The sequence below is a fragment of the Kitasatospora sp. NPDC048722 genome, from assembly GCF_040650235.1.
GTDB lineage: Bacteria > Actinomycetota > Actinomycetes > Streptomycetales > Streptomycetaceae > Kitasatospora.
The window spans coordinates 215,678-272,981 of sequence record NZ_JBEZGX010000003.1; the positions used below are offsets into that span (position 1 = coordinate 215,678).

Sequence of the window (57,304 nt, forward strand, 5' to 3'; positions counted from 1 at the left end):
GGTGTCCTTGGGGTTGTTCGGCCCCTTGCCCGGGACGTGGTCGGGGGACGGCGGCTGGATCCACAGGTTGCGCGGGTCGTTCGGGTCGCCGCCGAGCTGCAGACTGATCAGGTGGTCGTACTCGGCGTCGCCCATCGGGCCGGTGTAGCCGTAGGACTTGGCGTTCTCGGCCTTCTCCTTGCCGGTGATGTTCGCCGGCGGGCGGATCCCCGAGGTGTAGCCGCCTGGCTTGCAGACGGTGTCGTTGAGGTTGGCCTGGGTGACCGCCGGGCTGGTCGCGCCCGGGGTGCAGTTCGGGTCCGGCAGGGGCTGCTTGTCCGCGGTGTAGTGGTACTTGCAGGTGCCGGCGGCGGGCTGGGCCTGCACGTCGTACGAGGGCTTGGGGCCGACGCCGACGGGGATCGCGTGCGTGCCGGCCGCGTCGCCGGCCGCCGGGGCCGAGCCCTTGGCCGCCGCGCTGGTGGGGGCGGGCTTGGCGGTGTGTCCGGTGTTGGACGAGCAGCCTGCGGCCGCGGCGAGCAGGACGGCCGCGGCTATGGCCAGGGCACCGCGAGCGGGAGCCGGCACGAGTTCCTCCAGATGGGTGTGCGTGAGCTGCGGGCCGGCGGGCTGCCGGGTACCGCGCCAGCGGACACTACCGTGTCAAAGGGGCCGAAGGGGTGACGCCACGTCGGGCACGGGAGGCCGTGGCCCGGCGCGCGGAATCGTTCCGCCGCGTCGGCCGTCCCGAGTGCCGTCCCGCAGGCCGTTCCGGGTGACCGCCAGGGGTCTGACGTCGGGCGGAGTAACCGAGCAGGGCGGGGCCCGCCGAGCATGCGTAGCTTCGTCACCGAGCGACTGTTCATCGGCGTTCGCCCGAGTTGGCCCCCGCTCACCGCTCTCCGGCCCTCTCCGGCCTCCCCTGGCCCCCTCTGAACCCCTCTGACCCCCGACCGGAGTCACCCCCTATGCGGATCCCCGCCCTCCTCGCCGCAGCCGCCCTGCTGCCGCTCTCCCTGACCGCCGCGCAGGCTGCCCAGGCCGCCGCCGGCCCGACTCACCGCTCGACGTACGCCAAGGACCTGAGCGTCCAGGTCAGCCCGCCGTCCTTCCCGACCGCACCCGGCGCCGTCGGGACGATCCTGGTGACGGTCTGCAACAACGGGTCCGACGCGCCGGCCGACGGGGCGACCCTGGTGGTCAACGGCCCCGCCGATCCGTCGATGCGCCTGTCCACCGACCACGCGGGCCCGGTGGACAGCGGCTGGAACTGGATCCGGTTCACCGTCGCCAAGGGGCTGGCACCGGCCACCTGCGAGACGGAGAAGCTCTACGGCCAGACCCTCGGCACCACCCCCGGCCCGAGGACCTATCCCGGCGGCACCGCCGTGGTCACCTGGGACGCAGACCAGAACCCGAACGACAACTCGACCACCTGGTCCTGGGACACCTCGGCGCCCGTCACCGACGCGGTGCTGGAGATGTGGCGGCCCCCGAAGCCCGCCGCGCCCGGCAACCCGGCCGACTTCGAGGTGCTGGAGCGCAACCTCGGCCCGTCCACCGACTACCCGTGGCGCGGCCGGCTGATCGCCCAGCTTCCGCCCGGCTCCAAGTGGCTCGACAGCGCGCCGAGTTACAACAAGTGCGCGATCTCGACCGACGGCACCACGGCCACCTGCGACGACATCGTCGGCAACACGTGGTCCCAGTACAACCGCGGCTTCGCGCTCCAGGTCGACCCGGCCGCGAGCCCCGGCACGAGCATCGCCGCGACGCTCACCTACGAGGCCCCGGCCAACCCGGACCCGCACACCTTCGTGCTGACGGTGCTCGTCCCGGTGTGCTGAGCCCGGTGGGCCGAACGCCCCGCCGTCCGGGGTGGGGCCGGTCCCGGCCCGCCGACCCCACCCTCCGCGGTCCCGGGCGTCAGTGCGCCGCGATCCAGTCCGTGATCAGCTCGTCCAGCACGCCCAGCGGCAGGCTGCCGTGCCCGATCACCTCGTGGTGGAAGTCCTTCACGTCGAACCGCGAGCCGAGCGCCGCCCGGGCCCGCCCCCGGTGCCGGACGATCTCCCGGCGGCCGATCAGGTAGGCCGTGGCCTGACCTGGCCAGGCGATGTACCGGTCGATCTCGTTGCGGACGTTGGCCTCCGTCGTGGCCGTGTTGTCCCGCATGTACGCGATCGCCCGCTCCCGCGACCAGCCGAAGTGGTGCAGCCCGGTGTCCACCACCAGCCGCACGGCCCGCAGCGCGTCCAGCGACAGCATGCCGAAGCGCGAGAGCTCCGAGCTGTACAGCCCCATCTCGTCCGCCAGCCGCTCGGTGTACAGCCCCCAGCCCTCGACGTGCGCGGTCAGCTGCCCGCTCGGCTTCTGGCGGAACTCCGGCAGGTGGTGCAGCGTCTGGGCGACGGCGATCTGCAGGTGGTGGCCCGGCACGCTCTCGTGGAAGGCGATCGCCTCGTACTCGTACCGGAAGCGGGTGTGCGGGCGCAGCGTGTTGATCCAGTGCGTGCCGGGCAGGCCGCCCGGGCCCGGCGGCTGGTAGTAGGCGAGCGGCGCGGTCTCCGCCTCGATCGGGTCGATCTCGCGGGTCACGCAGTCGGCGATCGGGTAGGCGCGGAAGTACCCGGCGGACGCTCGGCGGGCCCGCTCCAACGCGTCGTCGACGAGCGCGACGATCTCCGCCGCGCTGCCGAACCGCAGGGCCGGGTCCTCGCGCAGCGCGGCCAGCACGCGGTCGGTGCCGACGACGCCGAGCACCGTGGCGCCCAGCTCGGCGAACTCCTCGCGCAGCGCCGCCACCGCGTCCAGGCCGATCCGGTGGATCTCCTCCGGGGTGAGCCCGGGCCGGGTGTAGCGGCCGACGGCGTCCGCGTAGCCCTCGGTGCCGCCGGGCACGTGGCACACGCCGGCCTCGGTGTCCGGCCGGGCCCCGGGCGCGAGCCGCTGCGCCAGGCCTGCCCGGTAGCGGGCCACCGCGGGCCGCACGCCGTCCCGCACGATCGTCTCGGCGCGCAGCGCCTCGCGGCGGCCGTGCAGGGGGCGCAGCAGCTGGTCGTCGCCGATACTCCCGGCGAGGTAGCCGTCGAGCTGGGCGATCGCGGCGTCGACCCCGCTGCGCAGCGGGCGGCGGCCCTCGACGGCGGCGTCGAGGTAGCGCTGGAGGCAGGCGTCGAAGTAGCCGGGCAGTCCGGCCAGGCGCTCCAGGTAGGAGTCGGCGCCCTCCTGGTCGACGGAGGTCATGACGAGGGACTGGAAGGCCTCGTTCTGCGGCGCCGCGACGGTCGCCGAGACGCTGAAGTCGGCGAGTCCGTGGGCGATCCTGCCGGTGCCGTTGTCGATCAGGCGGGCGAGGACGCGGTGCGTGACGCGGTCCTCGCCGTCGAGCGCGTCGAGGGGCACCGCGGTGAGCCGCGCCCCGAGGCCCTGCAGCACCGCGCGGTGCTCCAGGGCGGCCTCCCGGGACGGGTCCGGCACCTCGTGGGCGTGGCCCGCGACCCCGCTGAGCGTGGCGCCGAACGGGTCGTGCGCGTTCTCGGCGGCGAAGTACTCCTCGGCGAGCGCGGCGAGTTCGGCCTGGTGAGTCTGCTCGTTCATGAGAGGTGCCTATGACGAAACCTCAGGGGTCCGCAACCCCTGCGACGGCATTGGCCGTTGCGGGTTCGTGCAGCCGGTCCGCGTTCGTGCGGGCGGTTCGCGCGCAGGTTCGCGCAGCTCGTCCGGGATATGACGATGCCGGTCCCCGCCACTGCGGGGCGACGGGGACCGGCATCGGTTCTTCGGGAGCGGGGAGCGTCAGGCCTTCGCGGCCTTGGCGGCGGCCTCCGCGGCCTCCTTCTCGTGCTTCGCCTTGATCCGGGCGGTCTCCTTGCGGACGTCCACCTGGTTGGCGCGCTCGTGCTGGAGCCAGAGCGGGTTCTCGGCCTTGAGGGCGTCGATCTGCTCGGTGGTGAGCGCCTCGGTCACCCCGCCGCGGGCCAGGCCCGAGATGGAGATGCCGAGCTTGGCGGCGACCACCGGGCGCGGGTGCGGGCCGTTCTGGCGCAGCTCCTGGAGCCACTGCGGCGGGTTCGCCTGGAGGGCGTTGAGCTCCTCGCGGGAGACCGGGCCGTCCTGGAAGCTCGCCGGGGCCGCGTCGAGGTAGATCCCCAGCTTCTTGGCCGCCGTGGCCGGCTTCATGGTCTGGCCGGTCTTCTGCTTGAGCGATGTCATGAGGACAAGGGTAAGGGAGTGCGCGGGCGCTTCCGGTCACGGTCGGTAGCCTTGCCCTGTGACAGACATGCAGGTGAACCCGTCCTTCCGGCTCGCGTACGTCCCCGGCGTCACCCCCGGCAAGTGGGCGCGCGTCTGGGGTGAACGGCTCCCGGACGTCCCGCTCGACCTCCTCGCGGTGCCCGCCGCCGACGGCGAGCGGACCCTGCGGGAGGGCGACGCGGACGCCGGCCTGGTGCGGCTGCCCGTCGACAAGGACGTGCTGAGCGCCATCCCGCTGTACACCGAGACCACCGTGGTCGTCTTCCCCAAGGAGCACTGGCTCGCCGCCGCCGAGGACGACGTCGCCCTCGCCGACCTGGCCGACGACGTCGTCTTCCACCCCCTGGACGACACCCTCGGCTGGACCGACCTGCCCGGGCGCCCCGCCATCGAGCGTCCGGCCACCACCGCAGACGCGATCGAGCTCGTCGCGGCCAATGTCGGCGTGCTGCTGGTGCCGCAGTCCCTCGCCCGGCTGCACCACCGGCGCGACCTCACCTACCGGACGGTCGCCGACGCGCCGCAGTCGCAGGTCGCGCTGTCCTGGCCGCAGGAGCGGACGACGGACCTGGTCGAGGAGTTCATCGGCATCGTCCGCGGGCGGACGGTGAACAGCTCGCGCGGGCGGGGCGCGGCCCAGGCCCCGGAGCCGAAGGCCGAGCCGAAGAAGGCGACGGCCCGCAGGCCGCAGCCCCAGAAGGCGGGCCAGAAGACCGGGCAGAAGTCCGGCCAGAAGCCGAGGCCGAACGCCGCCGCCGCCAAGCGCGGCAAGCCGCGGCGCGGCCGGTAGCCCGCTTCCTGGTACCGGTCGAAGCGGGTGCTGGCCGCGGCCCGGCGGGGCGCGTACCGTCGGTCCCCGCCCGGCCGGGCGGAGTCGAGGGTTGAGCCGAGGGTGCGAGGAGAGCGGTCATGTGGCACGACCTGGTAGTCGTCCAGATCCCGATCGTCGAGAAGGTCCTGCGCACGATCGCGGTCTACGCGCTCATCCTGGTCCTCTTCCGGGTCGCCGGGAAGCGCGGGCTCGCGGGCCTGAACACCTTCGACATGGTGGTCGTCTTCCTGCTCTCCAACGTCGTCCAGAACGCGGTCATCGGCAACGACAACAGCCTCCTCGGCGGCGCCATCGGGGCCGTCACCCTGGTCGCGGTCAACTCGGCCGTCACCCGCTGGCTCGCCCGCGACCCGCGCGCCGCCCGGCTGCTGGAGGGCACGCCGACGACGGTCGTGCGGGACGGCGAGCTCGTCCCGGGCGCCCTGCGGGAGCTCGCGCTGCGCCCGTCCGAGCTGGAGCACGCGGTCCGGGTCCAGAACGGCGACGACCTGAGCGACGTCGCCCGCGCCCGTCTGGAGCCCGACGGCCAGCTCCTCGTCACCCTCAGGGCCGCCGAGCGGAGCGCGACCCGCGGCGACGTCGAGGAGCTCCGGCGGCGCCTGGACACGATCGAGCGGCTCCTGACCGATCTCGGTCGGCGGCCTTGACCCGCTGGTGCGCGGTCACCGGCGACGGGTGAGGGTGGCCGTGAAGGGGCGGGGGCGCATCGCGGCGCTGCGCATCGGGCGGACGGGGCGGCCGGGGGGCGGGGTGACCGTCCAGCGGGCGGCGATGGTGGCGATGGCGAGGACGGCCTCCGTCGTCCCGAACACGTCCCCGATGCAGCGGCGGGCGCCGGCGCCGAAGGGGGCGTAGGTGCCCAGGGAGGGGCGGGCGGTGTCGAGCCAGCGGTCGGGGTCGAAGCGGTCGGGGCAGGGGAACAGGTCGGCCCGGCGGTGCAGCAGGTAGGGGCTGAACAGGATGGTCGCGCCGGCCGGGACGCGGTGCCCGCCCAGCTCCGTGCCGTCCCCGGTGACGACGCGGCTGAGGAGCCACGAGACCGGGTAGAGCCGCAGCGTCTCGCTGACGACGCGCGCGGTGAGCGGCAGGGCGGGCAGGTCCTCGTGGCGGGCGGGGCGGCCGTCGAGGACGGTGTCGAGCTCGGCGTGCAGGCGCTCGCGGACCGCCGGGTGGGCGGCGAGCAGCGTCCAGGTCCAGGAGAGCGTGGCCGCGGTGGTCTCCATCCCGGCGAGCAGGAAGGTGATCACCTGGTCGTGGATCTCCTCGTCGGTCAGCCCGCTGCCGTCCTCGTCGCGGGCGGCGAGCAGCATCGAGAGCAGGTCGTGGTGGTCGGTGCCCGCGGCGCGGTAGTCGGCGATCAGGCGGCGGGTGATCTCGGCGAGGTCGGCGCGGGCGCGGTGGTAGCGGCGGTTGCCGGGGGTGGGGATCCGGTCGGCGCCGGGCAGCGGCATCATGATCCGCCGGGCGACGCCGTGGGTGACGACGTCCATGGCCCGGTGGACGGGCAGGGCCCCGGCCCGCTCGTGCGCGGCGAAGAGGCAGCGGGCGGTGACGGCGGTGGTCAGGCGGTACATGGCGGCGGGGACGTCGACCACCTCGCCGTCGCGCCAGGGCGCGGTGGCGCCGGCGATCTCGTCGGCCATCATCGCGGCGTAGCCGGGCAGCCGGTCGCGGTGGAACGCGGGCTGGACCATCCGGCGCTGGCGGCGGTGCGCGGCGGCGGGGCAGGTGGCGAGGCCGTCGCCGAAGACCTCGCGGGCCTTGTCGACGACGAGCCCGCCCTTGTCGTAGGTGCGGTCCTCGGTGAGCATGCGGCGGACGAGGTCCGGGTGGCAGGCGACGTACGCGTCCATCGGGCCGAGCCGCAGCCGCACGAGGTCGCCGTGGGCGGGCAGACCGGCCACGAAGTCGTACGGGCGGCGGACGAAGGCCGGGACGTGGCCGAGCAGGGGCAGGGCGCCGGGGGCGGTGGCCGAGGTGTACTGGGTGGGCACGGGCGTCACCTTGGGGGTACGGGGGCAGGTGATCGGCAGCTTCCCCGGCGGGAGTCGGCGAAACGAGCGCCGGGCGGCGGGCTGGTGATCAGCGGGGCGTGCGCCGAACACCCGTGCGCCGTGCGGAGGTTGGCCCGGGAGCGGTCGGCGGTGCGGTCGGCGGGGGCGGGGCGGGGTATCCGCGGGCGCCGTCGCGCGCCTAGACTGCCAACCTCTTGCGAGACTACCGGTCAGTAGGAATTGGGGAGTTGGGATGGCCGACGAGCGGGTCCACGCGTTCACCGACGACGCCCTCGGCGAGCACGACGCGGTGGCGCTCGCCGCCCTCGTGCGCGCCGGCGAGGTCAACCCCCGGGAACTGGTCGCCGCGGCCGTCGCCCGTGCCGCCCGCGTCGACGACACGCTGCTGCCCCTCGCCCACGACTCCCACGACCGGCCGCGGATCAGCCGCGAGGGCATCGGCGGGCCGCTGTGGGGCGTCCCGACCTACCTCAAGGACAACGTCGACCTGCGGGGCCTGCCCACCGCCAACGGCAGCGCCGCCTACCGGGCCCGCCCCGCCCGGCGCAACGCCCGCTTCGCCGACCAGTTCCTCGCCACCGGCCTCGCCGTCCTCGGCAAGACCCGGATGCCCGAGTTCGGCCTCAACGCCTCCACCGAGTTCGCCACCGCCCAGCCCGTCCGCAACCCGTGGAAGCCCTCGCACTCGCCCGGCGCCTCCTCCGGCGGCGCGGCCGCCCTGGTCGCCTCCGGTGTCGTCCCGATCGCGCACGCCAACGACGGCGGCGGGTCGATCCGCATCCCCGCCGCCTGCTGCGGCCTGGTCGGCCTCAAGCCCACCCGGGGTCGTCTGGTCACCAACGCGCAGAGCGGCAAGCTGCCGCTCGACATCGTCACCGATGGCGTCGTCACCCGCTCCGTGCGGGACACCGCCGCGTTCCTCGCCGCCGCCGAACAGCACCGCGCCAACCCGCGGTTGCCGCCGATCGGCCTGGTCGAGGGCCCCGGGCGGCACAAGCTGCGGATCGGACTGGTGGTGGACTCGCCGATCGCCAAGACCGACGAGCCGACCCGCCGCGCCGTCGAGGAGACCGCTGCCCGCCTGGAGGCCCTCGGCCACCGCGTCGAACCGACGACCCTGCCCTTCGACGAGGAGTTCTCCCGCGACTTCGTCTCCTACTGGGGCTACATCGCCTGGGCGATCTCCGTCACCGGCAAGCTGATGTACGACCCCGGCTTCCGCGCCCGCGACCTCGACGGCCTCACCACCGGCCTGCGCCGGGGCTACCAGCGCGAGTTCCGCCGCACCCCGGGCGTGCTGCGCCGCCTGCGGGCCGCGGAGGCCACGTACGCGGGCATCTTCCGCACCCACGACGCGATCCTCTCCCCGGTGCTCGCCCACGTCGCCCCGCCGATCGGCCACCTGAGCCCGAACGTCGCCTTCGACGAGCTGATCGAGCGCCTGCTGCGCTACGTCGCCTTCACCCCGGTCAACAACGTCACCGGAGGCCCCGGTATCGCCCTGCCCACCGGCGCGGCCCAGAACGACCTCCCGATCGGCGTCCACCTGTCCGCCGCCCACGGCCAGGAGCGCCTCCTCCTGGAACTCGCCTTCGCCCTGGAGGCCGACCGCCCCTGGCGCCGCATCCAGGACTGAACGGCCGACCTGTCGTTCGTCGGGTCGAGCGCGCCCGCGGACGACGCCTGGGGGCTCGTGATCCCGGACGATTCCGACCAGGCCGGCGCGCTCGGCTACCACGACCCGCCCCCGGGCTTCCGGCCGATCGGGAAGGTCTTCGCCGCGACCGACAAGCAGTTCGGCGGGAACCGGACCGTGACGGCCGTCGCCCGTGCCGCCGCGAGCGGCGCCGGACGCCGCGCGACCAGTGGGTGCCGAGCCTGCCGAGACGCTGAACCCGTACCCCCGACGGCCGGGCGCCCCGTCGCGGCCCGGCCGCCGGGCCTGCCCTAACCGGCCGGGGCCGCCACCGCCCGGGCCGCGCGGACCTCGTGGTGGACGCGGGACAGGGCGCAGTCCGGCGGCAGCGGCGCCTCCGGGGCGGGGACGGGCAGGGCGGCGCCGGTGCGCAGCGCCTCGGCCAGGTCGGTGAGTTCGCGGGTGACCGCGGCCACCTCGGCCCGGGACGGGACGGGCGCGCCGTGCTCGACGCGGACCCTGGTCGCGGTCGTGGTGTCGACGATCCGCTCGACCGCGATCACCAGCGGCCACCACGCCTGCGCCCGGGCACCGACCGGCGGGGGTTCGGTGAGCGCGCGCTGGAACTCGCTGCGCACGGCGGAGAGGTCCCGGTAGAGACGCCGCCGGTAGCGGGCGCGGGCGGGCTCGTCGCGGCCGGGGCCGGTGGCGAAGGCGAGCGAGACGTAGGAGGCGGTGTCGGAGACGGCCTCGGCCAGGCGGTCCCCGATGCGGGTGTGCCAGGACTCGGGCCACAGCAGGTAGCCGGCCAGCAGCGAGATGGCGCAGCCGATCAGCGAGTCCACGAGCCGGGGCAGGACGAGCTGGAAGCCCTGGTGGTTGAGCAGGTCGGAGAGCATGAGGATCACCGGCGTGATGGCCGCGGTCTGGAACGCGTACCCCTTGGCGGACAGCACCGGGATCAGCGTCGCGAGCGCCGCCATCACCGGTACGTCCCACCAGCCGTGCGGCACCTCGGCCAGCACGGGCATAGCGATCAGCAGTCCGGCCGCGGTGCCGAAGGCGCGCAGCACCGCCCGGGAGAACACCGAGCCGAAGTCGGGCTTCATGACGAACGTGACGGTGAGCGTGACCCAGTACGAGCGGGGCACCGCGATCACCGACACCAGCACCTGCGCGAGGCCGATGCACAGTGCGAGCCGCAGCCCGTACCGCCAGGACGCGCCGGACAGCAGCAGGGCGCGCGCCGCCCGCCGGGCCCGTTCGTGCAGCCCGGCGGGCCGGCCGAGGCGGTCGTCGGCGGTGTACGGGTCCGGCGCGTCCTCCCGCACGACGGTGGCGGCGTGCCCGATGGCCTCGTCCAGCGCCCGCGTGGACGGCCCGGCGGGTTCCGGCAGCGCGGGCGCCGGGCCCGGCCCGGTGCGGCCCGCCTCGACGGCGTCCGCGAGCCGCCGCACCGCCTGCGGGTAGGCGGCCGGCAGCGGGCCGAGGTCGCTCGGGCGCAACTGCGCCGCCGAGGCCGCCTCGACCACCGGGATCACCGCGTTGAGCTGGGCGAGCAGCCGCACGAGGGTGCGCGAGCGGCCGTGCCGCCGGGCCCTTCGGGCGAGCAGCAGGTCGTAGGAGTGGTTGAGCGACTGGGTGAGGGCCTGGCGCGTCGCGTCGTAGCGGGGGGAGCCGGTGGCCTCCAGGAGCTCGGCGACGGCCCGGTACGTCCCGGCGACGACCGCACGCTCGGGCGTGCCGCCGCGCAGCGGCCACGCGAGCAGGGTGAGGACGAGGACGACCCCGCCGCCCGCCAGGAGCAGCACCGGCGGCAGCCACCACGGGTTCGGCAGCGGCAGGCCCGCGCCGACCACGGCGTTGAGCAGCAGGAGCAGCCCGGACACCGATGCGACCGCGCCGATCGACGAGATCATGCCGGAGACCAGCGCGATCAGCGTCAGCGCGACGACGGCCGTCCAGCCCTCCTGGAAGACCAGGGTGCCCAGCAGCACGCCGAGGGCGCCGAACAGCTGCGGCACGGCGATGTTGTACACCCGCATCCGGTAGGCGTCCGCGGTGTCCCCGATGACGCCGGACAGCGCCCCCATCGACACCAGCGCCCCGTACCCGGGCTGCCCCGTGGCCGTCCCGACGGCGAGCGGCGCGGCGAGCGCCACCGAGGCCCGGGCGGCCGCGGCCCACGGGATCGGCGCACGGGCGGGCCGCAGCCCCGCGGTCAGCCAGCCGGGCGGGGCGAGCCGGGCGGCTCGGGAGCGGCGTGCCATGGGAAAAAGCTACGGCGAACCGCCGGGCCGGGCCCCCGGGACGCGGCCTACGTCAGGAGTCGTAGCGTGAGGGGGACCGCAGACCGAAGCGTGGCACGGCGTCCGGTCACCAGGATGGGCGCGGACGATCTTCGCGCCCCCGGTGTCGCGGGGCCGGAAGGGAAGTACGGCGGATGGACAGCGCACGGAGCCGGACGGCACTGGTCGAGGACCTCATGGAGCGGTTTCCCGACGTGCCGCGCGAGGCGGTGATCAAGGAGGACCTGCTGCGCGGCGGCATGGCCTTCGACGAGTCCGCGCTGAGCGGCAGCGGCGGCGACGGCACGGGGGAGGTCAAGCCGAAGTCGTACTTCATCTTCTCCTTCGACCACCGCACCCTGCCCGAGCTCGGCGCCGCCGCGCTCAACCGGCCGCCGGAGGAGATCGTGCTGACCGGCGGCCCGTACGGGCTGCGCCGCACGGTGGTGTCGGTGCGGGTGAACCCGGACTCGCCGTACCGGGTGGGCGCGGGCGAGGACGGCGCGCTCGGGCTGTACCTGGACGGCGTGCGGATCGCGGACGTGGGCCTGCCGCCGATGCCCGACTACTACCGGCACACGCTGTCCAACGGGAAGTCGGTGATGGAGGTCGCGCCGACGATCCAGTGGGGCTACCTGATCTACCTGACGGTCTTCCGGGTGTGCCAGTACTTCGGTGCCAAGGAGGAGTGCCAGTTCTGCGACATCAACCACAACTGGCGCCAGCACAAGGCGGCCGGCCGCCCCTACACCGGCGTCAAGCCGGTCGAGGAGGTGCTGGAGGCGCTGGAGCTGATCGACCGGCACGACCCGGCCCGCACCTCGCAGGCGTACACCCTGACCGGCGGCTCGATCACCTCGCACGTCGGCGGCCGGGCGGAGGCGGACTTCTACGGCCAGTACGCGCAGGCGATCGAGGAGCGGTTCCCGGGCCGCTGGATCGGCAAGGTGGTGGCGCAGGCGCTGCCGCGCGCGGACGTGCAGCGGTTCCACGACTACGGGGTGAAGATCTACCACCCGAACTTCGAGGTGTGGGACAAGCGGCTGTTCGAGCTGCACTGCCCGGGCAAGGAGCGCTACGTCGGGCGGGACGAGTGGCACCGGCGGATCCTGGAGTCGGCGGAGGTCTTCGGCCCGTCGAACGTGATCCCCAACTTCGTCGCCGGCATCGAGATGGCGAAGCCGTTCGGGTTCGCGACGGTGGACGAGGCGATCGCCTCCACGCGGGAGGGGCTGCGGTTCTTCATGTCGCACGGCGTCGTGCCGCGCTTCACGACGTGGTGCCCGGAGCCGACGACGCCGCTCGGGAAGGGCAATCCGCTGGGCGCGCCGCTGGAGTACCACATCCGGCTGCTCCAGGCCTACCGGGCGACGCTGGAGGAGTTCGGTCTGTCCTCCCCACCCGGCTACGGGCCCGCGGGGGCGGGGAGGGCGGTGTTCTCGGTGAGCTCCTTCATGGACTCGCTGCCGGGGTAGCACCCGCCGCAACGTGCGGACGGCCGTCCGGGTTCACACCCGGGCGGCTGTTTTTATGTCAATTTCCGAAACAATGCCACCGGGGTTATGTCCCCCGGCGAAACATACAGCGAACCGTGGCGGCGGCCTTGAGCTGCGCGGATTTCCCTAATGGCAATCCGCAGTTGAGGGTTGACACCATTAGTTGGTCTAGTCCAACGTAGGTGACGCGCCGTTCGGCGACGGCTGAGGCAGGGTGAGGTGCTCTGCCGGGCCGACGAGTTGGCCGCCCGACCTGGTGAGAATTCCGGTCCATCGTGCCCGCACTCGTCCATCCAGGAAGCGCTGCGCCGAACACGAACCATGGAGTGACTTGCTCATGCCGAAGCCTGACGGATATCTGCACCGGGCCGCCTCCGAACGCCCCTACTTCAGTGCCGACGGTGAGTCCTACCTCGCGCAGACGGCGCTGCGGGACATCCGGAAGACCCGGCCGCTGCGCGTCCTGTCCGAAGAGGACCTGGAGTTCTGGCGGACGTACGGCTACGTCGTCGTGAAGGAGGCCATTCCGGCCGACGCGGCCCGGCGCCTGCTCGACTTCGCCTGGGACTTCCAGGGGCTGTCCCCGGACCGCCCCGAGGACTGGTACCAGGAGCGGGAGTACCGCGACGAACTCGACCAGCACCTGCACATCTACGGCTTCGTCGAGGCCTACCACCACCAGCTGATCTGGGACAGCCGCCAGTCGCAGAGGGTCTACGACGCCTTCGTCGACGTGTGGGACTGCGAGGAGCTGTGGGTCACCCTCGACCGGCTCAACCTCAACCCGCCCAACGTCCGCAACCGCGACCGCGCGCTCATCGAACCCACCGATCGCGGCTTCGACATCGAACTGCACTGGGACGTCGACACCACGCTCGGCATGCTGCCGCAGCGCGTCCAGGGCATCATCGCGCTCAACGACACCGAGCCCGACCACGGCGGCTTCCAGTGCGACCCGGAGCTGTTCCGCCGGTTCAACGAGTGGCAGGCCGCCCAGCCGGCCGACCGCGACCCGATCCGCCCGGACGTCGACCGCACCGAATTCCCGGTGGTCCGACCCGAGTTGCAGGCCGGTGACCTGCTGATCTGGAACGGCCTGCTGGCCCACGGCGTCGAGCGCAACACATCCGCCGGCGGCGTCCGCGCCGTGCAGTACCTGTCGATGATGCCCGCGCTGGAGGAGGCCGAGGACCTGCGCCGCTCGCGCGTCGACTCCTGGCGCACCCTGAGCACGCCGGACTGGAACCGCACCCTCGTCGGCGACGCCGACAAGCCCGAGGCGCTGCGCTACGGCCCCGCCGAGCTCACGGAACTGGGCGAGAAGCTGCTCGGGCTCAGGTCCTGGAACGGCGGGGAGTCCGCCGGGGCGGGGGAGTAGCGTGCGGCGCAGAATCTGCCTGACCCTGCCGACCAACCGGGCCTGCGCCGGGACGATCTCCGCGACCGGCGCCGAAGCCGCCCACGCGGCACGCGCGTTCGGCGTCGAGGTGCACCTGCTGATCCTGGACTCCGCGGACGGTCCGACGTACGACGAGCACGCCAAGGCCGTCGCCGCGCTCCCCGCGACGGAGCACGTCGTCGTCCACCACCTCGACGAGGACGCCCAGCGCTCCTTCCTGCGGGACGTCATCGCGCGCTCCGGGCTCGAAAACGCTGAGCACCTGTTGGAGCTCCTGCTGCCGGACGCCGTGTCCTACGGCGCGTGCACCAACCGCGCGTTCCTGATCGCCGCCGCCCTCGGCTGCACCTCCGTGCACCGCCGCGACTCCGACAGCCGCTACCAACTCCTCGACGGCGAACCGGTCTTCCCCGTCGACCACGAACTCGCCACCCTCGGCCGGCGGGCCGCCGACGCGGCCGGCTCCGTCACCGAGAACACCCTCGACCCGGCCCACGCCGACAAGCCCGTCAGCCTCGTCGGCGCCTCCTTCGTCGGTGAACTCTCCGTCGACATCGGCGAGATCCGTGAGACCGACCCCGACGTCTACCGCGAGGTCGTCGGCCTCTGGGCGCCCACCGGTGCCACCGAGGAGGAGCGGCGCGAACTCGTCGCCGAGTCCTTCGTCGGCGCCGGCACCGAGCCGTTCACCGGTGATCGCGCCGTCCTCGACCTGCCCGACATCTGGCGCGTCGACATGTGCAACATCGCCCTCGACCACGAGGTCTACGAGCGCGTCCCGCTGCCGCCCGCCACCGCGACCATCGGCAGCGACTACTTCCTCCTGCACCTCGTTCGCGACGCCACCCTTCCCGGTGTCGTCCACAACCGGCACATCGTCAACTACTACACGCCGGAACGGCGCACCGGCGCCGGCTTCACCGCCTACCAGCTGCGTTACACGAAGTTCCTGCTCTCCATGCTCTACCTCTACCCGGTCTACTCCGAGATGGAGGCCGCGGGCGGCGCCCTGCTCGACGCCGAGCACCGCGTGCGCGCCGACGTCATCGCCGACTCCGCCCGTCGCAGCGCCGCGACCGACCGTGCGGAGAACCACCGACGGCTCGCCGTCCTCGACCGCTGCTACCGGCGACTCGGCGGCAAGTACGCGGAGTTCGCCGACCACCTGGCACCCCTGCGGACGGACCTGCTCGACGAGGCGCAGGCGGACATCGAGGACTTCGCGCTGCTGACCGACGCGTGGGGTCCGCTCGTACGGGCGAGCCGGGCCACCCCAGCCGACCGGCTGCCACGGTAGCCGGGACCAGGAGCCGCACCCACATGTCACGCCAGACCGTCACACCAGCCGCGGGGCTCCATACGACCGTGCACCCGCACGCCCCGCACCGCTCCTCCCTCCAGGGCGCCTTCCCCCAGGGGCCCGATGCACCCGCCCCCGGCCACGACCCCTCGGCACTGCGCGCCGCGCTCGCCGCGGCCACCGACGACCGGATCATCTACGACCTCGACGGCATCGCCGCCCAGTACGCCGCCCTGACCTCCGAACTCCCCGGCGCAGACGTCCGGTTCGCCCTCAAGGCCTGCCCGGTCGACGAGGTCCTCGCCCGCCTGGCCGGCCTCGGCGCCGGCTTCGACGCGGCCTCCCCGCAGGAGATCGCCCAGGCGCTGCGCACGGGCGTGGGCGCCGAGCGGATCCACTACGGCAACACCGTCAAGTCCGATGCGAACATCGCAGAGGCCTACCGGCTCGGCGTGCGCGACTTCGCCACCGACTGCCTGGAGGACGTCGAGGCGATCGCCGAACACGCTCCCGGCTCACGGGTGTTCTGCCGCCTGGCGACCACCGGGGAGGGCGCGCTGTGGGGCCTCAGTCGCAAGTTCGGCTGCTCGCCCGAGGACGCCGTCCGGGTGCTGGAGGCGGCCCGCGCGGCCGGCCTGACCCCGTCCGGCCTGTCCGTGCACGTCGGCTCGCAGCAGATGACCGCCGAGGCCTGGCACGCCGCGATCGACGCGCTGGCCGCCGTGGTCGAGGCGCTCAACTGGCGGGGCATCACGCCCGCGACCATCAACCTCGGCGGCGGTCTGCCCGCCCTCGGGGTGCTCGACCGGCGCGGCCGGCCGCTGCACCCGCCGCTGGACAAGATGTTCGCCGTCATCCGCGAAGGCATGGACCGGCTGCGCGAACTCTCGTCCGGACCGGTGGAGTTCATCATCGAACCCGGCCGCCACCTGGTCGCCGACCACGGCGCGATCCGCGCCCACGTCGCCCGGCTCACCTCCCGCCGCCAGCTCGACGGCACCAGGGAGGACTGGCTCTACCTGAGCTGCGGCAAGTTCAACGGCCTGTACGAGATGGACGAGCTGCAGTACCGCCTGGAGTTCCCGACCCACCCCGGCGGCCAGTTCGTCAACGCCGTCGTCGCCGGCCCGACCTGCGACAGCGACGACGCCTACCAGACGCTGGACGAGGGACTCGTCCGGGTGCCCCGCGCGATCGCCTCCGGCGACCCGGTGTGGGTGCACGCGTGCGGCGCGTACGCGACCGCCTACGCCACCCGCGGGTTCAACGGCTTCGAGCCGCTCCCGTACAGCTGCATAGGAGGCGGTGAGTGACCGCCGACATCCGGATCCGGCCGGTGCAGGAGGGGGACTGGGACGCCATCGTCGCCCTGGAGGCCCGCGCCTACGCCGACCACGGTCTCTCCGAGGGCCGCGAGGCGCTGCGCTCCCGGCACGCCGCCTCGCCCGGCACCTGCTACGTGCTGGAGCACGCCGGCGGCGTCGGCGGCTACCTGCTCGCCCTGCCCTACCCCCTGTTCCGCAGCCCGGACCTGAGCCTCGGCGAACGGCGGGCGGCCACGCGGCCGAGCGAGAGGTTCAGCAACCTGCACGCCCACGACCTGGTGATCGCCGAGGAGTTGCGCGGCCGGGGCCTCGCGCCGCGCCTGATGCGCCACCTGCACGACACCGCGCGGACGGCCGGCTACCGGACGGTCTCGCTGGTCGCCGTCCTCGGCGCCCAGGCCGTGTGGGCCCGGCTCGGCTACCGGGCCCGGCCCGAGATCGGCCTTCCGGAGAGCTACGGCCCCGGGGCCGTCTACATGGCGATGTCCCTGCGGCCCGCCACCGCTCCCGCCCTCACCGCCGTCCCCACCCTCGCCACCGAACTGGGCTGATGCACATGATCCGCGTCCGCGACGACTTCCGTCGGCACCAACTCGCCATCGCCGCACTGTTCTTCGTCCTCGGCTTCCAGTACGCGACCTGGGTCTCCCGGGTGCCCGCGCTCAAGGCCAGGCTCGACCTGAGCGAGGCGGAGATCGGGCTGCTGCTGATGACCTGCGGGGTCGGCGCGGCGGTGTCCTTCCCACTGGTCGCGGTGCTGATGCGGCGGGTCGGCTCCCGGCTGCTGTCGGCGCTGTCCGCGCTGGCGCTCGGCGGGGTGCTGCTCGCGCTGTCGGTGGTGCCCGACTACGCCGTCACGCTGCTGGTGCTGTTCTGCGACGGCGTCGCGGTCGGCTGCCTGAACGTCGCCATGAACGCCCAGGGCGCGGAGCTGGAGGCCCGCTTCGGACGCACGACCATGTCCCGCCTGCACGCGACGTTCAGCGCGGGCTCGCTGCTGGCCGCGCTGCTCGCCTCGGCCGTCACCGCGGCCACCGACTCGATGGCGGTGCACTTCGGCGTCGCGGTCGTGGTGCTGGTCGCGCTGGTCGCGGTCGCGCGCCCGGCGCTGCTGGCGGACGGGCCGGGCACGGCGGACGCGCAGGGGGAGGCCGGCCCGGAGAAGAAGGACCGCCGCCGGTTCGCCCTCCCCGCGATGGCGACGTTGTGGATGGGTCTCGCGATGGTCTTCGGCACCGTCACCGAGGGCGCCATGAACGACTGGTCGGCGCTCTACCTCAAGGACGTCGTCGAGGCGAGCGCCGGCATCGCGCCGCTGGGCATCGCCGTCGTCTCGGTCATGATGGTGCTCGCCCGGATCTTCGCCGACGGCTGGCGCACCCGCTTCGGCGACGGCCGGATCGTCCGCGCCGGCAGCCTGCTGGCCGCCGGCGGCCTCGCGCTCGCGCTGCTCTCCGGCGGCGTGGTGCCGACCCTCGTCGGCTTCGCGTGCGTCGGCCTCGGCGTCGCCGCCGTCACCCCGTGCGTCTACGTCGCCGCGGCCCGCCGGGGCCCCGACGCGCTGTCCCTGGTGGCCGCGATGGGCACCACCGGCCTCCTCGCCGGCCCCGCGGTGATCGGCTTCGTCGCCGAGGGCGCCGGTCTGGTCTGGGGCATGGCCGCCGTCGCGGCCTCGGCCGGCGTCGTCGCCCTGTGCGCCACCCGGATCCAGTGGCCCGCCCCGGCCCCCGCCGACCCGCTCGACGCCGGTCCGGCCCTCGACGCGACCTGACGGTCGCCCCTGATCCTCGCCCGGCACGCCGATGTCCCCGTCGTCGACGTGCCGGGCGAGTCCGTTCCGCAGCACCCGTGCTCAGCGGGTCCGCGGGGGCGGCGGGCTCTCCGCCGCTGTGCCAGGACGCCGAACCCTGACGTGCAGGTCAGGGGCAAGCCCGGCAAGCGGTCTGACGGGCCGTCTTCTAGAGTCGCCGTGGAACGCGTGTAGGAGATCCGCAGCCGCACCGAGAGGCAGTACCGCCATGAGCGAGCGATCAATCAGCAGGGGCGCGTGTCGCGAGGCGACCGCCGAGCGCAGCGAGGTGGGCGCATGAGCGAGCAGGCACCCGAGCCGTTCGAGTCCGTCGACGAGGACTGGGGGACGGCGCTCGCCGTCGTCGCGCACCCCGACGACATGGAGTACGGCGGGGCCGCCGCCGTCGCCCGCTGGACCGGGCAGGGCAAGAAGGTGGTCTACGTGATGGTCACGAGCGGTGAGGCCGGGATCGACTCGATGGCCCCCGAGGAGTGCGGGCCGCTGCGCGAGGCCGAGCAGATCGCCTCGGCGGCCGTGGTCGGCGTCGACACCGTCGAGTTCCTCGGCCACCCTGACGGCGTGCTGGAGTACGGGCTGCCGCTGCGCCGGGACATCGCCCGCGCGGTGCGCCGGCACCGGCCGGACATCGTGATCACGAGCAACTTCCGCGAGACGTACGGTGGGACGATGCTCAACCAGGCGGACCACGTCGCGGTCGGCCGGGCCACCCTGGACGCCGTCCGGGACGCGGGCAACCGGTGGGTGTTCCGCGAGCTGGTCGAGGAGGGGTACGAGCCGTGGAACGGCGTCCGGCAGGTCTGGGCGGCCGGCTCGCCGCAGGCCGGGCACGCGGTGGACACTACGGACACCTTCGACCTGGGCGTCGCCTCGCTGCAGGAGCACAAGGCGTACCTGGCGGGGCTGGGCGGCCCGATGGCGGACCCGCGCGAGTTCCTGGAGGGCTTCGGCCGGGGCGCGGGCAGCCGGCTCGGGGTGCGCTTCGCGGTGCCGTTCGAGGTGTTCCCGCTGCGCTAGTCCCCGTCCCCGTTCGTGTCGCCCTCGGGGTCCTCGCGGCGCCGGCGCCGGTAGCGCACCACCTGGCGCACCAGGAGCGCGGCGACGAGGACCCCGAGCCCGATCGCGAACCAGAGCTGGTAGCGGATCGCCGTCCGGTACACCGTGCCGATGTTGGCGCCGGCGACGTACCCGAACGTCCCCCACACGGCCGTCCACAGCGCCGCGCCGATGACGTTGAAGACGGAGAACCGCCGCCAGGGCATCTCGGTGGTCCCGGCGATGATGCCGTTGGTCTGGCGCAGCCCGTCCACGAAGCGGGCCACCACGACCACCTTCCCGCCGTGTCTGGCGAAGAAGCGGTCCGCGCGCTCCATCCGGGCGGGGGTGAGCAGGACGTACCGGCCCCACCGGTGGACGAACGCGCGCCCACCGGTGCTGCCGATCAGGTAGCCGAGGGAGTTGCCGAGCGTCGCGGCGACGAAGGCGATCACCAGGACGGCGGCGAAGTCGAGGTGCCCGCTGCCGGCGTAGACGCTGGCGAGCACGAGGATGGTCTGCCCGGGCACCGGGATGCCGCAGTTGTCGAGCAGCACGAGCAGCGCCACCGCCAGGTACCCGTAGTGGTCCAGCAGTGGCGCGAGCCCGGCCAGTGCCCCGGGCAGCGGGGTCGCGGGGGCGGACACCGCTCCTCACCACCTCGCCCGGGTCGGGGGCGGGGCGGCGGGCGCGTCGGTCAGCGGTCTGCCAGACGGGGTTCGATGTTGCAGTCGGGGCCCGGGTAGACGAGTCCCTCGTGGCCGTCCTCGAAGCGCACCACGTACGGCGGTTCGCCGTTCGTGCCGCGCACCTCGATGATCTCGCCCTTCTGGTCCGTCATGCCCACCGACCTGCTGTGGATGTGGAGCTGGTCACCTACTGCCGCGTGCATGGGTCTGCTCCTCGGGTCGCGGAGGCCGCGTCGGCGGCCGGTCTGCCTTCCACTGTGCTGCGCGGTGAGCGGCCCCGCAACGGCTCGGGCGGACGGGACGGGAGGTGCGCGTCTTCCGGTCGCGCTCCCGGTCGGGCTTCCGGGCGCCTTCCCGGTCGGCGCGCTCCCGGGCGCGCCGCTACGCGAGCTGCTCCGCCAGGTAACTGCGCACCAACCGCTTGCATTCGGTGATCAGCGCCGGGTCGCCGTCCGGGTCGCCTCGGAAGGCGAGCTTGAGGACCGCGTCTGCGGCCTCCAGGGCCACCCGCAGGGCGAGCGTGAGGGCGGCCGGGTCGCTGGCCGCGAAGAGCTCGCCGCCGAGCGCCTGGAGGCGCAGCGCGACGGCGGTGTTGTTGTCCACGCCCGCGTCGAGCAGGTGCCGTTCGTCGCGCAGACCGGACGGGACGGCGGCGCCGGCGAGCCCGAAGTCGAGCTGCCCGAAGCCGGGCACGGTGCGCTTCATCGCGACGAACTCCTCCACCGCGAGGTCGGTGAAACCGGCCGGGCCGACCGGGGCGGCCTGCGCGAGCCGGCCGTCCAGGCGCTGGAGGTAGCGGTCGAGGTTGCGGCTCGCGAGCGCGGCGAGCAGGTCCTCCTTGCCGGCGAAGAACTGGTACAGGGTGCCGATCGGCACCTGGGCGCGGGCCGCGACCTCCTTGGTCGTGAGCGCGGTGGGGCCGACCTCGTCGAGCAGCCCGGCGCAGGCGTCCAGGATGCGGCCGTACCGCTCCTGGCTGCGCTGCTGGACGGGCTTGCGCCGTCCGGGGGGTAGGTGACTCCTCGTGTTCGCGCTCATAGGGCTCACTGTGCCGCATCCGGCCTGGTGGGGGCGAATCAGCGGCGGCGCGGGCGGCATCAGGGCGTGACGAGGGACGGTTAGCCCGAACGGCACCCCGGGAAATGATTGACAAACTCAACCTTTCACGTCTAGCGTCGGTATTGCTTCAAGTGATGAAACATCGATGTGTGCAAGCCATCCCGAAGGACCGCGAGACCCTCATGACCGCACTGTCCGGACCGTCCACCCCCGCTTCCGCCCCCGTCGAGGACATCCCCGCCGCCGTCGCCCGGCTGCGGGCCGCGTTCGACACCGGCCGCACCCGCCCGCTGGCCGACCGCCTCGACCGGCTCGCCGCCCTGCGCGCCCTGCTCACCGAGCAGGCCGAGGTGTTCCAGGAGGCCCTCCGCGCCGACCTCGGCAAGAGCGCCGCCGAGTCCTACCGCAGCGAGATCGGCTTCACGCTCAACGAACTCGACCACACCGTCGCGCACCTGGCCGAGTGGCTGCGCCCGCGTCCGGCCGCCGTCCCGGAGCCGTTCCGGCCCGCCGAGGCCACCGTCGTCCGCGACCCGCTGGGCGTCGTGCTGATCATCGCGCCGTGGAACTACCCGCTCCAGCTGGCGCTCTCTCCGCTGGTCGGCGCCCTGGCCGCCGGGAACACCGCCGTCGTCAAGCCCAGCGAGCTCACGCCGGCCACCTCCGCGGCCATCGCCGAGCTGCTGCCGCGCTACCTCGGCGAGACCGTGGCCGTCGTCGAGGGCGCCGTCCCGGAGACCACCGCGCTGCTGGAGCAGCGCTTCGACCACATCTTCTACACCGGCAACGGCACGGTGGGCCGCATCGTCATGGCCGCCGCGGCCCGGCACCTGACCCCGGTCACCCTCGAACTCGGCGGCAAGAGCCCGGTCGTGGTCGAGCCCGGCGCGGACCTCGCCGTCACCGCCCGCCGGATCGCCCGCGGCAAGTTCCTCAACGCCGGCCAGACCTGCGTCGCCCCGGACTACGTGCTCGCCGTCGGCGACACCGCCGCCGAACTGGAGAAGGAACTCGCCGCCGCCGTCCACGAGTTGTACGGCGACGACCCGGCCGCGGCCGAGCACTACGGGCGCATCGTCAGCGAGCGCCACTTCGACCGGCTCACCGCGCTGCTCGGCGACGGCCGGACCGTCACCGGCGGCACCCACGACCGCGCGGCCCGCTACCTGGCCCCGACCGTCCTCGCCGACGTCGAGCCCACCGCCCCGGTGATGCGGGACGAGATCTTCGGCCCGATCCTGCCCGTCCTCACCGTCCCCGACCTGGACGCGGCCATCGCCTTCATCAACGAGCGTGACAAGCCGCTCGCCCTGTACGCCTTCACCGAGTCTGCGGAGACCAAGCGCCGCCTGGCCGAGGAGACGTCGTCGGGCGCGCTCAACTTCGGCCTGCCGGTCCTGCACCTGGCGATGCCCGAGCTGCCGTTCGGCGGCGTCGGCGGGAGCGGCATGGGCCGCTACCACGGCGAGTACTCGATCGACACGTTCAGCCACCTCAAGGCCGTCGTCGACAAGCCGCTCGTCTGAGCCCCTCACCCCTTCCACCTCCCTGGAGACCACACCGATGACCCCGCTCGACCACAGCGCCGCCGTCGCCGCCGAGTCCGCCCGCTTCGTCGGCGCCGTGCGGGCCGCCGACCCGGCCACCCCGGTGCCCACCACCCCCGGGTGGACCCTCGCCGACCTCGTCAAGCACGCGGGCAGCGTCCAGCGCTGGTTCACCGCCCTGCTGCGGCAGCGGATCCAGGAGCGGCCCACCAGCCGGGACCTCGACCTCAAGATCCCCGAGCGGGCCGAGGCGTACCCCGACTGGCTGGCCGACGCGGCGGCCGAGGCCGGCGAGGCTTTCGCGGCGACCGACCTCGACGCCCCGATGTGGGCCTGGGGCGCCGACCAGCACGCCCGCTTCTGGGTGCGCCGGATGCTGTTCGAGACCCTCGTCCACCGCGTCGACGCCGAACTCGCCCTCGGCGGCAAGGCCGACATCGCCCCGGAGCTCGCCGCCGACGGTGTCGACGAGTTCCTCACCAACCTGCCGTACGCCGTCTTCTTCGCCCCGGGCACCGCCAAGCTCCGTGCCGAGAATCGCACCATCCGCTTCGCCCGCACCGACGGCGACGGCAGCTGGCTCGTCCGCCTCCGCCCCGACGGCTTCGGCCTCGACCGCGACGCCGCGGACGCCCCGGCCGACGCGACCGTCTCCGCCACCGCCGCCGACCTGCTGCTCCTCCTGTACGGCCGCGTCGACCGCGCCTCGGAGGGCGTCGCCGTCGCGGGCGACGAGGCGCTGCTGGCGCTCTGGTTCGCCAACTCGGCCTTCTGACCGGCGGATTCACTGCGGCACTCCGGCGTGCACAGCCGCCCCGGGCCACCCGGTCCGGGGCGGCTGTCGTCGTCCGCGCCGCACCCCCGACATGTTCATTGTTGATTGGTTCATGGCAAATTGCGCAGCTTCGCGCAGGTTGCGGTCCCGGGCCGCACGGCCGGTCGTTCGGGAATCGCCCAGGGCTGCGCAGGTGTCGTGGCCCGGGGCTACACTCCGGTCATGCTCAAAGCTGATCGCGCCGCGCGGATCCTGTCCCACATCTCGGAGGCGGGAAGCGCGGACGTGCACGCGCTCGCCGAGCTGCTCGGGGTGTCGGGGGCCACGGTCCGCCGGGACCTCCAGGAGCTGCACGACCAGGGTCTGCTGCACCGCACCCGCGGCGGGGCCGTCACCGGGGCGGTCAACCTCGAACTGCCGCTGCGGCACCGCAGCGAGAAGCAGCAGGAGGAGAAGCGCCGGATCGCCCGCGCCGCGGCCGAACTCGTGCCCGAGGGCGCGGTCGTGGGCCTCACCGGCGGCACGACGACGAGCGAGCTGGCCCGGGTGCTGGCCGAGCGCGGCGGCGTCACCGTCGTGACGAACGCCGTCAACGTCGCCGCCGAGCTCATCGTCCGCCCGGAGATCCGCCTGGTGGTGATCGGCGGCATCGCCCGCTCGGCGAGCTACGAGCTGATCGGCCCGGCGGCCGAACGGATGCTCTCCCAGTACCACTTCGACGTCTCGTTCGTCGGCGTCGACGGCCTCACCCCGCACGAGGGCTGCACGACGCACGACGAGATGGAGGCCCAGACCGACCGCGCGTTCCTGCGCAGCAGCGCGCGGTCGGTGGTCCTGGCGGACAGCACCAAGGTCGGCCGGGTCACCTTCGCGTCGATCTGTCCGCTCGCCGAGGTGCACGACATCGTGACGGACACCGGCATGACGGACGCCCAGGAGAAGGCGATCGCGGACTGCGGGGTGCGCGTCCTGCGGGTGTGAACGCCGTTCCCGGGGCGGCTACTTGACCGAGCCGGCGGTCAGGCCCGAGACGACGTGCCGTTCGATCACCGCGAAGAGGACGACGACCGGCACGATCGCCACCAGCGACGCGGCGAACACCTGGTTCCACTGCACGCTGTAGGCGCCGATCATGTTGTTGATCCCGACGGTCAGCGGCTGCCGGTCCGGGGACGTCGTCAGGGTCAGGCCCATGATGAACTCGTTCCAGGCCGCGATGAACGTGAAGATCACCGCCGTCACCACCCCCGGCAGTGCCAGCGGCAGCGTGACGCGCCACAGCGCGCCCAGCCGCCCGGTGCCGTCGATCCGGGCCGCCTCCTCCAGCTCCACCGGGATCGCGGCGATGTAGGCGCTCAGGATCCAGATCGCGAACGCCAGGTTGAACGCGGCGTTGGCGAGCACCAGGACGAGGACCGTGTCCAGCAGGTCGAGCGCGTAGAACTCCCGGTAGAGGCCCACCTGGAGTGCCGTCGGCTGGAACATCTGCGTGACGAGGACCAGCAGCAGGAACGCCCGGCGCCCCCGGAAGCGGACCCGTGCCGTGTAGTACGCGGCGGGCAGCGCGACCAGCAGCACCAGCAGGGTCGAGCCGCCCGCGACGACCAGGGTGACCTGGAGGTTCTGGCCGAGCGTCGTGTCCCGCCACACCGCGGTGAACGACGACCAGTCGAAGTGGTCCGGCAGGTAGCCGTTGTCGCGCAGCTCGCCGGCCGGGCGGCCCGCCGTGACGAGCATCTCCAGGTACGGCAGCAGGAACAGCGCCGCCAGCGCCCAGGCGGCGGCGGCCGGCAGCAGGGTCCGGGGGTCGAAGCGTTTCACGGGCTCTGCTCCTGGTTCCAGCGGCTGACCCTGAGGAAGAGCAGCACCATGACGATCACGACGGCGAAGTTGACGACGGACATGGCGGCGGATTCGGCGACGTCGTAGCCGCGCAGCATGTACATGAACACTGTGGTGGTGGCGGTGTCGGCGTTGGGTCCGCCCTGGGTCATGCCCCAGATGACGGGGAAGGAGTTGAAGACGTTGATCAGGTTGACGACGAGGGCGACCAGGAACGCCGGGCGCAGCAGCGGCAGGGTCACCAGCAGATAGGTCTGTCGGCGGGACGCGCCGTCGACGCGGGCGGCTTCGTGGACCTCGGCGGGGACGGTCTGGAGGCCGGCGAGCAGGGTGTAGGTGGTGAACGGGAGGGAGACGAACACCGCGACGGCGATGAGCCAGGGTTTGGCGTGGGCGGCGTCGCCGAGCCAGGCCTGCGGGCGGTCGATGAGGCCGAGGTCGAGCAGGAGGCGGTTGAGGACGCCGGCGACCTGGTCGAGCATCCAGCGGAAGCCGATCGCGGTCATCAGCACGGACGCCGCCCAGGGCGCGATCAGTGCCCACCGGGTGATCCGCCGGCCGGGGAAGTTCTGGTTGAACAGCTGGGCCAGGGCGAGCGAGAGCAGCATCGTCAGGCCGACGACGGCGACCGTCCACAGCACCGTCCAGCCGAGTACCTCGGGCAGCCGCGGGTCGGCGAACAGCTTGCGGTACTTGACCAGGCCGGCCGCGCCGTGGTCGGTGCCGGTGGTGTCGATGCGCCGCAGCGAGGTGCGGACCATCTCCACCACCGGCCAGACGACGACGGCGAGGATCAGCAGGACGGCGGGCGCCAGCCAGGGCACCGGGCCGAGGCGGCGGAGCAGGTCCCGGCGGCGCGGTGGGCGCGGCACGGCTACTGGCCGGCCTGGACGGCGGCCTGCTGGAGCGCGTCCAGCGCCTTCTTCGGGTCGCTCACGGCGGTGCCGATCTGCGTCTTGACCTGGGCCGAGACGCCCGGCCAGGTCGGGTCGCTGAGCGGGTAGAAGGTGGCGGTCGGCAGGATGCGCAGGAAGGGCGCGAGCGCCTGCTCGTCGGGGTCGGCCTGGAGGGCGGTGAGCGCGGACTTCGTCACCGGCAGCAGGCTGTACTCCTTGGCGAACTTCACCGTGTTGTCCTTGGCGTAGGCGAAGTCGAGGAAGGCCTTGATCTGCTCCTTGTGGCCGCCCTTCCTGAAGGCCATGACCCAGTCGGCCACCCCGAGCGTGGACGGGCTGGCGGCGTCCTTGCCGGGCATCGCGGTCCAGCTGACGTCCATGTTCTTGACGTCGCCCAGCAGGGTGGGGATGCCGTTGAGCATGCCGACCTTCCCGGACGCGAAGTCCTTGGTGAGGTCGGTGCGGTTGACGGCCGCCGGGCTCTGCTCGGTCAGGCCCGCGTCGACCCAGGACTTCAGCTGGGTGAACGTGGCCACGTTGGCGGGGGAGTTGATGGTGTACTTGCCGCCCGCGTCCTGGTAACCGCCGTGGTTGCCGAGCATCCAGATGAACGACTCGCCCTGCGCCTCCTCCTTGCCGAGCGGGACCCCGAGCGGCACCTCGACGCCCGCCCTCTTGAGGGCGGTCGCGGCGGCGGTGACGTCGTCCCAGGTCTTCGGCGGGTCGGCCGGGTCGAGTCCGGCCTTGCGGAAGAGCGCGTTGTTGATCAGGAACATCCGGGCGCTGGAGACGAACGGGACGCCGTACTGGGTGCCGTCCTGCACGCCGGCCTTCGCGAGGGCCGGGACGAAGTCGTCGGCGGTGGCGGCGGAGAGGACGTCGCCGGCCGGGTAGAGCATGCCGTTCTTCGCGTAGTCGGCGTAGCCGCCGGTCTGCAGGAGGTCGGGCTGGTTGCCGTTCTGGACCATGGTCTTGACCTGGGTGTCGAGGTCGTTCCAGTTGATGACCTGGAGGTCCACCCTGACCTTCGGGTTCTGCTGCTCGAAGGCCGCTATGACGCCCTGCCAGTACGCCTGGCTCGGGTTCTGCCCGTTGGAGCCGTAGTCGGCGGCGACGAACCGGATCGTGGTGACGCCGTCGGCGGACGTGCCGCCGGAGCCGGAGCCCTTGCTGCACGCCGACAGGGCGAGCGTGCCGGCCAGGGTGGCCGCCGACAGGGCGAGGAGAGGCCGCTTCATTGCAGGACCGCCTTGTGCGAAGGGGCCGGCTCCCGGCCGGGCCCGGTGAGGGTCGGACGTACTGCGTGAACCTGTGTGTTTACGGTGAACGTCAATCAGTTTCGATCAGTGGCGTGCCCAGAGTGTGCACCCTTCACGGCGGGTGCGACAGGCGCGTTATCGAAGTGTTGCCGTGGAGTTGGTGTGGGTGAGGCGATTCGAAGGCGCTCTTCCGTGTGAGTGGAACTGCGTGTAGCCTCGCCGCCGGTTGCTCAATATTGATCTGTTGGGCATGAAGTGCGGCAGATTTGAGCAGAAGTGCCGTGGGAGCTGTTGGCGCCGTAGGCGGGGAGGCCCTTGTGAGTCACGTCAACCAGAGTCACGTCGAGCGTGAGATCGCGGAGCAGCCGGACTGCTGGCGGCGGGCGTCGGAACTGGAGCCGGCCGGACTGCCCGAACCGGGCGAGCGGGTGGCCGTCATCGGCTGCGGCACCTCGCTCTACGTCGCCCAGGCCTACGCGGCGCTGCGCGAGGCCGCCGGCCACGGCGAGACGGACGCCTTCCCGGCCTCCGAGTACCCGGCCGACCGCCGCTACGACCGGCTCCTCGCCCTGAGCCGCTCCGGAACCACCACCGAGGTGCTGACCGCGCTCGCGCGCGCCGACGGCACACCCCGCACCGCGATCACCGGCGACCCCACGACGCCGATCAGCGCCGTCGCCGACACCGTCGTCGACCTGGCCTTCGCGGACGAGGAGTCCGTGGTCCAGACACGCTTCGCCACCACCACCCTCGCCCTGCTGCGCGCCCGGCTCGGCCACGCCCCGGCCGACCTGCCCGCCCAGGCCGAACGGGCGTTGGTCGCCGACCTTCCCGAAGGTGCCCTCGGCGCACGGCAGTTCACCTTCCTCGGCACGGGCTGGACCTCCGGTCTCGCGCACGAGGCGGCGCTGAAGCTGCGCGAGGCCTCCGGATCGTGGGCCGAGTCCTACCCGGCGATGGAGTACCGGCACGGCCCGATCAGCGTCACCGCGCCGGACACCGTCGTCTGGTTCTTCGGCGAGCCGCCGGCCGGACTCCTCGACCAGGTCCGCGAGATCGGCGCGACCACCTCCGTCACCGGCCTGGACCCGCTCGCCGACCTGATCCGCGCCCAGCGGCTCGCCGTCGAACTCGCCAAGGCCCGCGGCCTCGACCCCGACCGGCCGCGCCACCTCACCCGGTCGATCGTCCTCACCCGGCCGTGACCACGGTCATCGCGCTCGACGTCGGCGGCACCTGGGTCAAGGGCGGCGCGGCCGGCCCGGACGGCCGCCTGCGGGCCGCCACCCGCCGCCCCACCGGCGCCGAGCACGGCCCGGAGGCCGTCCTGGCGACGGTGCTCGCCACCGCCCGCGAACTCGCCGACCACTACCGTCCGGTGGCGGCCGGCGTCGCGATCCCCGGCATCGTCGACGAGCCGTCCGGCCGGTCCGTGCTCGCCGCGAACCTCGGCTGGCACCGGCTGCCCGTCCGCGACCGGCTCGCGGAGGAACTCGGCGTCCCCGTCGCCCTCGCCCACGACGTCCGGGCCGGCGGCCTCGCCGAAGCCCGCCTGGGGGCCGGCCGGGGCAGCGGCAACTTCCTGTTCGTCCCGGTCGGCACCGGCGTCGCCGCGGCCCTGGTCGTCGACGGCCGCCCACCGGCCGGCAGCCATGCCAAGGCCGGCGAACTCGGCCACCTCCCGGTGGAACTCGCCGCCGGCGAACCGTGCGGGTGCGGCGGCCGGGGCTGCCTGGAGACGGTCGCGTCGGCCGCCGCCATCGCCCGCCGGTACACCCGCAGGACCGGCCGCACCGGGTCGGACGCCAAGGAGGTCGCCGAACGCGCCCGGACCGGCGACTTCGCGGCGGTCACCGTCTGGCGCGAGGCCGTCGACGCCCTCGCGGAGGGCCTCGCCGCCGCCGTCACCCTGCTCGACCCCGAACGCATCGTGATCGGCGGCGGCCTCGCCGAAGCGGGCGAACTCCACCTGGCCCCGCTCCGGACCGCCCTCGCGGCCCGCCTGACGTTCCAGACCGTCCCCGAGATCGTCCCCGCCGAACTGGGCCCCCGCGCCGGCTGCCAGGGCGCAGCCCTCCTGGCCCGCGAACTGGCAGGGGAGACGGGGCCGTGATGGGCGCGGAGTGCGCGTGCGCAGGAAGCCGGCCGGTTCGACGTCCGGCGCGATCGCGTGTGGCGCCGGGGGGCGGGGGCCGTCGGGTGCCGTGCTGGAGCGCCAGAAGCCGGCCCCTCCGACGTCCGGTGCCGTCGTGCGTGGCCCCGGGCGCTGCGCGCCCGCGGGTCCGCCCGTTCGCCCTGGAGGCCGGGCGATGATCCTCACCGTCACGCCGAACGCCGCGCTCGACCTCACCTACCGGGTCGACCGGCTCCGTCCATGTGCCTCCAACCGGGTGCGGCGGGTGGCCGAACGTGCGGGTGGCAAGGGCGTCAACGTCTCCCGCATCCTGCACGGCCTCGGGCGGCCGACCCTCGTCACCGGTCTCGCCGGCGGCCCGTCCGGGACGGCGCTGCGCCGTGACCTCGCCGCCGCCGGGCTGGCGGAGCGGCTGCTGCCGATCGCCGCCGACACCCGCCGCACGGTGGCCGTGGTCGACGCGGAGGCCGGCGACGCCACGACCCTCCTCGAACCCGGTCCGGTGGTGCGGCCGGAGGAGTGGAACCAACTGCTCGCCCACGTGGACGGGTTGCTGCCGGACGCCACGGCCGTCGTGCTCTCCGGCAGCCTCCCGCGGGGCGTGCCCGAGGACGCCTACGCCGGGCTGATCCGGCTCGCGCACTCGCACGGCGTACCGGCGGTCCTGGACACCGCGGGCCCGGCCCTGCGTGCCGCGATCGGCGCGGGCCCGGCGCTCGTCAAACCCAACGCGGACGAACTGACCGCCGCCACCGGCCTCGTCGACCCGGTGGCCGCCGCGGGCGCACTGCGCTCGGCGGGCGCCGGGGCGGTGGTCGCATCGCTCGGTGCGGACGGCCTCATCGCGCTGACACCGCAGGGGAGTTGGTGTGCGGAGCCGCCCGCGCGGATCGCCGGCAATCCGACCGGCGCGGGCGACGCGGCGGTGGCCGCGCTGACGCTCGGCCTGGTCGCGGACACACCGTGGCCCGACCGCCTCGCGGAGGCGGTGGCCCTGTCGGCGGCAGCCGTCGCCGCGCCGCTGGCGGGCGACTTCGACCCCGACGTCCACCACGCGCTGCGCGGCCGGGTGGGCGTGCGGCCGCTGTGGAACCCGTGATGGCGGGGGGAGGGTGGCGCCACGGTGCTTCGACCTCTGGCGGCTCGTGTCCTCGGCCCCGCCGTGGAGCGCTGCACGGACGGGCGGCCGTTCGGCCGTTCGACCGCCGCGGAGCCCGTGTCGCCCGGCCGCGCTCCCGTCATACACCCCTCGCGCCCCGCACGTACGGCCCCGCGATTCCGGCCCCCGCGGCCGTCGTGCCGCTGCCGCCTGCGATGTGCGAGTGCCCGGTCGGCCGGCCGATCCGGCGCCGCGGAGCCCGTGTCGCCCGCCCCCACCACCCCCACCCGAGGAGTCCCCGATGCCCCTGACCGGTACCGGTGCCATCGTCGCCCCCGCCGTCGCCTACGGCCGGGGGGTCGGGGCGTTCAACGTCATCCAGCTGGAGCACGCGCAGGCGATCGTGACGGGGGCCGAGGCGGTCGGGGCGCCGGTGATCCTCCAGCTCAGCGAGAACGCCGTCCGTTACCACGGTGCCCTCGCGCCGGTCGCCGCCGCGACGCTGGCGCTGGCGCGGCGGGCGACCGTTCCCGTGGCCGTCCACCTGGATCACGCGACGTCCGCCGAACTCGTCGCCGAGGCCGTCGACTTGGGCTTCTCCTCGGTCATGTTCGACGCCTCCGCGCTCGCCCACGCCGACAACCTCCGCCGGACCGCCGAGGTCGTCGCCCGCTGTCACGCGGCCGGCGTCTGGGTGGAGGCGGAGCTGGGGGAGATCGGCGGCAAGGACGGCGTCCACGCGCCGGGCGTGCGCACCGATCCGGACGAGGCCGCCGACTTCGCCGCCGGGACGGGCGTCGACGCGCTGGCCGTCGCCGTCGGCTCCTCGCACGCGATGGCCACCCGGGACGCCGTCCTCGACTTCGCCCTCATCGCGCGGCTGCGCGAGGCCGTCGCGGTGCCGCTCGTGCTGCACGGGTCCTCGGGCGTCGCGGACGAGGACCTGACCCGGGCCGTCGAGCACGGCATCACGAAGGTCAACATCGCCACCCAGCTGAACAGGGTGTTCACCACCTCGGTTCGCCGAGCCCTCGCCGCCGACGTGCGGCTGGTGGACACCCGCCGCTACCTCGGGGCCGGCCGCGCTGCGACGGCCGCCGAGGTGGCCCGCCTGCTCACCGTCCTCAGGGCGAATCCGTCCTGAGGACGACGCGCAGCCGCCCCGCATCCCGACGTCCCGTCCGGATCCCCCGGCGGGAGCCCCACCGGAGAACGGAAGGTGACACGTCCATGCGCCACCGCTTACGCCGCCCGCACCCCCGAGGCGTCCTGACCGCCGTGCTCGCGCTGCTGTGCGCGCTGCTCGGCGCCGTCCCCGCGGCCCGCGCCGCGACGCCGTCGGCCGGCACGCTCTCGCTCGGCCACCGCACGGTGACCTGGCAGAGCCCGACCTACGCCAACGGCGCAGTGCCGGACCCCGCGCACTGCCCGAGCGCCGCCGCCGACCCGGGCGGCAAGGTCTGCGACCGCTTCTCGATCACCGTCGACGTCCCCGCCGGCTACTGGCAGGGCCACCCCGACGGCGGCGTGCCGGTGTCGATCAGCTGGCCCGACCCGACCATGGAGTTCGACCTCTACGTCTACGACGGCGCGGGCCGCAAGGTCGCCGAGAACCAGAGCGGCGCCGTGCCCACCACCGCGGTGATCCCGGACGCGTCGGGCACCTACCAGGTGCTGGTGGTGCCCTACTCCGTCAAGAACTCCTCCTACAGCGCGACCGCGCTGCTCCCCGAGCCCACCACCGTCGGCGACGCGACCGGCATCGTCCGGGACGGCGACGGCTACCTGATCCAGGCGGGCGCGACGGCCCGCGCCCGCGTGGACTTCACCACCGAGGACGCCTTCCGCCTGCAGTTCAGCCCGGACGGCACCTTCACGGCGCCGCCCGTCGGCGAGATGATCGCGACGACTCCGCCCACCCTCAGGACCGTCGAGGAGCGCGACGAGGGCGACTACTACGCGATCAGCTCCGCGCACCTCACCCTGCGCGCGTACAAGCAGCCGCTGCGCTTCGCGCTCTACACCGACGACGACACCAAGCGCGTCTGGGAGGAGACCCGCGGCCTCACCTGGACCCAGGACGCGATGCAGCAGACCCTCTCCCGCGGGCCGCAGGAGCAGTTCTACGGCGCGGGCGAGCAGAACGGCTCGTTCTCCCACCGGGGCAGGACCGTCCACGTCGCCAACGACTACAACTGGAACGAGGGCGGGTTCAACAACTCCCAGCCCTTCTACCTGTCCTCGGCCGGCTACGGCGTCTTCCGCCACACCTACGCCCCCGGCACGTACACCTTCGGCGACCCGGTGCGGACGTCCGAGCGCGAACGCCGCTTCGACGGCTACTACTTCTACGGCCCGGACCTCAAGAACATCATCGGCTCCTACACCGACCTCGTCGGCAAGCCCTTCATGCCGCCCGTCTACGGCCTCGAACCGGGCGACTCCGACTGCTACCTGCACAACGCCAACCGCGGCGAGCGGCACACCCTGGACGCCCTCAAGGTCGCCGACGGCTACACCGCCAACCAGCAGCCGCTCGGCTGGATGCTCGTCAACGACGGATACGGCTGCGGCTACGAGAACCTCCAGCAGACCGGCCAGGGCCTGCGCGACCACCAGATGCAGCTGGGCCTGTGGACCTCGACCGGCCTGCCCAACCAGGGCGAGGAGGTCAAGGCGGGCGTGCGGGTGCGCAAGCTGGACGTCGCCTGGGTCGGCCCCGGCTACAAGTTCGCGCTGGACGGCTGCCTGAAGGCCAAGGAGGGCATCGAGCAGAACAGCGACGCCCGCGGCTTCGTCTGGCTCCCGGTCTCCTGGGCCGGCGCGCAGCGCTGCGGCGTGCTGTGGAGCGGTGACCAGAAGGGCACGTACGACTACGTGCGCTGGCAGATCCCGACGTACGCGGGCGCGGCCATGTCCGGCATCGCGTACAACACCGGTGACGTGGGCGGCATCTTCGGCAGCGACCCGAAGGTGGAGACCCGGGACCTGGAGTGGAAGACCTTCGTCCCGGCCATCATGACGATGGACGGCTGGGCGGCCGCCGACAAGCAGCCGTGGCGCGCGGGCGAGCCGTACACGTCGGTCAACCGGCGCTACCTCCAGCTCAAGGAGCGCCTGCTGCCGTACTTCTACACGCTCGCCGAGGAGGCGCACCGGACGGGTGTCGGTGCGGTGCGGCCGCTCGTGCTGGAGTACCCGGACGACCCGAACACGTGGGGCGACGCGGCGAAGTACGAGTTCATGAGCGGCAGCGACTTCCTGGTCGCGCCGGTCTACGACGACTCGTCCGTCCGCAACGGCATCTACCTGCCGAAGGGCACGTGGGTGGACTACTGGACGGGCAAGACGTACGAGGGCCCGACCACGGTCAACGGGTACCGGGCGCCGCTGGACACGCTGCCGCTGTTCGTCCGGGCCGGGGCCGTCGTGCCGATGTGGCCGCAGGGCACGCTGTCGTGGCAGACCCGCGACACCGGCCGGCTCTCCTACGACGTCTACGCCAAGGGCGGCGAGTCCTCGTTCACCCTCTACGAGGACGACGGCACGACGCGCGCGCACGAGCAGGGCGCGGGTGCCACCCAGGAGGTGTCGGTCCGCTCGGTCGGGCGCGGGCACGGCGTGACCACCGTGGACGTCGGCCCGAGCGTGGGCGACTACACGGGCAAACCGGCCGCGCGCGCCTACGAGTTCACCGTCCACGCCGGGGCCGGGCCGGGCGCGGTGCTCCTGGACCACGAGCCGCTGGACGGCTACTCCTCGCAGGCCGGGCTGGACGCGGCGGGCGCGGGGTGGTTCTACGACGCGGCGGCGGGCGTGGTGCACGTGAGGACGCCGCAGCAGCCGACGGACTCGGGCTTCTCGCTGCTCCTGGCGGGAGCCGGACCGCTGGCGGGCTGAGCCGCCGGCGGGCCGCGCCGGAGGAGGGCGGGGGTCTTTCGGGCCGTCGCCCTCCTCTTCGCTGTGACGAACTTGTTCGTAACGAACATGTTCGTTACCGTGGAGGGACGACGACCCGAAGGAGCGGACATGACCCAGCGGAACCCGGCCGACGTCCCGGCCCACGCCCCGATCGCCGTTCTCGGGGCCGGCCTCGGCGGCCTGACCCTCGCCCGCGTCCTCCACGTCCACGGCATCGAGGCCGCGGTGTTCGACCTGGAGGCGTCCCCCGAGGCCCGCACCCAGGGCGGCATGCTCGACGTCCACGAGGCGTCCGGCCAGCGCGCCCTGCACGCGGCCGGCCTGCACGACGGCTTCCGTGCCCTCGTTCACGAGGGCGGCGAGGCCGTGCGCCTGGTCGCCCCGGACGGCACCGTCCGGCTCGACGCCCCGGACGACGGCACCGGCGGCCGCCCCGAGGTGGACCGCGGCGCCCTGCGCGACCTCCTCCTCGGTTCCCTCCCCGCCGGGACGGTCCGCTGGGGCCGCAAGGCCACCGGCGTGCGGGCGCTCGGCGACGGCCGCCACGAGGTCGCCTTCGCCGACGGGGGCACCCTCACGACCGACCTGCTGATCGGTGCCGACGGCGCGTGGTCGCGGGTCCGCCCGCTGCTGTCCGATGCCGTCCCGGCCTACACCGGCATCTCCTTCGTCGAGGCCGACCTGCACGACGCCGCCGTGCGTCACCCCGAGGCCGCCGCGCTCGTCGGCGGTGGGTTCTTCATGGCGCTCGCCGAGGACCGAGGCTTCCTCGGCCACTTCGAAACGGACGGGAGCATCCACGTCTACACCGCCCTGCGGGTGGGGGAGGACTGGCTGGACGGCCTCGATCCGGGTGATCCGGCGGCGGTCAAGCGGGCCGTCCTCGCCGAGTTCGACGGCTGGTCCGACGGCCTGTGCGCCCTCGTCGCCGACGCCGACGGTCCGCTCGCCGGGCGCCGCATCCACGCCCTGCCGGTCGGCCACCGCTGGGAGCGCGTCCCCGGCGTCACGCTCCTCGGCGACGCCGCCCACCTGATGTCCCCGTTCGCGGGAGAGGGCGCCAACCTCGCCATGCTCGACGGCGCCGAGCTGGGTGCGGCGATCGCGGCCCACCCCGGCGACGCCGAGGCGGCGCTGGCGGCGTACGAGCGGGAGCTGTTCCCGCGCGGCGAGGCCTCAGCGGCGGAGTCGGCGGCCAACCTGGAGCGGATGTTCGGACCGGACGGGCTCCAGGGGATGCTGGACCTGTTCGCCGGGCCCGCGGCCTAAGGTGGGCGGCATGAGCAGCACCCCGACGCCCCGCCCCCGCAGCCGCCGCGAACGCCCGGCCAAGCCGGCCCTCACCTACGAGGGCATCGTCGCCGCCGCCGTCCGGATCCTGGAGGCCGAGGGGCTGCAGCGGGTGACCATGCGCCGCCTCGCGCAGGAGCTCGACACCGGCCCGGCCTCGCTCTACGTGTACGTCGCCAACACGGCCGAGCTGCACGCGGCGATCCTGGAGGAGTTCCTCGGCGCCGTCGACCTCGCGCCGGTGCGGGCGCCCGGCGACTGGCGCGAGCGTCTGGCCGCCGTGCTCGGCTCGTACACCGAGGTGCTGTTCCGGCACCCGGCGCTCGCCCACACCGCGCTCGTCACCCGCCCGTCGGGCCCGCACTACCTCGCCGTCGTGGAGGCGGTCCTCGCGCTGCTGCACGAGGGGGGCGTGCCGGACGGGCAGGCGGCCTGGGGCGTGGACGTCCTCCTGCTCGTGGCCACGGCGACGGCCGCCGAACAGTCCGCCCGCGACGCCGACCCGGCCGCCGAGGCCGAACACACCGCCCTCGCCGAAACCCTGCTCGGCGCCACCGCCCCCGACCACCCCCGCATCGCCGCCCTCGGCCCCGCCCTGCTCGCCGGCAGCCCGGAGGACCGCCTCGCGTGGACCTTCCGCATGGTGATCAACGGGACGGCCGCCACCCCGCTCTGAGCGTTCCCCGCCCAGGGTCAGTTGCCGTACGGTCGCTTCTCGCGGGCCTCGCGCAGGGCGTGCCCCCACCAGCCGAGCCGGTCGAACAGGGTGGCCGCGGCGGCCGTCGCGCCGGCGGGCTCCTTCAGCGCGCCGGTCTCGTCGAACTGTCTCCAGCAGTTGTGGAAGCTGACCACGTCGCGGACCGAGACGGCGTGCATCTCGGCGAAGACCTGCCGCAGTTGCTCCACCGCGCGCAGGCCGCCGGACAGGCCGCCGTAGGAGACGAAGCCGACCGGTTTGGCCGCCCACTCCTTCCCGTGCCAGTCGATCAGGCTTTTGAGCGAGGCCGGGAAGCTGTGGTTGTACTCCGGGGTGACCACGATGAAGGCGTCCGCGTCGGCCAGCCGCGGCGAGACCCCGGCCAGCACTTGCGCCACGTCCTTGCCGGGGTTGTGGGACAGCTCGTGCGGCAACGGGTGGTCGGCGAGGTCGATCGGATCGACCAGCAGGTCGTCCCGCTCCTTGGCGAGCGAGGCGACCCAGTTGGCGACGGTCGGGCCGAAGCGGCCGTCCCGGACGCTACCGGTGATCACGGCGAGACGGAGGGGCGTGGTGGACATCCGGACTCCTCGGCAATCGGATCTGCGCGGCCCCGGTGCGGGGCGACGTCCACATGATTGAAGTTCAAGTGCACTTGACGTCAAGTCGCGTCCGGCCGCGGCGGCATCCGGCGTTCCGGTGTCACGGCGATGACATGAGTACCACTCAAATATCCGCGGCTGCTGCACCTGGTCCCTCCTCGACGACTTCGAGTGGGCCGAGGGCCGTCGAACGTACTGTCATTCGACGGCCGCGCCCGGTCGCGGTCCTCCGAGGATCCGGCCCACGCCCGCGCACCACCGCGAACCGCCGATCAAGAGCCCCTCGCCGGACCTGGCCGACCGGCCCGAGGCTGAACTCCGTCTCCGTGCGTCACGGTGGTGCCCCCGTCCGGCCGGCCGTGGTTCAGGAGGCGTGGCCCGTGCCGACGCAGCGCTCGGGCTCGGCGACCTTCAGGTACTCGTGCTTGAGGAGGTTGGCGACGTTGTAGCGCTCGGCGTCCGCGAAGTCGGACGGCTTGAACTGGGGGTCGAGCCACTGCTGGTAGCCGAACCCCGGCTGGTTGAAACCGGCCGCGATCCGGCCTGCCTGCACGCGGAAGGAGCGGTTCACCTCGTAGCAGTGGTAGCTGTTCTCCGGGCCGTTGAGCGAGTCCGGCGGCAGAGCGCGCTTGGCGTAGGGAGTTCCGCCGGTCGCCAGGAAACCGCCGGCCTCGGACCCGAATCGGTCCAGGGCCTGGCCCACGTCCATCGCCTGCTCGTGCATGTCGAGGGTGCCGTTGGTTTCCGCGAAGCCTCGGTTGCCGGGGTACTTCCACAGGGTGCCGTCGCGGTACCAGTCGAGGAACTGGCTCGGCTGCAGGCCCCCGAAGCGCTGGTAGTGGTCCAGCAGCGTCGCCACCGGTCCGGTCGCCGGCAGTTCGGCCGGGCCCAGCTCGGACCGGCCGCAGTAGTAGACGGTCGGGTCTTCCGGCGGGAGGAGGTCCGGACAGTCGGAGGGTAGAGGTGGGCGGTGGGACGCCGGCACCGCCGGCGCGGCGGCGACGGCGGTGCCGGCCGAGGCCATCACGGTGAGCGGAAGGGCAGCGACCAGCGGCAGGGCGATGAGCCTGAGCGAACGCACGGGTGGGCTCCAGGGGGCGCGGACGGAGGGGTGCGCGACGTACGACGCAGCGACAGCGGATGTACGTGGCAGGGTCATTGCACCCTCGTACTGATCGGTAGGCGGGCAACCTGGGGAGTGGCTGCGCGCACAGCATTCGGACGGAGCAGTCGGCGGGACTACGAGGCCCCGTGCGCCCCGCTTCGCGCAGCGGCGGTAGCAGGACCTCCCGCGGCCTCCGTTGCCGGTGCGGCTCCTGAGGCGCGAAACAACACCGTTGTGATGAAGGCCAGTTGCCTCTGGCGTCTGCTGGGCTCGGGGCTAACATGAGCCACCCTCATATTCTAAAAGGGGGCAATCGTGAACCGTCCTGACCTGTCGGCGGGGTTCCGCTGGGGCGCCGCCACCGCCGCCTACCAGATCGAAGGGGTCGGTGGACGAGGACGGGCGCGGACCGTCCGTCTGGGACACCTTCGTCGCCCGGCCCGGGGCCGTTCGCGACGGGCACACCGGCGTGGTGGCGTGCGACCACTAACGCCGTCACAGTCCCCCCGGGACCTGACGGCGGCTCTGATCGAGCGGATCAACCGGTCGTCCGGGCTCTTCCGGCAGAATGAGATGGCCGCGCAGTCCTTGGCGGCGGCCCGATCCAATTCGGGGTTCGCCTTGCGCGCGGCGGTACACATGCGGTTGTCAGCCCATGGGCGGGCACGGTGCGGGCCAAGCCCGGGCCGGGGCCGGGCCGACGGTGCTCCAGAGAGGCGCTGGGTGATTCCACGGCAGAATCGGTGCGAACACGAAAGGGCCGTGCATCACCAGGGGCGGGTCAGGTCACAGGGAAAGGGCGGTGACCCCTCTCTTCAGTACAATGGGCGATGATACTGAAAAGGATACATTGAGGCATCAATGTGTCAATAGAGGCATTGGGGGTTGGTTCGGCGATGCGTACCGACGCGACAGAGGTCCTGGATTCGGCGATCCCGGTCCTGGCCAAGGACCGGGCGGCGTCCATGCAGGTCATCGCGAAGCGGGCGGGTATCAGCCGGGCGACCCTGGTGCGCCTGTTCCCCACCCGCCAGCACCTGGTGCAGGCCATGGCGGAAAAGATCCTCGACGACTGCGACCGGGCCCTGTCCCGTGCCGAGGTCGACGCCGGCCCCATGCAGCAGGTGCTCGCCGCGATGGTCGCCGAATACCCGCCGTTCGCCCAGCTCTGGAACCTCGTCTATGTCGAACCCGATGTCCTCGGCGTCCCTGAAGCCAGCGCCCGGGCGGACGCGATCTTCGACCGGACCGTCAAGTTCTTCAAGCGCGGCCAGGAGGCCGGACTGCTGCGCAACGACATGCCGGCCACCTGGCTGGCCTCGACTTTCTGCGGCCTCGCCGAGACCGCCTGGGAGCTGACCCTCGAAGGCGACATGGGCCTCCGGCAGGCCCCGGGCTTCATTGCGGCGATCCTGCTCCAGGGCGCGGCAGCCCGGCAGCGTCCGGGGCTGCCGCTCTCGTGAGTCCGGCGAGCCCGCCGGGATGGGCCTCACGTCTCGGCCGGAGGCGGAGCGAGCTCGACCGGCGTCCCGCGTAGTACCACGTAGACCACCGAGAAGGCCACGATCGCCTCGGCCCACAGGAACGCCGTGTGGTCGAGCAGGCAACCGATCGGTGGCGCCCCGGGAGCGGTGTTGCGGAAGCCGGCCAGCGCGAACAGCGTCGCCGCCATCCAGCCCAGCGCCGGCTGCCGAAGAGCGTCGTCGCCCTCGCCCCGACCGTCATCATCCTGCTGGTGTTCGTCCCGCTCGCCCTGACCAACGGTGACAGCCTTGGTCCCACCTCCTCGGCCACGCTCAACGCGACCCTGGTCGCCATCGGCTCGCTCGCCCCTCGCCTTCCGTCGGCGGGCCCCTCGGCCTGGCCGCCTACCAGCGCACCCGCGCCGTCGGCGCCCTCGCTGACCGCAACCGCCTACTGGAGGAGGCTCGCCCGTACGCCGAGGAACGCGCGGTCGCCGCCGAACGCGCCCGCCTCGCACGGGAGATGCATGTTGTTGTCTCCAGTCGGGTCTCCCTCATCGCCCTGCATGCCGGCGCTGCCCAGATCGCCCAGGCCGACGACCCGGCCGCCGTCCGCGAGACCCTTGCTCTGATCCGTTCCCTCGGCCTCCAGGCCCTCGCCGAACTGCGGGGTCTGCTCGGCGTCCTCGCCCCCGCCCCCTCGATGGCATGCGTACCCGCGCCGAGGGCCTCGGCGGTACCGTCGGCGTCGGCCCCACCCGCGACGGTGGCTTCGCTGTCCACGCCCGCCTTCCGCTGGCCGGCCCGGAGGCGTGACACCGAGGTCGCCACCGCCCACCCGAGCCTCCTTGGCGGTGGAGTCACGACCTTCGCCCACGGTTGCCTACGCCAACCCGCCAGCCATGCTCCAGTGCCTCTATTGACACATTGGTGTTTCAAAGTATCCTCTCTTGCATCGCCTCGCCTTGCCGTCGCGGCGGGTTGCTGCTGGTCGGCGCCCCACGCGGCGTACGCCGGCGGGTCGGCGAGCCGACACCCGCCCCGGTGCAGGGAGCTGTCCCCGACGAGGCGGGTTGGCCGCTTTGAAGCCCGTGTGGCTTCCCTGCCCAGGTGGCCCCGACGAACGCAACGGAGCGTTCGGCGACACCCTCGTATTGGCCCGTGTCAGAAAGTAGATCGGTCAACAGCCATGACGATGCATCGCCGGCACTTCCTGCGGAGCGTAGGCCTGGGAGTGCCCAGCCTCGCTCTTCTCGCCTCCCTGTCCGCCTGCGACAACGACGGGGACACCGAGGGCGGCGGAGATGAGAGCGCGGCGCCGGGTCCGTCCGGACGCAAGAAGGTGATCGTCGTCGGTGCCGGAGTCAGCGGCCTGGGAGCCGCCCGGTACCTGGCCGACAAGGGGCACGACGTGTCGGTGCTCGAAGCGCGCGACCGCATCGGCGGGCGGATCTGGACCAGCGAGAAGTGGTCCGGCACACCGCTCGATCTCGGCGCATCGTGGATCCATGGCATCGACGGCAACCCGATCACCGATCTGGCCAGGAAGGCCGGTGCGAAGACCGCGGTGACCGACCTCGAAAGCGCCACCGACTACCTCGCCGGCGGCCAGGAGATCGAGGGCGCCCAGGCCCAGGCGCTGCAACGCTGGCGGAAGGCCGCTGCCGACGCGCTGTCGTCCTTCCAGAAGAAGGATGACGACGACGCCTCGATCCGCAGCGTCGTCCAGAACGCGCTGGGCTGGTCGAAGCTCTCGGACAGCGACAAGGCCCTGGTCTCCTACGCGCTGAACGACTACGAGCACGAGTACTCGGGCAGCGTCGACCAGATGTCCGCCCTGTACTTCGACGACGACGCCAAGATCAAGGGCAAGGACGTCCTGTTCCCCGGCGGCTACCACCAGATCACCGACTACCTGGCCGAGGGACTGGCGGTGCAGACCGGACAGGTCGTCAAGCAGATCGACTGGACGTCCGGCGCCGTGACGGTCACCACCGACAAGGGCACTTTCCAAGGCGACCACGTCGTGGTCACGCTGCCGCTGGGCGTCCTGCAGAGCGGGTCGGTCACGTTCGGCCCCGGTCTGCCCCAGGCCAAGACCACGGCCATCGGCAAGCTCGGCACAGGTGTCCTCAACAAGTGCTACCTGCGATTCCCCAAGGTGTTCTGGGCGGACACGGACTGGCTGGAGTACGTGCCGGACCTGGGCAAGTACGGGCAGTGGGCCCAGTGGATCAACGTCGCCCGGCCCACCGGCCAGCCGGTGCTGCTCGGCTTCAACGCCGCCGACTTCGGCCGCACCATCGAGGCCTGGAGCGACACCCAGATCGTCGACAGCGCCATGAACACCCTGAAGACCATCTACGGTGGCAACATCCCCCAGCCGACGGACTACCAGATCACCCGCTGGGCCTCAGACCCGTACGCCTGCGGCTCCTACTCGTTCACCAAGCTCGGCGCCACGTCCGACCTGCGCAACCAGCTCGCGGCCGCCGTGGACGGCCGGGTGCACTTCGCCGGCGAGGCGACGGACCGCAAGGACTACGCCACCGTCCACGGCGCCTACCGGTCGGGCCTTCGCGCGGCCAAGGAGATCGCCGGCTGACACCGTCAGCCGCGTGACGAATCCCCGGATCGTTCCCCCGTCGTGTGGGCAGCGGGGAACACGAGCGGGGTTCGTCCCCCAGGACCCCACGGGCGCCCCCCCCGACGCCCGTGGGACGGCAGTCCCCGTCGGCGCGTACCCCCGAACGCGCCGGCGGGGGCCTGCCCGGAGCGGAACACCGGGCCCACCTGCCCGCACGGCCGGCCGCTCCTACACGCCGGTCGCGAGAGCTGGACACTGACAGTAACTGCGGCCGGACATCATCCGCTGCGAATCCGGGCGCTGGAACGCATCCAGGGGCCGCTACTGCCGCCGCCCCCCGTTTCGCCGTGCCCCGTACCACCGCACGACTTGCTGGGAGCCCTCATGACCGCGCAGCCCTTCGGCGCCCCGACCTCCTCGGCCTTCGAGGCACTGACCCCGGATGACCCCGGCGAGGTCGGTGGCTACCGGCTGTGCGCCCGGCTCGGCGCGGGTGGCATGGGGCGCGTATACCTCGCGTACACCCCCGGCGGGCGCCCGGTCGCGCTCAAGGTGGTCCGGCCCGAATTCGCCGAGGACCCGGAGTTCCGTCACCGCTTCACCCAGGAAGTCGCCAGCGCACGCCGCATCCACAGCCTCTACACCGCCCAGGTGGTCGATGCGGGCACCGACGACACCTCTCCTTGGCTGGCGACCACGTTCGTGCCCGGCCCCTCCCTCGACCGGGTCGTCCAGCGCCACGGCCCGCTGCCGGAGCGCACCGTCCTGCTGCTGCTCGCCGGGGTCGCCGAAGCCCTGCAGGCGATCCACGCCGCGGGCGTCGTCCACCGCGACCTCAAGCCCGGCAACGTCCTGGTGGCCGCCGACGGCCCGCGCGTCATCGACTTCGGCATCGCCCGCGCCGCCGACGCGAGCCCGCTCACCGGCACCGGCCTGCGCATCGGTTCGCCCGGCTTCATGGCCCCGGAGCAGGCCCTCGGACAGCCCGCCACCCCGGCCACCGACGTCTTCGCCCTCGGTGCCCTGGTCGCCTTCTCCGGCTCCGGGGTGTCTCCCTTCGGGGGCGGGCCCGAGCCTACCGCTCTCTACCGGGCGGTCCACGAGGAACCGGACCTCTCCCGCCTGCCGCACGGGTTGCACGAGCTGGTCCGGTACTGCCTGGCCAAGAACTCCGAGGACCGCCCCGGTACGGCATGGCTGATCGAGGCTGCCCGCAGCCACCCCGCCGTAGGCGGCGAACTGCGTTTCTCCGAAGGCTGGTTGCCCCCGCAGGTGCGCGACGAACTGAACCGCCACACCGACCTGCCGGCCACACCTGTCCCGCAGGTCACCGTGGTCGATCCCGCCTGGGCCGAAGCCCCGACCGCCCGCGTTCTGCCGGCCCCGGCACCCACCCGAGTGCAGCTGGAACCTGCCCCCACGGCAAGACACAGGGCCGCGACCGCCGCGCGCCGGGGCGTCCGCACCGCAGTCGTCACGGCGGCCACCCTCCTCATCGGTGCAGCAGCAGCCTTCTTCCTGCTCGACTACACCGAATACTTCGACGACTCCGCCGATCTGAGCCCCGCCGTCACCGGCAGCCTCCTCCCGTCCGCCACCCCCGCCTCCACCCCGTCCGCGGCCCCCGGCTACACCGCCGTCTACACGAACCTCGAACTCACCTCCCCCGACCGCGACCACGAATTCGACCTCAAGGCCGGGAAGGTCACCCAGGACACCTCCTCCTGGTACCTGGCCCGCCAGCCCGGCGCCTTCTACATCCCCGAGGACAGCGACGCCTACATCGCCCCTCCCGGCCCCCTCGCGCTCCCCGACTGCCTCAAGGGCGTCGAAACGCAGCCCACGTCCATCCTGCCCTTTACCACCCTGCGCGCCGACCGCACCTTCTGCGTCCGTTCCCACGGCGCCCAGGACATCGCCATCATCCGCACCCTCACCACTGCCACGAACGACGACCCGGTCAAGGTTTCCATTACCTGCTACCACCGCACCTGACCGGCTGCCCGGGCATGTTAGGGGCTTCGTGTAAGTCCCCTGAGGTCATTGGATGCTGAGCCGGTCCTCGAAGAAGAGTGAGAACTGCTGCCCCTGCTGCACTGGCAGTCGAACCGTGGGGCAAGGCCGGGTCTGCGGGTTGCTTGCCATCCGATCGCTCTGGGCGGCGGGTGGTGCGTCAGAGGGTGTGGGATTTCAGTACGAGCAGCACGATTGCGGCGATCATGGCGAGCCCGCCGAGCAGTGGCGCGGTGAGGGTGCGGGACCAGTGTCGGGATTCGGGGTGGTTGCGGCGGAAGTAGGCGATCACCGCGAACGAGCTCAGGGACTGCACCACCAGCAGGGCGAGCGTGCCGAGGATCGCCGTGAGCGTGTACAGGCTCGCGTACGGGTCCTGTCCGGCGGCCCAGAAGCCGCCGACGATCGCCAGCGCGATCGCGCTCTGGGTGAAGGAGGCGATGTACGGCGATCCGTGTCTTGGGTGGGTGCGGCCGAGGACCTTGGCGGCAACGTTCAGGTCGAAGTACGACAGGAGAGCGGTGACCGCCACCATCACCAGGGCGAAGGCCTGCCACGGCCAGTGCACGCCGAACTCCGACTGGACGCTCCAGGATTGACGTCGTGTCAGTTCAAATGTGTCGGCTTGTCCAGTGCGGGGAGCGCACGCACGGCACGGGTGCGCACGGCGCGGACCCTGGTCGCCCGAGGGGTCGGCCTGCGTCCTTGCGCCAGGCTATGCCTCGGCGCCCGCGATCCGGCGGCGGCGCTTGGCCATCGGCGGGTAGAGCAGTGCGCAGGCGCTGACGGCGATGAGGCAGTAGGTCACCGCCGTGGTGCCGTTCTCCGCGTACTGCTGCCATGCGGCCCAGGTGCACACGCCGGTCAGGCTCAGAACGACGAGGGAGAGGCCGACGGGTCCGCCGGGGACGCGGTAGGGACGTTCCAGGCGTGGCTCGCGCACGCGTAGTGCGATGAGTGCCGCGACTTCGAGCAGCAGTGTGATGTTGGTGAGGAAGACGTCCACGATGATCAGGTTGCTGAAGCTGCTCAGGCAGAACAGGGCGTAGATCGCCGATGAGCCGATGAGGGAGGCGACGGGGACCTGACGCCGGGCGGTCCTTCTCGCCATCCAGTTCGGGAAGTAGCCGTCCTGGGCCAGAACGAAGGGCACGCGGGCGCTGGAGGTGAGGAGCGCGGAGAACATCGCGGCCGAGGCGATCATGCCGCCGACCGTCACGGCGGTCTGCAGCCACGGCCCGGCCAGGGCTCCGGCCACGGTCGAGAAGGAGCCGCTGCGCCAGCTCTTCCAGCCGGCCGGGCCGTCCGGCCCGAGCGAGAGCGAGGCGAGAGCCGGAAGCAGGTAGCCGACGGTGATGACCCCGACGGAGAGGGCGAGCGCCCGCGGCAGGTGCTTGCGCGGATTCTCGATCTCGCCGGCGAAGGCCGAGACGTCGTCCCAGCCGCTGTAGTTCCACATGGCGAGGAAGAGCCCGGCGCCGAAGGCGCTTCCGATCGACTGCTCCGGGCGACCGGTCAGCTGCTGAACGGGACCGGCGCCGCCGCCGAGCATGTGCGCGAAGCCGGCGACGCTCAGCACCAGCAGCGGGGTGAGGCAGACGACGGCGAACACGACAGCGGAGGCGCCGACCCTGGCCGTACCCATCAGGTTGATCAGGACGCAGGCGGTGATGACGGCGAGGCAGACGCACCAGTGCAGGTCGAACTGAAGGCCGCCCACAGCGAACATCACGTGCTCGCCCGGGGCGGCCCAGCCGACCATGGACTGCAGGTAGCCGGTGAACAGGACCGGGTAGACGGCCAGGTCCACGAAGCCGCCCAGCCAGCTGATCATGCCCTGCTGGAAACCCCAGAAGCGCCCCAGCCCGCGCCGCACCCAGTGGTAGTACCCGCCGTCGACCGGGATCGCCGTGCCGAGTTCGGCACAGACCATCGCGTGCGGAACGCTGTAGACGAGGGGTGTCACCAGGAGGAGCAGCAGGCCGATACCGGGACCGGCGGTGGGGAACAGGCCCTCGATGCCGTAGGCCCCGCCGGAGACGCTGAAGAAGATGAGCGCGACCAGGGGCGCGAGCTTGACGTTCCGGGCAGGGGAGCGGAACCGGGCCGCCGGCGCGGTTGCTGCGGTCACGGCAGTGACGTTCGGTGGCACTTCTCACCTTGATCCGGCGTACGACGGGCAACGAGCCGGGTGATTATCTCCACGGAGTCGCCAGGTGGCACATCCGGTTGGCGTCGCCAACTGCCCTGTGCCGGTGATCACGGAGAGTCATGGGCGGCACCGCTGGTCCGGGAGCGGGGTGCCGTTGGAGCCGGCGAGGGCACCGGTGTCAGCCGACGATCTCCTTGGCCGCGCGGATGCCCGACAGGTAGGCGCCGTGGACGGTGGCGAAGGACCGGCGGTTGGTCGCCTCCCCGGCGAAGTGCACCCGGCCGTCGACGGCGGCCGCCAGTCGGTCGCGCATGTCGGGTGTCGAGCCGAGCTTGTTGAAGGAGTACGAGCCGAGCGCGTAGGGGTCGGAGGCCCAGCGGGTGATCTGGTGCGCGGTCGGAGCGGGGATGTCGTTGCCGAAGATCGTCCTGAGCGTGGTCATGGCGCTGTCGACGATCTGGTTGTCGTCCCAGCCCTCGGTCGTGCGGGCGAAGTCGGCGGCGTTGAAGCCGAGCAGCACCGGCTGGCCGGTGGGGCGGGCGACGTTGATCCACTGCTCCCACTGCCCGTAGCGGCTCAGGTCGGGGATGTACATCAGCCAGTCGGTGTCCGGCCAGAACACCTTCGGGAAGTGCAGGTAGCACTTGTCGAGCACGCCCATGCCGAGCTTGCCGATCGCGTCCTGCTTGTCGGCGGGCAGGCCGGGGCCGAACGTGACCGACCCGCTCTGTAGGACGCCCAGCGGGAGCGTGACCACGACCTGGTCGCCCTGGAAGGTCCCCTTGTCCGTGGTGACCGTTACGCCGCTGGAGGTCCAGTCGATCTGCTTGACGACCTGCCCGGTCTGCACGGAAAGGCCCTTGGCCAGGTGGTCGGTGAGGGCGCCGTAGCCCTCCGGGAACAGGACGTCCATGCCGCTGATCTTGGCGTCGTCGTCGAAGTACAGGCCGGACATCCGGTCGACGCTGCCCGCGTACTCGTGCTCGTAGTCGTTCAGCGCGAAGGAGATCAGAGTCTTGTCGGAATCGGGCAGGTTCGACCAGCCCAGCGCGTCCTGCACGACGGTGCGTACCGGCTCGTCCTGGTTGTCGCCGCCCTGGAACGTCGACAGCGCCTTCGCGGTGTCCTGCTGCCACCGCTGGAGAGCCTGCGCCTGGGCGCCCGCGATCTCCTGGCCGTCGGTGGCGTACTCGGTGGAGCTCGCGGGGTCGGTGACCACTGTGCGCGCGCCGGCCTGCTTCGCGAGGTCGGTGATCGGGTTGCCGTCGATGCCGTGGATCCATGACGCGCCCAGGTCGAGCGGCACCCCGGACCATTGCCGGCTGGTCCAGATCCGCCCGCCGATCCGGTCTCGTGCTTCGAGCACCGACACCTCGTGGCCCTTGTCGGCCAGGTAGCGGGCGGCGCCCAGGCCGCTGATCCCGGCGCCGACGACGATCACCTTCCGGGAACCGGAAGAGCTCGGCGGACTGCTCTTCTGTCCGCTGTCCCCGCCGTTGTCGCAGGCGGACATCGAGGCGAGGAGGGCGAGACCGGGAAGGCCCAGGCCGACACTCCTCAGGAAGCGACGGCGATGCATCGTCATGCTTCTCCACCGATCTGCGATCCGACACCGGCTGGCTACGAGCATGTCGGTGAATGCCCTGTCATGCCCGCCGTGCCGCCCGCCGGTGGCACCACGGTCGGGCCGCCGGGCGCGAGTACGCCCGGGCGGGTGCGCCGTCGTGCGCGGCGGTGGGCATCGATTCCGCCCGGTCCCCACCTGTACGCCATTCGGTGACGGGCGCGGAGTCCAGTCCTTCGCGGGTGCCGAAGCCGCTTCGAGTGCCAGCTCCGCCATCCGGCCGGCCATCGCCGAGGAACCGACGGAGCACGGAGAGGGGGGCGTGAAGCACGGCTGCCACGTCGCTCAAGCTTCGGGCCGCCGCTAAATGCCTCAATTGAAACACTAGAGGCTCAATATATGCTTTACTGTGTCAGTCCTGCCGGGCTGGCAGAAGGGCAGGATTCCCGTCGGCTGCGCTGCGGAGCATGCAGGTTCCTGCTGCGCATCCCACTGCCGCCGCCGACGCTCTCGGTCGTCTCGGCCCGGCAGGTGGTGGGGCTCGTCAGGCCGAGGCATCCCAATCGCAACACCGGCGCGCGTCCGGGCGGCAGCGACCCTGCATGCCCCGCATCAGCGCCGCAGGAAGGATGACCGTGCAGGTCACCACTCGCGAGGTCGGCGCAACCGACTCCGCGGTCGAGCCGCAGGCAGCGCCGCGTGTTCCTCGTCGCCGAAGCCGGCGGCTCGCCGTCGTGCTGGCACTGATCATCGGCTTGTGCGGATCCGGGATCGGGCTGTACCTCAATGAGCGCAACACCCGTGAGCAGGCCTACGAGCTGGGCATCCCCTCCGGCCAGGACTGGGTCGAACTGGAGGTCACCGCCCAGGACGTGGACCCGGCGGCGCAGCGGCTGACGCTGTACGTCACCGCCATCCCGCACGGACGGCTCGCCGTCGGCCCCGACTCCCAGGCCTTCGCACGCCCCGTGGAGATCACCGCTACCGGCATCGCCAAGGCGACCGTCAAAGCCGCCGAGGGTGAAACCGCGGCGCCGCAGCTGTTCCACGCCGAGACCTACGACGGCACTGCCACCGACTACCCGTTCGACCGCTACCGCACGGAGGCGGGCTTCACCGCCACCAGCGGCGGCACGGCCGTGCCGGTGGGCCTGGTCTTCACCGACGCCGACCCGTTCTTCGTCCTTCACCCCGAAGTCACCACCGCCGCCACCGGCAGGCTGGTCCTGGATGCGAAGATCACCCGCTCCCGCAGCACCTTCATCCTGGCCTGGTTCATGATCGCGGCCATGTGGGCACTCGCCCTGGCGGTGCTCGGTGCCGCCGAAGTGCTCTACCGCAAGCGCGAAGGCCTCATCTGGCCCTCCCTCGGCTGGATGGCCGCGACGATCTTCGCCCTGATCGGCATGCGCAACGCAGCTCCCGGCTCGCCGCCCATCGGATCGCTCATCGACTACGTCGCCTTCTTCTGGGCCGAATGCATCATCGCAGCCAGCCTGACCTGCACCGTCCTGTCAGGCATCCGCACCGAGCACCGGCAACGCCGCGAACGGGAAGCCGCCGCCGACGGGCAGTGACGGCCGGCCTCGGAGGCTGCATCGCCTGGTCGGAGTCGTCGGCGTAGACGAAACCCGCCCCGGGGTCGCGATCCCGCCCACTTGTCTCGGTGCGTATTCGGCAGCCGGCGGATCCGCCGGGACTGGCCGCGCCCGCCGTGATCGCGATGCGGTCGCGGCGCTCTCCGAGGCCGCGCGATCTCGGCGTCCATACTGCCTCTTCCGCACTAAGTGAATGAACAGTAGTCTCTTCCTTCTCAGAGGTGGAGTGGAAGGCTGGAGCTGCCATGGCATCGAGGGTGACCGTCGCAGGCGTAGGGATGATCCCGTTCACCACGCCGAGGAACAGCGATTCCTACGACGTTATGGGTGAGAGGGCGGCGCGGGTCGCGCTTGCCGACGCAGGGATCGACTACGCCCTGATACAGCAGGCGTACGTCGGCTATGTGTACGGCGATTCGTGCTGCGGACAGGCTGCTCTGTACGGCCTAGGCCAGAGCGGCATCCCGATCGTGAACGTGAACAACAACTGCTCGACCGGATCCTCGGCGCTGTTCCTGGCCCGGCAGGCGATCGAGAGCGGCATGGCGGACTGCGTGCTCGCCCTGGGCTTCGAGCAGATGCAGCGCGGTGCACTGGCGTCGCACTGGCAGGACCGGACCAGCCCTTTCGCCCGCTTCGACGAGGTGGCCCTCGCCGTCCAGGGGGAATCCGACGCCCCGTTCGCCGCGCAGTACTTCGGCGGCGCCGGTGCCGCCTACGCCAAGGAGTACGGCCTGGCCGAGGACACCTTCGCCAAGATCGCGGTCAAGGCGCGCAAGCACGCGGCGAACAACCCGTACGCGGTGTTCCGCGACCCGGTGACAGTCGAGGAGGTACTCGCCTCGCCACGGATCTACGGACCGCTCACCCGGCTGCAGTGCTGCCCGCCGACCTGCGGCGCGGCAGCCGCGGTCCTGTGCTCGGAGGAATTCGCCCGCCGCCACGGCCTGAGCACCGATGTGGCGATCACGGCACAGGCGATGACCACGGACTACCCGTCGACCTTCGCGGACGCGGACATGCGCAGGGTCGTCGGCTACGACATGTCCATGGCCGCGGCGAAGCAGGTCTACGAGCAGGCCGGCATCGAGCCCCAGGACGTACGGGTCGTCGAACTGCACGACTGCTTCACCACGAACGAGCTGCTCACGTACGAGGCGCTCGGGCTGACGCCGGAGGGCACGGCGGAGAAGTTCGTCTGCGACGGCGACAACACCTACGGCGGCCGCGTGGTCACCAACCCCTCCGGCGGCCTGCTGTCGAAGGGCCACCCTCTGGGCGCGACCGGACTGGCCCAGTGCACCGAGCTGGTCTGGCAGCTGCGCGGCCACGCCGAGGCCCGCCAGGTGGAGGGCGCGACGGTGGCACTGCAGCACAACATCGGCCTCGGCGGCGCCGCCGTGGTGACGCTGTACCAGAAGGTGGGCTGAGCGATGGCGATCGACGCCGAGGCGGCCAGGAACATGGCACTCGATCCGATCACCGTCCAGGTCGAGCGCGGCCGACTGCGCTTCTTCGCCAAGGCCACCGGCCAGACGGACCCCATCTGCACCGATGTGGACGCCGCCGGGCGGGCGGGCCACCGGGACCTGCCGGTTCCGCCGACCTTCTTCTTCAGCCTGGAGCTGGAGGCACCCGACCCGTTCGCCTACCTCGCCGCCCTGGACGTGGACCTGCGCCGGGTACTGCACGGCGAACAGGCATTCACCTACCACCGACCGGCCTACGCGGGCGACACCCTCACCCTCCAGCCACGCATCGTCGACGTGTACAGCAAGAAGGGCGGCGCACTGGACTTCCTCGTCAAGCAGACCGACGTCCACCGCGGAACCGAGCTGATCGCCGAGACGCGGAGCGTCCTCGTGGTGCGCAACCCGGAGGTGCCGCAGTGACGATCCCGACGAACATCGAGGTCGGCACCGAGCTGCCCGCGTTGCGCATCGCGCCGATCTCCCGGACCACGCTGGCACTGTTCGCGGGCGCGTCCGGCGACCACAACCCGATCCACATCGACCTCGACGTCGCGCAGTCCGCCGGCCTGGACGACGTGTTCGTACACGGGATGCTGTCCATGGCCTACCTGGGGCGGCTGCTCACCGACTGGGTGCCGCAGGAGCGGATCCGCTCCTACCGGGTGCGCTTCGCCGCCGTCACCCCCGTGAACGCCTCCTTGACCTGCACCGCGAGCGTGGTGTCCGTCGAGGACGGCCTGGCCACGCTCGCCCTCACCGTCGCCCTGGACGACGGCACCCTCACCCTCGCCGGCGACGCCCTCGTCGCGCTGGACTGAAAGGAACGTGATCCACATGGACAAGCTCGACGGTAAGGTCGCCGTCATCTCCGGCTCGGGCCGCGGCATCGGCCGTGAGATCGCACTCAAGCTGGCCGCCGACGGCGCCGCCGTGGTGGTCAACGACCTGGACGCCGGGCCCGCCGAAGAGACCGTGGCCGCGATCGAGGCCGCTGGCGGGCGGGCGGTGGCGTGTCCGGGCAGCGTCACCGAGAAGGGCTTCGCCGAGCACTTCGTGCAGACGGCCGTAGACACCTTCGGCGGCCTGGACATCGTCGTCAACAACGCCGGTTACACCTGGGACAGCGTCATCCAGAAGATGACCGACGAGCAGTGGGACGCGATCCTGGACGTGCACCTCAAGGCGCCGTTCCGGATCCTGCGGGCCGCACAGCCGGTGATCTCCGCGGCGGTCAAGCGCGCCGCGCAGGCCGGTGAGCCGGTGCCGTGCCGCAAGGTGGTCAACATCTCCTCGATCGCAGGCCTCGGCGGCAACGCGGGTCAGGCCAACTACGCCGCGGCGAAGGCCGGGGTCACCGGCCTGACCAGGGCGCTGGCCAAGGAGTGGGGCCGCTACAACGTGACGGTCAACACGGTGGCGTTCGGGCTGATCAGGACCCGGCTGACGGAGACCCCCGCCGGGGACGGGACGATCGACGTCCAGGGCAAGGAGATCAAGGTCGGCGTCAGCCCCGACCTGATGTCCGCGATGGAGCACGCGATCCCGCTCGGCCGCGCGGGCACCCCGGCGGAGGCCGCGGGCTCGGTGTACCTGTTCTGCATCCCCGAGTCGGACTACGTCAGCGGACAGACCCTCGTCTGCGGCGGCGGGTTCGTGATCTGACACCGCGCTCCGCGTGGACCTTCGAGACTGCTCTTCACCCTGCAAACAACCGGAGACACCAGTGAAACGGATCCTGTTCGACGCCGAGCACGAGGCCTACCGCGAGAGCGTGCGGACGTTCCTGGACAAGGAAGTCGTGCCCCATTTCGCGGACTGGGAGTCGGCCGGCATCGTGCCGCGCGAGTTGTTCACCGGGCTGGGCCGCCTCGGCGCGCTCGGCATCGCCGTGCCCGAGGAGTTCGGCGGTGCGGGGACCAGCGACTTCCGCTACAACGTGATCCTGCAGGAGGAAGCGGCCCGCGCGGCGGTCTTTCCGGCGGTGCTCGGCCCCGCGCTGCACGCCGACATCTGCATGCCCTACTTCCTCGAATCCACCACCGACGAGCAGAAGGCCCGCTGGCTTCCCGGCATCGCCTCCGGTGAACTGATCACCGCGGTCGCCATGACCGAGCCGGGCACCGGATCGGACCTGTCCGGCATCCGCACCAAGGCGGTCCGCGAGGGCGACTACTACGTCATCGAGGGCGCGAAGACCTTCATCACCAACGGCATCAACTCCGACCTGGTGATCGTCGCGGCCCGCACCGGCGAGCATCCGCACCGCGGCCTGAGCCTGATCGTCGTCGAACGCGACACCCCGGGCTTCGAACGTGGCCGCAAACTGGAGAAGGTCGGACTGCACGCCCAGGACACCGCCGAACTGTCGTTCACCGGCGCCCGGGTGCCGGTGGCCAACCTGCTCGGCACCGAAGGCGATGGCTTCTTCGCCCTGACCCGCAACCTTGCGCAGGAGCGGATCTCCGTCGCGGTGTCCGGCCTGGCCCAGGCCACCGCCGCATTCGACTGGACCACCGCATACGTCCGCGAGCGTAAGGCCTTCGGCAAGCCCATCGGATCGCTGCAGGTGGTCCGGCACCGGCTCGCCGAGCTTTCGACCGAGATCGACGTGGCTCAGCACTACTTGGACCGCTGCATCCTCGCGCTCAACGAGGGCGAGCTGACCGCCGTCGACGCGGCCAAGGCCAAGTGGTGGTGCACCGAGCTCCAGGGCCGGGTCGTGGACGCCTGCGTCCAACTGCACGGCGGATACGGCTACATGCTGGAGTACCCCATCGCACGCGCTTGGCAGGACAGCCGGGTCACCCGTATCTACGCGGGCACGACCGAGATCATGAAGGAGATCATCGGTCGCTCCCTCGACCTCGGATAGCGCTTCTGGAGCAGCCCGTACGCATCCGGATCAGGCAGGATTCACCAGCAGGAGTCGAACAGGAAATACTGGCCGGGAGGTGGACGCCAAGTCCACCGAGGCCTGAAACAGCACGGGCCACTCGCGGCGAGGAGGAGACGGTGACAGTGACGGTCGGCACGGAGGAATCCGCGCCTCCCGCGCGCGGCACCCGGCCCCGCAACCGCCGGGAGCTGGTCATCGCCGCGGCACGCGAGCTCTTCTGCCGGCACGGCTACGCGAACGTCGCCATGAGCGACATCGCCAGCGCGGTGAACATCGGTCCCTCGGCTCTGTACCGGCACTTCCGCGGCAAGCAGGAACTCCTCCACACCGTCACCGCCGAGGCACTGGAGTCCTGCCTGGACGGGCTGAGGACCGCCGGATCCGGCGGCCTCGACCTGCTGCTCCTCAAGTTCGCCGAGACCTCCCTGGCCCGTCGCGAGCTCGGCGTGCTCTGGCAGCGCGAAGTCCGCAACCTCCCCACCGAGCAGCGCGCCGAACTCGAAGAGCTTCTGCACGCCGCGCGGCGTACGCTCGTCGAGCAGTTGACCGCCTCCCGGGCGGAGTTGGACCACGCCCATGCGGAGCTGCTCGCCTGGAGCATTCTCGACGTCGCGGTCAGCCTCTCGTACCAGCACGTCGACCTCCCCGCGCCCGACTACCGGAACCTGATCGCGGACCTGATGCGCTGCGTGGCGACGGCCGAACTCCCCGACCTCGGTGAACACATCGCCGACCGCTCCAGCGCCGCGCAGGGCCTGGAGCCCCGGTCCCGCCGCGAGGGCCTGCTCGCCGCAGCGACCCGCCTGTTCGCCGAACGCGGATACGCGGCGGTCACGCTGGAGGACACCGGCAGCACCGTCGGTATCGCGGGACAGAGCATCTACAACCACTTCTCCAACAAGCACGACATCCTCGCCGCGGCCATGAACCGCAGCGCCGAACGGCTGTGGCTCGACCTGACCGAGGTGCTCGCATCCGCACAGGACCATGCGGACGCGCTGCGTTCGCTGGTCCTGCGATACGCCCGGTTCGCACTCGCCCACCAGCACCTGGTCACGCTCATCGTCACCGAAACCGAACACCTGCAGGACGACGACAGACAGCGGACACTCCAGACCCAACGCGACTACATCGACGAATGGCTGCACCTCATGCATGCCGTCCACCCGGGTATGCCGCCCGGGGAGGCACGCGTCCGCGTCCAGGCGGTCCTCACCATCACCAACGACATCGCCCGAACACCCCGGCTGCGCACCCGTTCGGGCATCGAGGGGAACGTTCACCGCCTCGGCTGCATCCTCCTGGGCCTGGACGACACCGATGAGCAGGTCGTGTAGGTGAGCTCAGGGGTTCTTGGATCATCCGTACGTCGTGATCGGTATTCCCGAGGGCGCGGTTGATGGGCTCTGGTGTTCCAGTGCCGTGCCGGTAACATGAGCACTCCTCATGTATCTTCGGGAGGCTGTCATGCCGGACCGTTACGACCTGCCGGCGGGGTTCCGTTGGGGCGCCGCCACTGCCGCCTACCAGATCGAGGGGGCGGTCGACGAGGAAGGCCGCGGTCCGTCCGTCTGGGACACCTTCACCGCCCGCCCGGGGGTCATCCGTGACGGCCACACCGGCGCGGTCGCCTGCGACCACTACCACCGCTACCCCGAGGACATCGTCCTGATGAGGGGCCTCGGGCTGGATGGCTACCGCTTTTCCATCGCCTGGTCCCGCATCCTGCCCACCGGCACGGGGCCCGTGAACCCCGCCGGCCTGGCCTTCTACGACCGCTTGGTCGACGCCCTCCTGGAAGCCGGCATCACGCCGCTCCCCACGCTCTTCCACTGGGACCTCCCGCAGGCCCTGGAGGACGAGGGCGGTTGGCTCAACCGCGAGACGGCGTACCGCTTCGCTGAGTACGCCACCCTCATGGCCGACCGCCTCGGCGACCGCATCCCCACCTGGATCACCCTCAACGAGCCCTTCGTCCACACCGTCTTCGGCTACGCCCTGGGCACCCACGCCCCCGGCCGCACCCTGATGTTCGAGGCCCTGCCCGCTGCCCACCACCAACTCCTCGCCCACGGCCTGGCTGCCACGCTGCTCCATGAGCGCGGCCTGGAGGTGATGCTCTCCAACAACCTCACCCCGGTGTGGCCGGCCTCCTCATCGCCCGAGGACGTGGCCGCCGCCGAGACCTACAACACCCTGCACAACCGCCTGTTCACCGACCCCGTCCTCCTCGGCCACTACCCCGACCTCTCCGTCCTCGGCGTCCCCGACGACATCTATGGCTCCATCCGCCCCGGCGACACCGACCTCATCCACACCCCGCGCCTCGACGGACTCGGCATCAACTACTACAACCCCACCCGTGTCGCCGCCCCCGCCTCCCCGGGGCTGCCGTTCGACCTGGTCGACATCCCGGAGGTCCCCCGCACCGCCTTCGGCTGGCCCGTCGTCCCCGACGGCCTCCGGCAACTCCTCGTCGGTTTGAAGGACTCGTACGGCGAAGCCCTCCCGCCCATCACCATCACCGAAAACGGCTGTTCCGTCGAAGAAGCCACCGCCCCCGACCGCCCCCGCATCGACTTCCTCTCCACCCATCTCGACGCCCTCGCCCGGGCCATCGCCGAGGGCGCCGACGTCCGCGGCTACTACACCTGGTCCCTCCTCGACAACTTCGAATGGGCCGAAGGGCTGTTCAGCCAGAGGTTCGGCCTCGTCCACGTCGACTTCGCGACGCAGCGTCGCACCCCGAGGGCGTCGTACGCGTGGTACCGGGACCTGATCGCCGCCCACCGGGCGCGGCACGGGAGGTAGCCGCTACCTCCGGATGAACAGCATGCCTGGCGCGGAGCTCACTCGGGTGCTGCGCCAGGCCTGTGGTACAGCTGGGATCGCAGCCTGTCGGACGGGCTTAACTGATCGTTTCAGAATGACTTGGGCTCAAGGTCTTGCGCTCAGGTGATCTTGGTCGGCAGGGTGTCCGGGTGCGTGCTGATCTTGTTCCGGACGGTCTGTGGGAGCGTGTGGCTCCGCTGCTGCCACCCGCTCCCGAGCGGCGTCGGCGCTATCCCGGGCGCCTGCGTGCCTGGGTCGATCGCTGGAACGCGTTGTCCACGGGTCTCCTGCGCGAGGAGTTTCCGCCCTGGCCAGCCCGCCGCCGTCGCCCCGCCAACTGGATGGGGAAGTCCTGGCCCGATGACGTCCTGTGCCCCCATGATCGTGAGCCGGTGAGCTGAACGCACAACAGCTCCGCCAGGTCAGGTAGCTCTACGCTG

General features: G+C 72.2%; 49 protein-coding genes and 3 pseudogenes (1 of these 52 only partly in view). 35 read left to right on the plus strand and 17 right to left on the minus strand.

Features of this window, described 5'->3' with window-relative positions; translation table 11 throughout:
• Positions 1-567, minus strand: partial view of a hypothetical protein gene (locus AB0C76_RS04390; protein ID WP_359959481.1) — the 5' portion only. 162 nt of this gene lie to the left of the window's left edge; only the first 567 of its 729 coding nucleotides appear in the window; its start codon is at positions 565-567; the stop codon falls past the left edge of the window.
• Between the two features lie 380 nt (positions 568-947).
• Between AB0C76_RS04390 and AB0C76_RS04395 the strand changes: the two genes are divergently transcribed.
• Positions 948-1,826 (plus strand): hypothetical protein, encoded by an 879-nt coding sequence (locus AB0C76_RS04395; protein WP_359959484.1) that lies wholly within the window; start codon positions 948-950, stop codon positions 1,824-1,826.
• Positions 1,827-1,905: 79 nt separating this feature from the next.
• Here the strand turns inward: AB0C76_RS04395 and AB0C76_RS04400 are convergent, their stop codons facing one another.
• Together AB0C76_RS04400 and AB0C76_RS04405 are read right to left on the minus strand one after the other, a co-directional pair.
• Positions 1,906-3,579, minus strand: coding sequence for a DUF885 domain-containing protein (locus tag AB0C76_RS04400; RefSeq protein ID WP_359959487.1), 1,674 nt, complete (start codon positions 3,577-3,579; stop codon positions 1,906-1,908).
• A 198-nt stretch (positions 3,580-3,777) separates the two neighbouring features.
• On the minus strand, positions 3,778-4,194 hold the full coding sequence (locus tag AB0C76_RS04405) for a DUF5997 family protein (RefSeq protein WP_359959490.1): 417 nt from the start codon (positions 4,192-4,194) through the stop codon (positions 3,778-3,780).
• Between the two features lie 67 nt (positions 4,195-4,261).
• On the opposite strand from AB0C76_RS04405, the gene AB0C76_RS04410 reads away from it, so the two are divergent.
• Entirely contained in the window at positions 4,262-5,026 is a 765-nt protein-coding gene (locus AB0C76_RS04410) for a LysR family substrate-binding domain-containing protein (protein WP_359959652.1), read from the plus strand.
• A gap of 119 nt (positions 5,027-5,145) precedes the next feature.
• On the plus strand, positions 5,146-5,715 hold the full coding sequence (locus tag AB0C76_RS04415) for a YetF domain-containing protein (RefSeq protein ID WP_359959493.1): 570 nt from the start codon (positions 5,146-5,148) through the stop codon (positions 5,713-5,715).
• A gap of 15 nt (positions 5,716-5,730) precedes the next feature.
• On the opposite strand, the gene AB0C76_RS04420 is transcribed toward AB0C76_RS04415, so the two are convergent.
• Positions 5,731-7,062 (minus strand): cytochrome P450, encoded by a 1,332-nt coding sequence (locus AB0C76_RS04420; protein ID WP_359959496.1) that lies wholly within the window; start codon positions 7,060-7,062, stop codon positions 5,731-5,733.
• Positions 7,063-7,315: 253 nt separating this feature from the next.
• Here AB0C76_RS04420 and AB0C76_RS04425 point away from each other — a divergent pair, with 253 nt between their 5' ends.
• Positions 7,316-8,719, plus strand: coding sequence for an amidase (locus AB0C76_RS04425; RefSeq protein ID WP_359959499.1), 1,404 nt, complete (start codon positions 7,316-7,318; stop codon positions 8,717-8,719).
• 311 nt (positions 8,720-9,030) lie between these two features.
• Here AB0C76_RS04425 and AB0C76_RS04430 read toward each other — a convergent pair whose 3' ends face one another.
• Positions 9,031-10,989, minus strand: a complete 1,959-nt coding sequence (locus AB0C76_RS04430; RefSeq protein ID WP_359959502.1) for an FUSC family protein — start codon at positions 10,987-10,989, stop codon at positions 9,031-9,033.
• A gap of 173 nt (positions 10,990-11,162) precedes the next feature.
• Between AB0C76_RS04430 and AB0C76_RS04435 the strand changes: the two genes are divergently transcribed.
• From AB0C76_RS04435 to AB0C76_RS04465, 7 genes are all read left to right on the plus strand, one after another.
• Complete coding sequence (locus AB0C76_RS04435) at positions 11,163-12,482, plus strand: radical SAM protein (RefSeq protein ID WP_359959505.1); 1,320 nt, start codon at positions 11,163-11,165, stop codon at positions 12,480-12,482.
• Between the two features lie 358 nt (positions 12,483-12,840).
• Positions 12,841-13,881, plus strand: a complete 1,041-nt coding sequence (locus AB0C76_RS04440) for a YbiU family protein (protein WP_359959508.1) — start codon at positions 12,841-12,843, stop codon at positions 13,879-13,881.
• 1 nt (position 13,882) lies between these two features.
• Positions 13,883-15,199 carry a DUF6271 family protein gene (locus tag AB0C76_RS04445; RefSeq protein WP_359959511.1) on the plus strand — a complete coding sequence of 439 codons (1,317 nt, stop codon included), beginning with the start codon at positions 13,883-13,885 and terminating at the stop codon, positions 15,197-15,199.
• 23 nt (positions 15,200-15,222) lie between these two features.
• Entirely contained in the window at positions 15,223-16,515 is a 1,293-nt protein-coding gene (locus tag AB0C76_RS04450) for a type III PLP-dependent enzyme (protein WP_359959514.1), read from the plus strand.
• Positions 16,512-17,078 carry a GNAT family N-acetyltransferase gene (locus AB0C76_RS04455; protein WP_359959517.1) on the plus strand — a complete coding sequence of 189 codons (567 nt, stop codon included), beginning with the start codon at positions 16,512-16,514 and terminating at the stop codon, positions 17,076-17,078. Before AB0C76_RS04450 ends, AB0C76_RS04455 begins: the two co-directional genes overlap by 4 nt.
• A gap of 5 nt (positions 17,079-17,083) precedes the next feature.
• On the plus strand, positions 17,084-18,298 hold the full coding sequence (locus tag AB0C76_RS04460) for an MFS transporter (protein WP_359959655.1): 1,215 nt from the start codon (positions 17,084-17,086) through the stop codon (positions 18,296-18,298).
• Positions 18,299-18,613: 315 nt separating this feature from the next.
• Positions 18,614-19,354, plus strand: a complete 741-nt coding sequence (locus tag AB0C76_RS04465; RefSeq protein WP_359959519.1) for a PIG-L deacetylase family protein — start codon at positions 18,614-18,616, stop codon at positions 19,352-19,354.
• Here the strand turns inward: AB0C76_RS04465 and AB0C76_RS04470 are convergent.
• The 3 genes from AB0C76_RS04470 to AB0C76_RS04480 form a co-directional block, all read right to left on the minus strand.
• On the minus strand, positions 19,351-20,019 hold the full coding sequence (locus AB0C76_RS04470; RefSeq protein ID WP_359959522.1) for a DedA family protein: 669 nt from the start codon (positions 20,017-20,019) through the stop codon (positions 19,351-19,353). The two genes, AB0C76_RS04465 and AB0C76_RS04470, sit on opposite strands and share 4 nt — an antisense overlap.
• A 50-nt stretch (positions 20,020-20,069) precedes the next feature.
• The gene (locus AB0C76_RS04475) at positions 20,070-20,264 is read right to left on the minus strand and encodes a DUF1918 domain-containing protein (protein WP_359959525.1); all 195 of its coding nucleotides are present in this window, start codon (positions 20,262-20,264) and stop codon (positions 20,070-20,072) included.
• Between the two features lie 178 nt (positions 20,265-20,442).
• Complete coding sequence (locus tag AB0C76_RS04480; RefSeq protein ID WP_359959528.1) at positions 20,443-21,099, minus strand: TetR/AcrR family transcriptional regulator; 657 nt, start codon at positions 21,097-21,099, stop codon at positions 20,443-20,445.
• Positions 21,100-21,302: 203 nt separating this feature from the next.
• Between AB0C76_RS04480 and AB0C76_RS04485 the strand changes: the two genes are divergently transcribed.
• From AB0C76_RS04485 to AB0C76_RS04495, 3 genes are all read left to right on the plus strand, one after another.
• A complete protein-coding gene (locus tag AB0C76_RS04485) occupies positions 21,303-22,646 on the plus strand; it encodes an aldehyde dehydrogenase family protein (protein ID WP_359959658.1) in 1,344 nt (447 codons plus the stop codon).
• 37 nt (positions 22,647-22,683) lie between these two features.
• Positions 22,684-23,442 carry a maleylpyruvate isomerase family mycothiol-dependent enzyme gene (locus tag AB0C76_RS04490; RefSeq protein WP_359959531.1) on the plus strand — a complete coding sequence of 253 codons (759 nt, stop codon included), beginning with the start codon at positions 22,684-22,686 and terminating at the stop codon, positions 23,440-23,442.
• A gap of 222 nt (positions 23,443-23,664) precedes the next feature.
• Complete coding sequence (locus tag AB0C76_RS04495) at positions 23,665-24,423, plus strand: DeoR/GlpR family DNA-binding transcription regulator (RefSeq protein ID WP_359959534.1); 759 nt, start codon at positions 23,665-23,667, stop codon at positions 24,421-24,423.
• A gap of 18 nt (positions 24,424-24,441) precedes the next feature.
• Here AB0C76_RS04495 and AB0C76_RS04500 read toward each other — a convergent pair whose 3' ends face one another.
• From AB0C76_RS04500 to AB0C76_RS04510, 3 genes are read right to left on the minus strand one after another with little or no spacing between them, the layout of a single operon-like run.
• Positions 24,442-25,263: a carbohydrate ABC transporter permease gene (locus AB0C76_RS04500; protein ID WP_359959537.1), complete on the minus strand. Its 822-nt coding sequence runs from the start codon at positions 25,261-25,263 to the stop codon at positions 24,442-24,444.
• Positions 25,260-26,156 (minus strand): sugar ABC transporter permease, encoded by an 897-nt coding sequence (locus AB0C76_RS04505; protein ID WP_359959540.1) that lies wholly within the window; start codon positions 26,154-26,156, stop codon positions 25,260-25,262. The genes AB0C76_RS04500 and AB0C76_RS04505 overlap by 4 nt, the downstream gene beginning before the upstream one ends.
• Positions 26,157-26,158: 2 nt before the next feature.
• Positions 26,159-27,418 (minus strand): extracellular solute-binding protein, encoded by a 1,260-nt coding sequence (locus AB0C76_RS04510; RefSeq protein WP_359959543.1) that lies wholly within the window; start codon positions 27,416-27,418, stop codon positions 26,159-26,161.
• Between the two features lie 338 nt (positions 27,419-27,756).
• Here AB0C76_RS04510 and AB0C76_RS04515 point away from each other — a divergent pair, with 338 nt between their 5' ends.
• From AB0C76_RS04515 to AB0C76_RS04545, 7 genes are all read left to right on the plus strand, one after another.
• Positions 27,757-28,644, plus strand: coding sequence for an SIS domain-containing protein (locus tag AB0C76_RS04515; RefSeq protein WP_359959546.1), 888 nt, complete (start codon positions 27,757-27,759; stop codon positions 28,642-28,644).
• On the plus strand, positions 28,641-29,552 hold the full coding sequence (locus tag AB0C76_RS04520) for an ROK family protein (protein WP_359959549.1): 912 nt from the start codon (positions 28,641-28,643) through the stop codon (positions 29,550-29,552). Before AB0C76_RS04515 ends, AB0C76_RS04520 begins: the two co-directional genes overlap by 4 nt.
• A 196-nt stretch (positions 29,553-29,748) precedes the next feature.
• Positions 29,749-30,672, plus strand: coding sequence for a 1-phosphofructokinase family hexose kinase (locus AB0C76_RS04525; RefSeq protein WP_359959551.1), 924 nt, complete (start codon positions 29,749-29,751; stop codon positions 30,670-30,672).
• A 301-nt stretch (positions 30,673-30,973) separates the two neighbouring features.
• Complete coding sequence (locus AB0C76_RS04530; RefSeq protein WP_359959554.1) at positions 30,974-31,816, plus strand: class II fructose-bisphosphate aldolase; 843 nt, start codon at positions 30,974-30,976, stop codon at positions 31,814-31,816.
• 86 nt (positions 31,817-31,902) lie between these two features.
• The gene (locus AB0C76_RS04535; protein WP_359959557.1) at positions 31,903-34,572 is read left to right on the plus strand and encodes a TIM-barrel domain-containing protein; all 2,670 of its coding nucleotides are present in this window, start codon (positions 31,903-31,905) and stop codon (positions 34,570-34,572) included.
• 129 nt (positions 34,573-34,701) lie between these two features.
• Positions 34,702-35,862: an NAD(P)/FAD-dependent oxidoreductase gene (locus AB0C76_RS04540; RefSeq protein WP_359959560.1), complete on the plus strand. Its 1,161-nt coding sequence runs from the start codon at positions 34,702-34,704 to the stop codon at positions 35,860-35,862.
• A 10-nt stretch (positions 35,863-35,872) separates the two neighbouring features.
• Positions 35,873-36,559 (plus strand): TetR/AcrR family transcriptional regulator C-terminal domain-containing protein, encoded by a 687-nt coding sequence (locus AB0C76_RS04545; protein WP_359959563.1) that lies wholly within the window; start codon positions 35,873-35,875, stop codon positions 36,557-36,559.
• Between the two features lie 17 nt (positions 36,560-36,576).
• On the opposite strand, the gene AB0C76_RS04550 is transcribed toward AB0C76_RS04545, so the two are convergent.
• Entirely contained in the window at positions 36,577-37,161 is a 585-nt protein-coding gene (locus tag AB0C76_RS04550) for an NAD(P)H-dependent oxidoreductase (protein ID WP_359959566.1), read from the minus strand.
• A gap of 385 nt (positions 37,162-37,546) precedes the next feature.
• Complete coding sequence (locus tag AB0C76_RS04555) at positions 37,547-38,263, minus strand: TNT domain-containing protein (RefSeq protein ID WP_359959569.1); 717 nt, start codon at positions 38,261-38,263, stop codon at positions 37,547-37,549.
• A gap of 412 nt (positions 38,264-38,675) precedes the next feature.
• On the opposite strand from AB0C76_RS04555, the gene AB0C76_RS04560 reads away from it, so the two are divergent.
• A complete protein-coding gene (locus AB0C76_RS04560) occupies positions 38,676-38,777 on the plus strand; it encodes a family 1 glycosylhydrolase (protein ID WP_359959572.1) in 102 nt (33 codons plus the stop codon).
• 406 nt (positions 38,778-39,183) lie between these two features.
• Positions 39,184-39,750 (plus strand): TetR/AcrR family transcriptional regulator, encoded by a 567-nt coding sequence (locus tag AB0C76_RS04565; protein ID WP_359959575.1) that lies wholly within the window; start codon positions 39,184-39,186, stop codon positions 39,748-39,750.
• A 26-nt stretch (positions 39,751-39,776) separates the two neighbouring features.
• Here AB0C76_RS04565 and AB0C76_RS04570 read toward each other — a convergent pair whose 3' ends face one another.
• Positions 39,777-40,268 (minus strand): DUF4436 family protein, encoded by a 492-nt coding sequence (locus AB0C76_RS04570; protein ID WP_359959578.1) that lies wholly within the window; start codon positions 40,266-40,268, stop codon positions 39,777-39,779.
• Between AB0C76_RS04570 and AB0C76_RS04575 the strand changes: the two are divergent.
• The 3 genes and pseudogenes from AB0C76_RS04575 to AB0C76_RS04585 form a co-directional block, all read left to right on the plus strand.
• Positions 40,205-40,435, plus strand: a pseudogene (locus AB0C76_RS04575) (histidine kinase dimerization/phosphoacceptor domain-containing protein); the annotation flags it as partial. The gene AB0C76_RS04570 and the pseudogene AB0C76_RS04575 overlap by 64 nt on opposite strands.
• A gap of 549 nt (positions 40,436-40,984) precedes the next feature.
• Positions 40,985-42,355: an NAD(P)/FAD-dependent oxidoreductase gene (locus AB0C76_RS04580; RefSeq protein WP_359959581.1), complete on the plus strand. Its 1,371-nt coding sequence runs from the start codon at positions 40,985-40,987 to the stop codon at positions 42,353-42,355.
• Between the two features lie 366 nt (positions 42,356-42,721).
• Entirely contained in the window at positions 42,722-44,332 is a 1,611-nt protein-coding gene (locus AB0C76_RS04585; protein WP_359959584.1) for a serine/threonine-protein kinase, read from the plus strand.
• Between the two features lie 199 nt (positions 44,333-44,531).
• Here the strand turns inward: AB0C76_RS04585 and AB0C76_RS04590 are convergent.
• From AB0C76_RS04590 to AB0C76_RS04600, 3 genes and pseudogenes are all read right to left on the minus strand, one after another.
• Positions 44,532-44,828: pseudogene (locus AB0C76_RS04590) on the minus strand (amino acid permease); the annotation flags it as partial.
• Between the two features lie 237 nt (positions 44,829-45,065).
• Positions 45,066-46,481 (minus strand): APC family permease, encoded by a 1,416-nt coding sequence (locus tag AB0C76_RS04595; protein WP_359959587.1) that lies wholly within the window; start codon positions 46,479-46,481, stop codon positions 45,066-45,068.
• Positions 46,482-46,680: 199 nt separating this feature from the next.
• On the minus strand, positions 46,681-48,087 hold the full coding sequence (locus AB0C76_RS04600) for an NAD(P)/FAD-dependent oxidoreductase (RefSeq protein ID WP_359959590.1): 1,407 nt from the start codon (positions 48,085-48,087) through the stop codon (positions 46,681-46,683).
• 446 nt (positions 48,088-48,533) lie between these two features.
• Between AB0C76_RS04600 and AB0C76_RS04605 the strand changes: the two genes are divergently transcribed.
• The 9 genes and pseudogenes from AB0C76_RS04605 to AB0C76_RS04645 form a co-directional block, all read left to right on the plus strand.
• On the plus strand, positions 48,534-49,643 hold the full coding sequence (locus AB0C76_RS04605; RefSeq protein ID WP_359959593.1) for a DUF4436 family protein: 1,110 nt from the start codon (positions 48,534-48,536) through the stop codon (positions 49,641-49,643).
• Positions 49,644-49,909: 266 nt separating this feature from the next.
• On the plus strand, positions 49,910-51,094 hold the full coding sequence (locus tag AB0C76_RS04610) for a lipid-transfer protein (protein ID WP_359959596.1): 1,185 nt from the start codon (positions 49,910-49,912) through the stop codon (positions 51,092-51,094).
• Positions 51,095-51,097: 3 nt separating this feature from the next.
• On the plus strand, positions 51,098-51,556 hold the full coding sequence (locus AB0C76_RS04615) for a MaoC family dehydratase N-terminal domain-containing protein (protein ID WP_359959599.1): 459 nt from the start codon (positions 51,098-51,100) through the stop codon (positions 51,554-51,556).
• On the plus strand, positions 51,553-51,954 hold the full coding sequence (locus tag AB0C76_RS04620; RefSeq protein WP_359959602.1) for a MaoC/PaaZ C-terminal domain-containing protein: 402 nt from the start codon (positions 51,553-51,555) through the stop codon (positions 51,952-51,954). Before AB0C76_RS04615 ends, AB0C76_RS04620 begins: the two co-directional genes overlap by 4 nt.
• A gap of 16 nt (positions 51,955-51,970) precedes the next feature.
• Entirely contained in the window at positions 51,971-52,798 is an 828-nt protein-coding gene (locus AB0C76_RS04625; RefSeq protein ID WP_359959605.1) for an SDR family oxidoreductase, read from the plus strand.
• Positions 52,799-52,859: 61 nt separating this feature from the next.
• Positions 52,860-54,008 carry an acyl-CoA dehydrogenase family protein gene (locus AB0C76_RS04630; RefSeq protein ID WP_359959608.1) on the plus strand — a complete coding sequence of 383 codons (1,149 nt, stop codon included), beginning with the start codon at positions 52,860-52,862 and terminating at the stop codon, positions 54,006-54,008.
• 140 nt (positions 54,009-54,148) lie between these two features.
• Positions 54,149-55,369, plus strand: coding sequence for a helix-turn-helix domain-containing protein (locus AB0C76_RS04635; protein ID WP_359959611.1), 1,221 nt, complete (start codon positions 54,149-54,151; stop codon positions 55,367-55,369).
• Positions 55,370-55,499: 130 nt separating this feature from the next.
• Positions 55,500-56,843: a GH1 family beta-glucosidase gene (locus tag AB0C76_RS04640; RefSeq protein WP_359959613.1), complete on the plus strand. Its 1,344-nt coding sequence runs from the start codon at positions 55,500-55,502 to the stop codon at positions 56,841-56,843.
• Between the two features lie 170 nt (positions 56,844-57,013).
• Positions 57,014-57,106 (plus strand): annotated as a pseudogene (locus AB0C76_RS04645) (IS5/IS1182 family transposase); the annotation flags it as partial.
• Positions 57,107-57,304 lie beyond the last annotated feature (198 nt).

Bases quoted from the DNA above. Each gene is read 5' to 3' on its own strand.
- AB0C76_RS04550 (WP_359959566.1), bottom strand. From the start codon at position 37,161: ATGTCCACCACGCCCCTCCGTCTCGCCGTGATCACCGGTAGCGTCCGG.
- AB0C76_RS04485 (WP_359959658.1), top strand. From the start codon at position 21,303: ATGACCGCACTGTCCGGACCGTCCACCCCCGCTTCCGCCCCCGTCGAG.
- AB0C76_RS04605 (WP_359959593.1), top strand. From the start codon at position 48,534: ATGCAGGTTCCTGCTGCGCATCCCACTGCCGCCGCCGACGCTCTCGGT.
- AB0C76_RS04640 (WP_359959613.1), top strand. From the start codon at position 55,500: ATGCCGGACCGTTACGACCTGCCGGCGGGGTTCCGTTGGGGCGCCGCC.
- AB0C76_RS04425 (WP_359959499.1), top strand. From the start codon at position 7,316: ATGGCCGACGAGCGGGTCCACGCGTTCACCGACGACGCCCTCGGCGAG.
- AB0C76_RS04490 (WP_359959531.1), top strand. From the start codon at position 22,684: ATGACCCCGCTCGACCACAGCGCCGCCGTCGCCGCCGAGTCCGCCCGC.
- AB0C76_RS04540 (WP_359959560.1), top strand. From the start codon at position 34,702: ATGACCCAGCGGAACCCGGCCGACGTCCCGGCCCACGCCCCGATCGCC.
- AB0C76_RS04530 (WP_359959554.1), top strand. From the start codon at position 30,974: ATGCCCCTGACCGGTACCGGTGCCATCGTCGCCCCCGCCGTCGCCTAC.
- AB0C76_RS04495 (WP_359959534.1), top strand. From the start codon at position 23,665: ATGCTCAAAGCTGATCGCGCCGCGCGGATCCTGTCCCACATCTCGGAG.
- AB0C76_RS04475 (WP_359959525.1), bottom strand. From the start codon at position 20,264: ATGCACGCGGCAGTAGGTGACCAGCTCCACATCCACAGCAGGTCGGTG.
- AB0C76_RS04405 (WP_359959490.1), bottom strand. From the start codon at position 4,194: ATGACATCGCTCAAGCAGAAGACCGGCCAGACCATGAAGCCGGCCACG.
- AB0C76_RS04400 (WP_359959487.1), bottom strand. From the start codon at position 3,579: ATGAACGAGCAGACTCACCAGGCCGAACTCGCCGCGCTCGCCGAGGAG.
- AB0C76_RS04545 (WP_359959563.1), top strand. From the start codon at position 35,873: ATGAGCAGCACCCCGACGCCCCGCCCCCGCAGCCGCCGCGAACGCCCG.
- AB0C76_RS04450 (WP_359959514.1), top strand. From the start codon at position 15,223: ATGTCACGCCAGACCGTCACACCAGCCGCGGGGCTCCATACGACCGTG.
- AB0C76_RS04610 (WP_359959596.1), top strand. From the start codon at position 49,910: ATGGCATCGAGGGTGACCGTCGCAGGCGTAGGGATGATCCCGTTCACC.
- AB0C76_RS04585 (WP_359959584.1), top strand. From the start codon at position 42,722: ATGACCGCGCAGCCCTTCGGCGCCCCGACCTCCTCGGCCTTCGAGGCA.
- AB0C76_RS04615 (WP_359959599.1), top strand. From the start codon at position 51,098: ATGGCGATCGACGCCGAGGCGGCCAGGAACATGGCACTCGATCCGATC.
- AB0C76_RS04465 (WP_359959519.1), top strand. From the start codon at position 18,614: ATGAGCGAGCAGGCACCCGAGCCGTTCGAGTCCGTCGACGAGGACTGG.
- AB0C76_RS04410 (WP_359959652.1), top strand. From the start codon at position 4,262: ATGCAGGTGAACCCGTCCTTCCGGCTCGCGTACGTCCCCGGCGTCACC.
- AB0C76_RS04415 (WP_359959493.1), top strand. From the start codon at position 5,146: ATGTGGCACGACCTGGTAGTCGTCCAGATCCCGATCGTCGAGAAGGTC.
- AB0C76_RS04435 (WP_359959505.1), top strand. From the start codon at position 11,163: ATGGACAGCGCACGGAGCCGGACGGCACTGGTCGAGGACCTCATGGAG.
- AB0C76_RS04600 (WP_359959590.1), bottom strand. From the start codon at position 48,087: ATGACGATGCATCGCCGTCGCTTCCTGAGGAGTGTCGGCCTGGGCCTT.
- AB0C76_RS04440 (WP_359959508.1), top strand. From the start codon at position 12,841: ATGCCGAAGCCTGACGGATATCTGCACCGGGCCGCCTCCGAACGCCCC.
- AB0C76_RS04625 (WP_359959605.1), top strand. From the start codon at position 51,971: ATGGACAAGCTCGACGGTAAGGTCGCCGTCATCTCCGGCTCGGGCCGC.
- AB0C76_RS04565 (WP_359959575.1), top strand. From the start codon at position 39,184: ATGCGTACCGACGCGACAGAGGTCCTGGATTCGGCGATCCCGGTCCTG.
- AB0C76_RS04480 (WP_359959528.1), bottom strand. From the start codon at position 21,099: ATGAGCGCGAACACGAGGAGTCACCTACCCCCCGGACGGCGCAAGCCC.
- AB0C76_RS04525 (WP_359959551.1), top strand. From the start codon at position 29,749: ATGATCCTCACCGTCACGCCGAACGCCGCGCTCGACCTCACCTACCGG.
- AB0C76_RS04395 (WP_359959484.1), top strand. From the start codon at position 948: ATGCGGATCCCCGCCCTCCTCGCCGCAGCCGCCCTGCTGCCGCTCTCC.
- AB0C76_RS04460 (WP_359959655.1), top strand. From the start codon at position 17,084: ATGATCCGCGTCCGCGACGACTTCCGTCGGCACCAACTCGCCATCGCC.
- AB0C76_RS04535 (WP_359959557.1), top strand. From the start codon at position 31,903: ATGCGCCACCGCTTACGCCGCCCGCACCCCCGAGGCGTCCTGACCGCC.
- AB0C76_RS04430 (WP_359959502.1), bottom strand. From the start codon at position 10,989: ATGGCACGCCGCTCCCGAGCCGCCCGGCTCGCCCCGCCCGGCTGGCTG.
- AB0C76_RS04510 (WP_359959543.1), bottom strand. From the start codon at position 27,418: ATGAAGCGGCCTCTCCTCGCCCTGTCGGCGGCCACCCTGGCCGGCACG.